The sequence below is a fragment of the Pauljensenia sp. 20925_1_27 genome (genome assembly GCF_041432835.1).
Taxonomy (GTDB): Bacteria; Actinomycetota; Actinomycetes; order Actinomycetales; family Actinomycetaceae; genus Pauljensenia.
Window position 1 is genome coordinate 1 of sequence record NZ_JAPWAH010000018.1, and the last position, 42,269, is coordinate 42,269.

Consider the following 42,269-nt stretch of genomic DNA (forward strand, 5'->3'; position numbering starts at 1 on the left):
AAGGCAGCGTTGCGAGAGTTGGCGGAGGGAAACTTCTAGGCCCGGCGCGCAGGCACGAGGCTGTGAACTACCTGGTTGGCCAGGGGTTTTCTCAGCGTCTTGCATGCCGCGTTGCCGGGCTGTCCCGGTCAGCGTATTGCCGGACCCGCGCGGCGGGCGGGGCGAAAACGCTGCGTGATCATGCGCCTGTGCGCCAGTGGATGAACGATTTTGCCGCCACGCATCGACGGTGGGGCTATAAACGCGCCTGGGCGCGGGCCAAGAGCGAGGGCATTGTCATAGGGCGTGATACGTTCCGGCGCTTGTGGCGCGCCGAAGGGCTACGCGTGCGCCCGCGCAAAGCCCCCAAGCCCCGCACCGCACCACGCATACAGCGCCTGGTCAAGGCTAGCGCCCCCGGGCAGGTATGGGCCATTGATTTCCAGTTCGACTCGGACTGGAAGGCACGTGTTCAAGGTCTGTAACCTCATCGATGAGTTCACGCGCCAGCACCTGGCTTTCCGCGTCGAGCGGCGCATGGGTGCCGTCGACGTGATCGAAATGCTTGACCTAGCTGCCCTGGCCCATGGGGCACCCCAGGTGCTGCGCGCCGATAACGGGCCCGAATTCATCGCCGCAGCCATGGGGCGCTGGGCCAGCGAGCATGACACGCTCCAAGCGTTCATCCCACCGGGCCAACCCTGGCATAACGGGTTCGTGGAGTCCTTACACAACCGCATGCGTGATGAACTCTTGGAAGACAACATGTTCGAAGACCTCAACCACGCGCGCACGCTGATCGGCGCCTGGTCCCACCGCTACAATGAAGAGCACCCCCACAGCGCGCTGGGCTGGCTCTCACCCAACCAATACGCGCACCAATGGGCACAACACCACCAATAACAACCAACAACCCTCAAAACACCCGGCCCACAAAACCAGACCAGACCATTAGCGCCTCAAAAACCGCAGAATTCCAACGTTCTGACTTCAAAAGTTGAAGCATGTACGAGGGAATTGCATGCGAAATTTGGGAGACACACCCAGCCCCCACGCGTATCGATACGAGTCACACAGAGATCCGCATCAGAAACGGTTCACCACGGCAAGGCGTTGCACTAGTTAGGGAGCATTACACCAGTTAGGGACCATTACACCACCTGGGAACTGGTGTAATACCCAGCTAAATGGTGTAACACCACTTAGGAACAAGCCCAACCGCGCGGCCAGCGTCCGACACCCGGAGGCATTGCACTACTTTCACCAGCGTTGCACTACTTAGCAGGGCATTGCACTAGCTACTATCCAGTGCAATGCTCCCCCATCTAGTGCATTGCCCCTTCAACTAGTGCAACGCTTCGGAGTCACAAGCCCCACCATGGTTCGCACAGCAACTCCCACACCGGGCATTACACCTCTTACGGGACGCTGCACCTCTTACGGGACGCTGCACCCGATCAGAACGGGTGCACTGCCTACGTATCGGGTGCAGCGCCCACACTCACAAGCCCAACCATGGAACAAAGCACCACGCGCACCAACTTCAACACAACGACAGTAGGCCCAACACAACGAAACGACCGCAGCACCAGCACGCGTGGCAGATAATAACCCATATCGCGCCACGTCTCCGACCTACCGGATAGAGGGCTCAACTCTTTTCGAATATTACCCCCATCGAACACAAGCACAGACTCGGAGGCGCACCACCTAATTCGGCTCTTCAGAGTTGGGTATGGATGGAGGGGTCTAGGCCTCCTGCGAAGAGCCACATAACCCTAAGAAGCCAATCATACTCCCAACACCATTCAATTATGCGAAACAGCACACGGGATTAAACCCATTCCAAGAACTTTGACAAAACATCACAATAAGCCACATTCTCTCAAAATCTTCATTTCCATTACGACTCGACGAACTTGTGAGAGACGGCCACTCAACTGCCCAATATAATGCGCAGAAATACCAATCTGCTCAAGTGCAGCAACTACTTGTGCAGCAGCGATCCCATACTCAGAATAGACAAAGCATATAACATCTCGACTCGCACCAAATCTACGTTCAGCCATTATTTGAACATACTTCGTCACCTCCGCTCCATAGTCATACCGAAACGAAAGTCGAAACTCACTTTCACACCGATCATCCCAGAGCCATTGTGGGATATACGATTGGAGTTTTAGGTCATCGCTTCCAAGGCCTACTTGAACCATACGAGATGCTTTGGATATTGTTGCATCAATGAAAGCGTACTCCACTTGCGGAGATACCGCCTCGCACAATCGATCTAAACTAACTTGAGAAAGCTTAAACCTATCTACCAGCTGCGCAGACCTAAACTCATATAATTGAAACTTAATACATTTAAACACTGCAATTAGAGCGACTAGCAACAAAGCGACAGAAGCACCGAGGAGCAGCAAAATATACATTTTGACCGCGATCGACAACTCCCCTCCCTCTCCTTCATAATTATCGACTAGATAGTCGACAATTTTTACCAAAGTCACGTAGAGAAGTGCACTTACTATAATTACACAGAACCAAGACGTGCTATCACTCATCTCACGCTTATGAGACTTTGTCAAATATTTGCGAATGGTCGCGACAACCAACTCCTTTGAGAAGTACTCTTTTGCTTTGACAACAGAATTTAACTCCACAACAATATTATCATCGTCGAGCAACCTAAGTATTTTTGAAGCGTTAGGGTTTCGGTTCAGAAAATTAATTGCATGCACACCATGCCTTGACTTTTTATTAAGCCAGCAATAATAGTTATTATACTAATAATCGGAATGACAATTTCCGCAAATCCACTAACACTTTTGATGGCGCTACCAAGAACCTGAGCCACCTCACCCAAGATAACCATCTCCAAAACAGTACTTCACAACAGTCACATTTCGTCTTTAGATCTTTTTGACGACACTAAGTCGGAGTTGATCAGAAAATTTCTCCTCTATTATTCCCTATTTGACAATATATGTAAACTTCCTGTTCTACCCTTCAATTGATGACTACCGATCGAGCTTAAGACTCTCTATTTTAATGAATCAGCCATTTTTTGACACACCCTTCGGATCGATAGCAGATTCACGATGGGAGTAGATCTATCATGTTTTACACAGGTAACGACGGTGCGACACGCCCATAGAGCACCTTCGACTAACGACCCGTAGGCAGCATTACACAGTACGCAAATCGCGCCCGCCTACTATGCTGCCAAGCTTTACAAACAACACAAGTTATGCTGCCAAGAGAGACGCAGGCAGGCACGTAGCCTCGGACGCTAGGTACCGTAGCTGGAGTTACAGTGCTGAAGCTGTAGATTGCCTTTCTCTCCAGAACCCACTACGGCCAATGCGCCGAATGCACACACCACACTGCCGACAAGCCTTGCAATCTGCACTACAGGCTACGTGTCATCCCACAGTGGCACGCTGCTACCACCGAAACTACGACACCGGCTCACGACGCACGCCGAAAACTTGCCGACACCAGCTAATACCACGCATCAGCAAACCGTAGGCCAACACGATAAAGCATCCCTGACACCAGCAGGCGCCGGGAGCTCGAAAGCTTAGACGCTCAACGGCCCTCGAGGTGGTTCTTCGCCGCGATCAGGACCTGCTCCCACATGCCGAGCTCATCGTCGTACGCCTGGCGGGCCTCAGCCTCGTCGTCGGAGACCGACGCCAGACCCGACTCCTCCACGTGGATGGCGACGCCGCCGCGCTCCTCGGACAGGGAAACCTCGACGCGGGTCGCGTACTCGTCCGGCAGCTCGTCGTCGGCCAGCGGATACCAGCGGAAGGCGACGACATCCATGGGGTCCTCGTCGGCCTTTTCGATCAGCCAGTCGCCGGCATCCGGGTCGCTCACGCGGTACAGGCCATCGTCCCCGAGCGTCACCTCGTGATCACCCAGCGGGCCGTCGTTCACCCACCAGCCCGGCTCCGACACGAGCGCCCACGCGGCCTCAACGTCGCAGTCGACGACCACGTCGGTCGCGACGCGATCCAGATCGTCCTCAACATCGTCGTCAGAAGTCATGCCAAAGAAGCTCATGCATTAACGGTACCGGCTCGGGCGCTCCCAGGCACGCGAATGGACACCCCAACGCGCGCCCGTTTGCGCACGTCGGCGGGCACCGGAACAGACAAGGGATCAGACCCCGCGCGAGCACGTCGGCGCGCACATGCACGAGGCATTGGAACGCCGCGTCTTCGCGCGCATACGACGAGGCCGTGGCCGCCCCGCGGGACAGCGGGAGTGGGCCACGGCCTCGTTGAAGGGAGGGCGATCAGCCGAGACGCGTGATGCGGTAGCGCCAATCCACGGGGCCGACCTCGAGGGTCTCCACGCGGTAGTGCTGCTCGGAATCCTGCAGGTGCGCGAACAGCGGCTCGGGCTGGTGAGGCGCGCAGATCTGGATGTTCTCGCCGACGGGCAGGTTATCGACCGCCGCGAAGAGGACCGCGTGGCGCACGACGCGGGGGATCGAGTGGATGACCAGCTCGTCCGCGCCCGGGCGGTGGATGAGGCCGGCGCCGCCAGCGTGCACGTTGCCCGCCGAGGGGGCGCCGTCACCGCAGCCGCAGCCGCCCGCCGTGGAGGCGATGGGCTCGGCGGCCATCTCGTGGGGGCGCTCGGCGGGGGCGTCGTGTCCGCCGCAACCGCAACCCGCGTGCTCGGCGGGAGCCTGCTCGGCGGGGGCCTCGGGAGCCTGCGCGCCGTGGCCGTGGCCGCCGCAGCCGCAACCGGCGTGCTCGGCGGGAGCGGCCTGCTCCGCGCGTTCCTTCTTACCTTCGCCACCGCAGCCGCACCCGCAGCCGCCATCCTCGGAAGGGACGGTGTTGGCGTCGACCAGCTTGAACATCTGACGGTCAGTCATGTCTTTTCCTTATCCTTCGGCCCGACGGGCCATTTCAGCGAACCTTACCCAGTGTAGGCATGCCTCAGCCGGCCGCGCGCGTTCACTTAATGAGGAACTCGGCCTCAACCTCGACGCTCACGTTGAGGGGCAGCGCGGCGACGCCGACGGCGCTGCGTGCGTGCTGGCTGCCGAAGATCTCGCCGAATAGCTCGGAAGCGCCGTTGATGACGCCGGCCTGGCCGTAGAAGTCGGGGCGCGAGGACACGAAGCCGACGACCTTCACGACGCCCGCGAGGTTGTCGATGCCGCCCGCGACGGAGGCCGCCGCGGCCAGAGCGTTGAGGGCGCACACGCGCGCCGCGTCCTTGGCGTCCTCGGGGTCCGCGCCGTCCTCGCCGACCGCGCCGATGCACACGGGCTCGCCGTTCACGACGGGGATCTGGCCGGAGGTGCGCACGACGCCACGGTCGATGACGGCGGGCACGTACGCGGCGACCGGCGTGGCGACGGCGGGCAGTTCGAGGCCGAGCTCGGCGAGCTTCTCGGAGGGGAGCATGAGGGGTCCTTTCGTTGTCATCGACGAGGCCGGGGCCTCGTCCTCTGGTTTCAGTCTAGTTGCGCTGATCCCGGAGGTGGCGAGTGACGGCGTGACCGTGAGATCCCGGCCGAGGCCTCGTCGATGAAGAGGCAGCGCAGGTATAAGCGTGCGCCCCGCGTGTCGACAATCACGCGGGGCGCACTAGTGGGGAGCCTCAGCCCTGGGGTGCGGCCGGGGGCTGACCGCCCTGACCCGGACCGCCCGCCGGGGGCTGGCCACCCTGTCCTGGACCTCCGGCCGGAGGCTCACCGCCGGCCGGGGGCTGTCCGCCCATCCCCATGCCGCCCTGGCCGGCGGTTGCTTCGGTTGCAGTGCCGTCGACGCTCACCGTGTAGGTGGAGCCGTTGGTCATGCCGGAGGTCGAGTAGATGACGTTACCGAAGGCCTTGAGCGAGGTGTAGGTGCCCAGAACCGAACCCGAGGCGTCGGTGATCGTCACCGTGGATCCGGCGGAGCCGGTCGCCGAGGCGGAGACCCAGCCCTGGCCGTCGGTCGTGGTCGGCGTCTCCACCATCTCGCTCGTCGCGAAGGCGATGACCGTGCCACCCGTGATGCTCATGGCGCCGTTGGAATCCAGGGAGCCGTTCGCGCCGGAGGCCGGGCCGTAGACGGTCGTCGTGCCTCCGCTGATGGTCAGCGAGCCGTTGGAGTCGAGGCCGTCGCCGTTCGCGTTGACGGTCAGGGTGCCGCCGGTGATGGTGAGCTGCTCGCCGGTGTCCTCCATCGAGCCGCCGCCGTCAGCCATGCCACCCGGGCCCATCTGCTGGGTGGTCGTGGTGGTGTCCGAGCTGGACTCAGCAACAGCCGCCAGGCCGGCCTCGACCGTGATCGAGCCTGAGGCGTTGATGCCGTCGTCACTCGAGGTCAGGTCGACGGTGCCGTCGGAGATCGTGATGAGGCCACCCTCGAGGGCCTCGTTCGACTGCGTGACGGTCACGGTTGCGCCGTCCAGGACGGCCGCGACCTCGGTGTGCACGCCATCGTCGCCGGAGGCTGCGGTGATCGTGCCGGAGCTCAAGCGCAGAGCGCCATTGGAGTGGATGGCGTCATCCCCGGCGTCGATGGTGGTCACTCCGCCGTCGACGATGATGTAGGTCTGAGCCTTGATGCCCTTGGCCGAGCCCGTGGAGGGCTTACCGGCCGAGGCGCCGCCGCCCGAGGTGATCGACAGGGTGCCGCCGGTGACGATCGCGTCGGTGTACGCGTCGATGCCGTCGCCGCCCGAGGTCAGGGTGACGGTGCCGTCCGCAATGTTGACGTAGCCCTTGGTGTCGTCGTTGTCCTGGTCGGACTTGAGGGCGTCGCCGCCGGAGTTCACGGTGACGGTGCCGCCCGCAACGGTCAGGGAGTCCTTGCCGCGCAGGCCGTCGTCCGAGGCGGTCGCGTTGATCGTGCCGCTCAGGACGTACAGGTCGTCCTTGGAGGTGATCGCGTCCGACGCACCGGAGGTCACGTTGAGCGTGCCCGAGCCGGTGATCGTCAGGTCCATGTCAGCGTAGATGGCCGCGTTCGCGTCCTCCGTGCCGGTGTAGGTGCCGTCGGTGATCGTCGAGGTGCCTTCGAGGGACAGGACGAGGTCGTCACCGCTGGTCGCCTCGATCGCGGCACCCGTCGAGGAGGTGATGGTGGCGTTGTCGAGGATCAGGACGACCCGGTCCTCGGATCCTGCGGCCACGACGACCTTGCCGGTGAAGGATCCACTGAGCTTGTAGACACCGGCCTTGGAGATGGTCAGCACGCCGTCGCTCACGCTCACGGCGTCGGACGAGGAAGTCGCGGTCGTACCGCTGAGCGTCACGTCGACGGCGTCCGAGGCATTCCAGTCGCTGTCCTTCACGTAGGAGGCCTTCGCGTTCGAGGCCAGGGCGTCGGCCGCGGTGGGCGGCGCAGTCGTGTCGCCGTTGGTTCCGGAGGACGCGACGGCAGCGGTCGCGCTCGTCGCGGTGGAGCCGGAGGAGGTGACGCCCGAGGCACCGCATGCGCCCAGCGCCAGCGTTCCAACGAGGGCGATCGCACCAATCGTCCGGGCGGGGGTCCAGATTTTCTGAAGGGCTTTCATGTGTCTGTCTCTTTCGTGCAGTTAAAGCTTGTGTTTCTTATGCTCAGCGCTTGCGTTTCGCGCGCGTTCGAAACCGTGAGGGCCGGTGTGGCAAAACCGGAGGGCCGGCGTGGCGTCGTCCGCGCGTGGTGGCCGCCTGCGCGTGGTGTCCGCCTGCTTGGCGGCCAGCAGCCCGGCGCCCGTCAGGCCGCCATCGCGAGAGGCGTGGAGTGCGCGATCTCGGGGACCTCCACATATTCGTGAAAGTAGCGGTCCAGCGTGCGATGCCACTTGTTCGCAGGCAGGTCGTGCATGGCGGCCATCGCGGTCCCGTACTTGGAGATCTTCACGGGTCGCACGCCACCCTCCCACAGGAGGTGGTCCACCACGGATGGGGTCGCACCCGACTTCGTTTCGATAATGACCAGGTCGGGGCGGGCAACCTCGGTGCCGTCCGTGCGCAGCGAGCGCCATGACAGGTTCGTGTCCACCGTCGCGCGTCCCACGCCACCGGGCAGGAGCAGGGTGTTGCGCTCGTAGGATCCAGCCAGGACCGGCTCGAGGGCTGGCACCAGGTGGCCGTAGCCCGTCTTCTCGACCTTGCCGGCCACCCACTGGCGGCGCTCACCCGCTAGAGGAGCCCCGGCCTCGTCCCAAGAGATCGGCATACGCTTCTTGACGGTCACGCCGCGCGGGCCGCGGGTCTTGACCTCCAGGAACGAGGCCTTGGACGAGAGGTAGGAGCGGGTGCGGACCTTGAAACGACGGCGGCGCTTGAGCGCGGTCAGGAGATACGAATCCATGTCGGGCGTGTCGTAGTAGGTGGAGGCGTAGCCCTGGGACACCTGGCCGTCGATGTTCAGGACCAACACGTCCTCAGGGAGGTGGCTCAGAATCGCCGAGGCCGTGGCGGCGTCCAGCGCGTACTTGCGGTCCACTCGGGTCAGCATCGCCGCACGCTTATTCAGTTCATCGAGGCCGATCGAGTCGAGGTCGGCGAGAATCGAGTTCAGGGTGGCGTTCATGAGTCGTGTCCTTGGTGGTGGTCTGTGGGGTATCTGCTTGCGGGGCGTCGGGCGTCGGGTCAGGCGACCTTCGAGCGAACGTCCACGAGAGTCAGGTCGTTCACGAGGTCGAGCTTGACGACGCTGACCGAGGCGACGGACGCGCCGAGGCGCTGCTCGAGGGCTGCCTTCAGCTCGGCGGGGTCGGCGATCGCGCGGTCCAGCTGGACGGTCTGCGAGGTGTAGCGGCCGAAGACCAGCTTCGAGTCACCGAAGGCCAGGGCCACGAGGATCAGCGCGATGAGGCCTCCCAGCAGCGGGGTCACCGCCGAGGACATGCCCGTCAGCAGGCCGAGAGCCAGCGACGCGAAGTAGTAGGCGATTTCCGTCTGCGAGATCTGATCCGAACGCAGTCGGATGATCGAGAGAACACCGAAGAGGCCGAGGCCGAGGCCCGCACTCACGGTCGAGTTCGCGAGGATGATCGTGACGGCGAGGACGCCGACATTCACTCCCAGGAACGCTGCGACGAGGTCAGCGCGGCGGTGCCGTGGGAAGTAGAGGCCGAACACGAGGGCGGCCATGGCAACCAGGTCAATGGCAATCAGGATCAGGGCGGTCATTGGTGTCTCCTTTTGTCGATGCACCTATTTCCCCACGCGACCCTATGAAGAACCTATGAAGCTCTCATATTTCTCATATGACTTTTGGGAGTGTTGCTGTAAAGCTGTGAAACCCGGTGTTTGTATAGGCCTGGCTGCTTTGTGTGCCCGTGGGCGGCGGCCCGCCCGCTCGCCGTCCGCGCCGCGAGCTTCGCTCGGCGCGTCGACTCGTTGTCCGGCCAGGCCCCGCCACCGCCCACGGGCACCGCAGCCTGGCCCTCCGGTCCCTCCGGCGCCCACCACACCAGTGACGCTTATTGTGCTCACGTGTTGTCCTGGCCCCTCCGCCGCCCACGGGCACCGCAGCCAGGCCCATTGGAGTCGCAGCCAAGCCACACCCCAACCCCACAAGCCTCACATCCAACCCTCCCAGCGCTCATCGCTGAGTCCACACCCAATTTCGCATGCAATTCCCTCGCAACTCTTTCAAACCTTGAATTCTGATCGTTGGAATTGCAACGTTTTCAGACTTTGTTGAAACTTCTCCCAATCGAATTGCATGCGAGTTTTCTGGTGACGAGCCCCGCGCCACCACCCACTGGCACCGCAGCCATGCCCACCACACCACAGCCAGGCCACTCAAGCGGGAAAAAATTCTCCCAGCACGCTCAAAACACCCCAAAATCAGCACTTTTTCGCCAGCAGGGCGAATTTTGTCACGGTCCGATCTATGAATCACCCCGCCGGACGCTACGCCCACAGCCCAAACCTTGCGCGGCGTGCACACACGCCACAACGCCGGTGGCACACTGGCCACATGACTGACACCCCCGCACCCCGCACTCGAACGAACGAGCCGGCCCAGGCCTCGTCCCTCCCATCCCTGGCGATCACCGGCGCGTCCGGGAACGTCGGTGGCGCCGCCGCCCGACTGCTCGCCGAGCGCGGCCTGCCCCTGCGCCTGCTCGCGAACACGCCGTCGCGCGCGCCCGAGCTGCCGGGAGCCGTCGCGGTGAAGTGCTCGTACGAGGACACGCTCACGACGCGCGTCGCACTGGAAGGCGTTGACATCCTCTTCATGGTGTCCGCGCCCGAGAGCGAGGACCGCCTAGACAAGCACATCGCCTTCGTCAACGCGGCCGCGGCCTCCGGGGTGCGCCACATCGTGTACCTCTCGTTTATGAACGCGGCGCCCGACGCGACGTTTACGCTGGCGCGCACGCACTTCCACACGGAGGAGCGCATCAAGGCGTCGGGCATGACGTACACGTTCTTGCGCGATAACTTCTACGCGGACTTTTTCGTGGAGTTGCCGGACGAGGAGGGTCGCATCCTCGGGCCTGCGGGCGATGGGCGCGTGGGCGCGGTCGCGCGCGAGGACGCGGGGCGCGTGGCCGCGGGGGTCCTGGCGGATCCGGCGCGTTACGAGAATCAGACCCTCGACGTGACGGGTCCCGAGGCCTTGACCCTCGACGAGATCGCCGCAATTCTCACCCGCGCGTGGGGTCGGCCCGTCACCTACGTGCGCGAAACCGTCGAGGAGGCGTACGAGTCACGCAAGAAGTGGCCTGCCGCCCAGTGGGAGTACGACTCGTGGGTGTCGACTTACACGTCGATCGCGCGCGGTGAGATGGACGTCGTCTCCACGACCGTGCGCGACGTGACGGGCCGCGACCCCCTCACCTTCGAGGAGGTCACCCGAGCGGCGCTCGCGTCGGGCCGCTGACTGTCGGGGTTGAGGCTTCGTGGGCCCCGTTTTCGTTTCTCTTCTCAGGGACGAGGCCGGGGTTGCTTCATGCGCTCATGCTTGCTGCCTCCGCGGTGGCCCTGATAGCGTCGGGGCATGAACAACGAGCCCTTCTGCACTCTTCGGAGGCAGCACATCCGCGCCCAGGCGTGGTGGTGACCATGGCTCGATCGCGACGTCGGGGGATCAGCGGATTCCTCTCCAGCATCTTTTCCAATCGCACCGAGTCGCTCGTGGGTGAAGACAGATGGCGGCGCAACGAGTGGAAACGTGCACTAGTTTCGATCGTCATCGTCGCTCTCGGGATAGCGATCGTTGAAGGAATCTATCGCCTGACACACTATGGCGATTTCCGTTTCGCTGTCTATCTGGCTTCAATTCCGGTAGTAGCTGGAGTGCCTCAGGTGACATGCGACTCGATAGTTCCCTATCTGCGTTCCCATGTTCGATTCGTCAACGGCCACGTTGTCATACAAGGTGAGCGTCTTACCAACATCGGATACCTCACTAGCTACGCGATCCTCTGCATGACCGTCGTAGGAGCACTCGTGCTCGGTTTCTTAACGCACGACTTCAAGACAACTATCGGTATTGCGGTGGTAGCAGCATTTTTTGCCTATCATCTCGTTTCTGAGAATCCAATGGAAGACCTGAAAAACACCATCAAGGATCGTTCAATGACGGTGTTATCCCCAGATAGCATCGACTTTCACGCTGCTCCTCATCTCTCGATCCATAAGCATCTGGAGTCCGCCTCTGACGGATGCGGCAGCGACTCCTCCGTCCGGTGGGACCAGAACGTCAAGATCTACGATCTCAGCACGACGAGCTACCACGTTACTCTCCTCGCTGACCCCGACGCGTATGACGGGCCATGGAGCGTGTGCTGCCGGACGATCGGCATCCCCTTCACCGGCCTCGACGCCCTCATGCGGCACTTCAACGAGCACCCCGAAGACCGTCCGCTCCTGGCCACGCCGCAGGGCGTCGACCTCGTCAATAACATCCTCACCGAGGCCCACATGGAACTCACAACCCCGCAAAGGAGGCGCTCATGAGCACCAAGAAGCGCATCCTCGTGACGCTAATCGTCGCGATCCTGGTCGGCATCGCAATCTTCCCGATGCTGCCCCTCGAATACCGCGACCGCATCATCGCGATCCTCACCCACCCGCTGTACTACCTGGGCTTGGGTAACTGGTAGGACGAGGCCTGGTCCAGATCCATAGGCATGGGGGGTGGGGTTCCCAACCGGGAACCCCACCCCCTTCACTCACAATGCAGCAGCCTCAGAGATTCTCGACAACCGCCGCGCGGGGACCGCGCTCGCCTGTGGATGCGTCACGCCAGGCCTCGAGAGCCCGCAGGAACGCGGTAGCACCGGGGTCCTGGAGACCGATCGACCGGTCCTGCGGCACAGATGCACGAAGCACGCCTCCAGCACCGCCGTCTTCCACCACCGCTATTCCCACGACCACTGCGACCTTGACAGAACCTCTCCCCCTCTCTATCCTTGGATGAAACGTTTCATCCTCATCGTGGAGGACCAATGACCACTTCATCTGAAGACCTCATCTCCCAACTCATCGAGTTGTCCAACCAGATCGGTTCGGACACGGAATACACGCGCTCAGGCGGTGGAAACTCCTCCGCGAAAACAGGCGACACGCTCCTTATCAAGCCCAGCGGCGTCCCGCTCGCAACCCTGCGCGAGGAAGACCTGGTCCCTCTCGACATTCCGACCCTTCTGCACGCCTTCGAGCATCCCGAAGAGCTCCCCACGGGCGAAGACCCCGTCCGTGCGGCGGCCCAGCTGGCGCAGCGTGGCGCGTTCGAGCGCCGTCCCAGCGTCGAGATCCTCTTCCACGCCCTCATTCCCGACCCGCTCGTCATTCACCTGCACCCGCTGACCGCCAACGCGATCACGTGCAACACGCGCGGTGAGGAGCTGTGCGAGCAGATCCTCGGCGACCAGGCCCTGTGGGTCGACTACACGGACCCGGGCATTCCGCTGGCACGCCTCATCGCCGACCGTCGCCGCGCGTTCACGGCCACGCACGGCACTCCCCCGCCAGCGATCACGCTCCTCGGCAACCACGGCATCATCGTCTCGGGCCCGACGAAGGACGCGATCCTCGAGCGCATCAACTTCCTGACGTCCTCAATCCGTGCGGCGATTGACGAGGCCGGGACCGCCTTCTCGGGTTCACCTTCCCGGGTGGCCGAGGCGTTCCGTCGCGCGGTGGATGCGCCGAGCGTCGCGTTGTCGACGGACGGCCTGTCGGCGCTCGCGTCGGCGCCCGGAGGGCCGCTGATCCCAGATCAGATCGTGTACGCGGGTTCCTTCCCCGTCATGCTGGAGGCGACCGACACGGAGGACATCGTGTCGGCGAAGGTGTCGTTGCACCGCGCGCAGCACGGCCGCTCCCCCATCGTCGCTGTCATTCCTGGACTCGCGGTAGCAGCGGTGGGACGCTCGAACGAGGCCTCGGACAACGCGTTGCACACCTTCCTGGACGCGTTGCGCGTGGCACGGGACGCGAACCTGCTCGGTCGCGTGCGCGTCATGGACGAGCGCGAGCGCGGCTTCATCGAGAACTGGGAGGCGGAGTCCTATCGCCAGAAGGTGGCTGCATCTCAAGGTTCCTGACCCATCGAGGGAAACCGGACGCACCGTTCGTTATCGAAGTGTTTGGGGCATGTTGTCATACAACATGCCCCAAACACTTATCATCATGTGCACGGCGCGATGACCACCCGCGTATCTCAGGAGTTGTGTGGGCCAGCAGACCATTCGGACCACAGGAGTTCGTCGCACGCGGATCATTCTTATATGCACGTGGGCCGCGGCTCGAACTAGTCGAGTCGCGGCCCACGTCAGCGCACGTCAGCTAAGACCGAGCATCGAGAAGCGCTTCCGCCTCATCCCAGAGGCGCGCATGAGAAGCGCGCGGCTCGTAGGTCACGAGCGCCGACGACGCCAGTGAAATGGCGCGGAGGTCCATCAGTGTCCCGCTGGCCGCGCCAATGGCTCGCAGAGACATGAGCATGTTTCCGAGGGCCGTGGCCTCGACGGGTCCCGCAATGACCGGGATGCCTGTCGCGTCGGCCGTCTCCTGGGCGAGTAGGCGATTCTTTGAGCCGCCCCCAACGAGGTGAATCGCTTCAGGGCGGGTACCGCTCAGCTCAATTGTCCGTCGGGTTGCCCGGCGGTATGCCAGCGCCAGCGAATCGGTGATCGCCCGCAGCACGGTTGCCCGCTCACGGGGATCGACGCCCGAGGTCTGCGGCTCGCCAACCCCCGCCTCGGCCTCTTCCGCCGCGGAAGCGCCCGGGCCCGGGATCCACAGCGAACGCACGCGCTCTACCATGCCGCCCGGAGCCATCAGCTCGGGCGAGGACATGTCGAGAAGGTAGCGCGCGGGCTGGGCGGCCTCGGTCTGCGTGTCGAGGAGCGGCCAGTCGACCCGGCCTGAAGCGCCCGACGCCTCATCCCCGAAGGATGCCCACTGACGCAGGCACTCCTGCTGCACCCACATGCCCATGATGTTGGCGAGGAAACGGACCGTGCCGTCCACGCCTAGCTCGTTCGTGAAATTGGCGGAGCGAGCCTCATCGGAGAGCACGGGGGCACTGAGCTCGGTACCGACGAGTGACCAGGTGCCGCTCGAGATGTACGCAAACGACCCGGCCTGGGCGGGCACACCCGCAACCGCCGACGCGGTGTCGTGCGACCCAACGGCGACAACCGGGGTGCGCTTCCCCGTCGAGGTGCGCAGATCGAGCCCCTCGACACGCGCTTCGCCGAGTATCTCCCCCGGTGAAATGATCGGCGGGAAGAGCTGCTCCACCCCGAAGTCGTCGCGCACCCGATTAAGGATCTCGGGATCCCAGTCGCGCCCCGCCGCATTGACGAGGCCTGTCGTCGACGCGTTCGTTAGCTCGCTTCGGGCCTGACCCGTCAGCCAGTACGCCAGCAGGTCGGGGATCAGGAGCGCCGTGCGGGCACAGTCCGCGCGCCGCTCCGCCCGGTCGGCCACGCGCTGGAACAGCGTGTTGAAAGGCTGGAATTGCAGCCCATTGCGCGTATACAGCCAGGAGGAATCCCATCGGTCGAGCACCTCGGATGCGCCGCGGCCGCAGCGCGCCGAGCGGTAGGACGCCGGGTTGCCGATCAGTCGGCCGTCCTCGTCCAGCAGCCCGTAGTCGACGGCCCACGTGTCAATTCCGATGGCGTCCACGGGGCCGCGCAGGCTGGCCTCGCGCAGGCCATCCAGGATTCCGCGCCACAGCGCGAGGATGTCCCACTCGTAGGCCACGCCGGCCTCGTTCCCCGATTGAGAACCGTCGGAACGACGAGGCCCGGGAACGGCGACCGGCCCGTTCGGGAAGCGGGAGCACTCCTCGATGGCGAGACGCTCACCGTCGAACACGCCCCGCAGAACGCGCCCCGAGGAGGCCCCCAGGTCGATAGCGACGACGGTCGTCATCATGCGCCCCAGGAGGCCTGCTGACCGCCCACTCGATCCGCACTAATGCGCTCGAAGTAGCCCGAGGCCGCGTAGGCCGCGAGCGGGTTGGGGTCGAGACCCTGCTCTTCGCGCAGCTCACCCAGGAGCGGGCGCAAGTCGGAGGAGAAGGCGTCCATGAGCACCTGGTTGGCGGTCAGCACGTCGTGCTCGGCCTGTGCCTTCGCCAGCGCGGCACGGTCGACGAGGAGCGCCTTTGCGGTCGCCTCCTGAACGTTCATCGCGGACAGGATTTCTCCCGGGATCTTCTCTTCGAGGTTGTGGCACTGATCGAGCATGAAGTTCACGCCGGAGGTGGGCGCGAGGGCGCCGAAGGAGACGATCTCGTGCATGATGCGGAAGAGCTGGAAGGGGTCGGCAGCCCCCACGATCAGGTCGTCGTCGGCGTAGAAGCGCGAGTTGAAGTCGAAGGCTCCGAGGCGGCCGGCGCGCAGCAGCTGGACGACGATGAATTCGATGTTGGTGCCGGGCGCGTGGTGGCCGGTGTCGAGGCAGACGACGGCCCGCTCACCCAGCGCGGTCACATGCGCGAGAGCCGTGCCCCAGTCCGGGACATCGGTGTGGTAGAAGGCGGGCTCGAAGAACTTGTACTCCAGAAGCAAGCGCTGATGTGGAGCCAGATTCTCGTAGATAACGGACAGTGAGTCAGCGAGGCGCTCCTGGCGCGCAGCGATGGAGTCCTGGCCCGGGTAGTTCGTTCCGTCGCCCAGCCAGATCTTGAGCGTGTCGGAGCCGGTCGCGTTCATGACGTCGATGCAGCGCAGGTGCGCGTCGATGGCCTTGCGGCGCACGGCCTCGTCGGAGTTCGTCAGGGAGCCGAACTTGTAGTCGTCATCCTGGAAGACGTTCGAGTTGATGGTGCCCAGCGTGATGCCCTGGGAGCGCGCGTGCTCCGCGAGGTCGGAGAAGTCATCGACCACGTCCCACGGAATGTGCAGCGACACCCGCGGGGTGATGCCCGTGAACCGATGGACCTGTGCCGCGTCGTCAATCTTTTCGTATGCGTTGCGCGGGGTGCCGGGGCTCGGGAACACCTTGAAGCGGGTGCCGGAGTTACCGAAGGCCCAGCTCGGCAGCTCGATGGTCTGCTCGCGCAGCAGGGTGCGGGCGCTTTCGGACAGGTCGGACAGGTGGATGGTCATGGCGTCTCCTTCGACGTGTGGGGGTGGATTGACGAGGCCGGGGTGCCCTCTCGGGGCCGTAAGGCCTCTCGAAGGCCGGCCTCGGTAGGCGATTAGGCGAGGTAGAAGTATTGGCTGAGGAAGTGGGCGTTTCCGCCCCCGTCCGGTTGGAAGTACTGGGCCATTTCGGCTTGCCAGCGCGTATTGACCTCGCTGTCTTCCATGGCTGTGGCCGCCGCGCGAGCATCGTCCGCCTCGTAGTAACCGACGACGAGGCCGGTGTCCGGATCGAGGAAGAGCGAGTAGTGTTGCCACCCGGCGTCGCGCAGGGCCTGGCGCATCTCGTCCCAGACACGCTGGTGCACGTCGGCGTATTCAGCGAGTTTCTCGGGTCGCACGCGTAGGAGGAAGCAGGCTCGGTGGGGGCTGGCCTGGCTCGTCGTGGCGAGCGTGTGGGCCAGTGATGGGGTATCGCTCATGTGAAATCCCTTCATCGTTGAACGGGAATTGGTTGTGTCTATTTTAACGTGAATCGTTTCATTTAGCAAACAGGGCGCTGCACATGACAGGCGATTCACGGCATGAAGGCGGGGTTGGTGGGCACAACGAGCGCACCCACCAACCCCGTCAGAGACGACGTCAGAAGTCGTACTTGTCGATGTTGTCCGCGTTGAAGCGCACAGGGTCACCGACGACGACGGTCTTGTTCTCGCCGATCGTGCGCTCACCGAGGGTTCCGGCCGTGAACTTCTCCCCGACCTCGCCCTTGATCGCGCCGCTATCGAGCGCCGCACCCGCGTACGCGGCCACGTATCCAAGCTGCGCAGGATCCCACAGGGCAAACTCCTTGACGGTCCCATCCTTCACGAAGGAACGCATTTCGTTCGGCAGACCCAGGCCGGTCAGGACAACCTTGCCCTTGTAGTCAGAGGTCGATAGGTAGCGCGCAGTGGCGGCGATACCGACGGTGGTCGGCGAGACAATTGCGTTGAGGTCGGGGTGAGCCTGGAGCAGGCCCTGCGCCTCCTGGAACGACTTCGTGTCATCGTCGTCGCCATAGACCTTTGCGACGATCTCAATGCCCTTGTACTTGTCGTTCGAGGCGATCTCATCCTCCATGAACTTGATCCACGCGTTCTGGTTGGCGGCGTTCGCCGTCGCAGAGAGGATGGCGACCTTACCGGAACCGCCGATCTGCTCGGAGACCATGTCGAGCATGGTGATCGCAACCTGCTTGGATTCAACCTGGTTGATGAACAGGTCTCGGCAATCGGCCGCGCTGTCGGAGTCGAAGGTGACGACCTTTGTCCCGGCCTTGCGCGCATCCTGAAGCGCGGGGCATACGGCATCGGGGTCGTTCGCGGCGATCACGAGGACGTTGGTGCCCGCCTGCACCTCGGAGTTAATGAAGGAGACCTGCGAGGAGGAGGACGCCTCGAGCGGGCCGACGACGTTGACCTCGGCGAAGCCGATCTCGCCCGCAGCGTTCTTACCGCCGCCGAGCATGACGTCGGAGAACGGGTTGTTCAGCTGCTTGGGGATGAACGTGATCGACTGGGAGGACACGTCGTAGGAGCTGGAGGTATCGCTGCTGGAGCTGGACTCGCTGCCCTGCGTCGAGGACCCGCCGCCGCAGGCGGACATCAGGAGGGCCGAGGCCAGCGAGAGTGCGCCGAGTGCGGCCACACCTTTCTTCATGTGAGACATCGTTGTCTTTTCCTTTCGGGCGCACGCGCCCTGTTGCGGGGGCGTGGTGCCCCTCGTTGTGGGATTGTTAGGCGCTCGCCGCGCCCGGTGCGACGCTGACGCGAGGGGTACGCACATCAGCTCGATGAGCCAGACGTTGGCGGACGGCATCCACCAGCGATGGCGCGACGACGGAACCGATCAGGAGTAGGCCCGTGACCAGAACCAAGATGACTTCGGGAATTCGGTTGAGGCGCAGCGCGTAGTTGAGGACGCCGATCGTGAGGACGCCGCATACGCTGCCCCAGATCGAGCCTCGGCCACCGAAGACGCTGACCCCGCCGAAGACGACGGCCGCGATGACGACCAGCTCAAGGCCTTCGACGTTGTCGGCCTTCGCCGCGGAGTAGCGCAGCGTCCAGTAGATGCCGGCCAGCGCCGCCATGAGCCCCGACAGCGTCAGGGCAATGACCCGAGAACGCTTCGTGTCAATGCCGACGAACTCGGCGGCCTGCTTGGAGTACCCCAGCGCGAAGAGGCCTCGACCGTACGGGGTCTTGTGCAGCAGGAGCCAGAAGAGAATGACGAACGCAATGACGGGGATCGCCATGTAGGGAATGCCCGTGGAACCGAAGGATCCGGTGACGGCGGAGGTTGCCCACTGTGGGAAGTCGGAGATCGACTGGTCGCCGATGACGACGAGGGCGAGGCCTCGATACAGCGCGAGCGTACCGATCGTGACCGCGAGCGCCGGCAGTCCCACGTAGGCGGTCATGAATGCATTGACGAGGCCGCACGCCAGTCCGATGAGGAGGCAGATCGCGATGCTCACCCAGAATCCGACGCCCGACTGGACGAGAACTCCGAAGGATGCGCTGACGAGGCCGGCGGTGGAGGCGACGGACAGGTCGATGTCGGCATTGATCATGACGAGGGTCATGGGCAGGGCCATGAGGAGCGTCGCCGTCACGTCCAGGGTGAGGAACGTGAGCGTGCGTGGCTGGCTGAACCTCGGGATGAGGATGGTCGCGACCACGATGGCGAGGATCAGGATGAGGGTCATGTGAGAGTCTCGCGAGGAGAACACGTGTCGAATCGAGGCCATGAGGTCACGTGACGAGGTCTGAGTGGGGGTGCTCATCAGCGATCCGCTCCCTTCTTGCGCAGCGCCTCGTGGCGGCGCATTGAGCTGACTCGGTCGACGACGATCGCGATGAGGATGAGCGCACCAACGACGGCCTTTTGCCAGAATTTGTCGACGCCGACGGCTGTAAGCGCGGACGTCATGGTGGTCAGGAGGAGCGCGCCGATGGCGGCTCCGTAGGCGGTTCCAACGCCGCCAGTCATTGCAACGCCACCGACGACGCACGCGGCGACGATGTCGAGTTCCATGCCTGCGCCTGTCGTTGCGCCGACGGAGTTGAAGCGGGAGGCGTAGAGGACGCCGCCGAGTCCAACGAGCGCTCCATTGGCGACGAAAGCCGCAAAGACGCGCTTGGCGACGGGGATACCGTAGACGGCTGCGGCTGTACGGTCGGAGCCGATGGCGTAGAGGTCACGTCCGGATCGAGCGTAGCGCTGGTAGAGCGAGACGATCACGATAACGATGACCGCCAGGAGGGTGAGCAGCGGGAAGCCACCGATCGTCGCGACACCCAGGTCACCGAAGGCTTGGGGGCGGTCACCGGCGAAGTACTGGGTGGATCCTGCCCACCAGTTCAGTCCTCCTCGGAAGACGTAAAGAGTGCCCAGGGTAATGACCATTGCGGGGACTTTCGCCTGCGTGACGAGCAGTCCATTGAGTGCTCCGAGCAGCGCCCCCAGAACGATGCCCGCGATGAAGACGACGACGATGGGCAGTCCGGGGTTAGCCGCGAACAGGAAGCCCGTCGCGAAGGCCGTGCACCCGAGGATGGAACCGACGGAGAGGTCGACGCCTTCGGATTGGATGATGAGGGACTGTCCGGCGGCCATCAGCATGGCGATCGTCGCATTGAGGAAGAGGTCGCGCACTCCCTGGGCGGAGAGGAAGCGCGGGTTCATCACCCACGTCAACAGGACCAGGGCAATGAGGGCCGCGATCACCGGGAGCTCGCGCATGGACAGGAGAGAGCGCAGCTTCGATGCCGGGTGTGCCTTGGTCACTGACGAGGAGCTGGCCGGCTCCCGGCTCACCGGCGCGGAGCCGTGGATGCTGGAGGGAGGTGTCAGTGTCGTTGTCATGATGCGGCCTTTTCGTGGTCGGTTGCCGCCGTCATAATGGCGTCAGCGGTGGCTTCTTCTCTGGTGAATTCGCCGGTGATGCGGCCTTCGCACATGACGAGGACGCGGTCTGCCATGCCGAGCACCTCGGGCAGTTCTGAGGAGATCATGATGACGGCGACTCCCCTGGTGGCGAGGGTGGAGATCAGTCGGTGCACCTCAGACTTGGTTCCCACATCGATGCCGCGGGTCGGCTCATCGACAATAAGGATCTTGGGATCGGTGGCGAGCCATTTCGCCAGGACGACCTTCTGCTGGTTGCCACCCGACAGCGCGGATACGGGGGTGTCCTGGCTGGCCGTCTTCACTTCGAGGTTGGTGGACCATTCCTGCGCGACCGCTCGCTCTGTGCGGGAGTTGATGAGTCCGCAGCGAGCGAGTTTGCTGCGCAGCGTGAGGGCCGTGTTGCGGGCGACGGACAGGTCCATAACGAGGCCTTGCTTGCGCCTGTCTTCGGGGACGAAGGCGAGGCCGGCTCGGATCGCGCCCACCGTGTCGCCGAGCTTCAAGGGCTTGCCGAAGGCGGTCACTGTGCCGCCGTCCGCTTTGTCGATGCCCATGATCGTGCGCACGACCTCGGAGCGGCCAGCGCCGACGAGGCCCGCAAGCCCGAGGATTTCGCCGCTGCGGACCTCGAAGCTCACATCTTCGAAGGCGCCGTAGCGGGTGAGTCCTTCGACTCTCAGGACCGGATCGCCGATCTGCGCATCCAGCTTGGGGAAGAGCTGATCAACGTCGCGGCCGACCATGTCTCGCACGAGCTGGGCCTTCGTGGTCCCCTCCAGGTCGCGCGTCGACACGTAGGCGCCGTCGCGCATGATCGTCACGTCGTCGCACAGATCAAAGATTTCCTCCATCCTGTGCGAGATGAACATGAGGGAAGCACCCTTGTCGCGCAGCGAACGCGCGACGGAGAAGAGACGGTCGACCTCGTGCCCCGACAGAGCGGCCGTCGGCTCATCCATGATGAGGATCTTCGCGTCCAGCGAGATCGCCTTCGCGATTTCGATGATCTGCTGGTCCGCAATCGATAGGCCGTCGGCCAGCTGGGAGGGGTCGATCGGCACTTCGAGGCGGTCAAAGAGCTCCTGCGCGTCGCGCTTCATGGCCGCGTGATCGATGAGGCCGAGGCGTCCCCTGGGCTGTCGGCCCACGTAGATGTTCTCGGCGACCGTCAGGTCGGGGAACAGCGTGGGCTCCTGGTAGATCACCGAAATTCCGGCGGCCTTGGATTCCGCGGGGGTCTTGAAGCGCACCGGTTGGCCGTCGACCAGGAACTCTCCGGAGTTTGGCTGGTGGATGCCGGCGAGAACCTTGACGAGCGTCGACTTGCCGGCGCCGTTTTCACCGGCCAGGGCGTGAATGCGGTGCGGATACAGCTCGATGCACCCATCAGACATCGCGGTGAAGGAGCCGAACTTCTTCACGGCATGCTGGAGTGAGACAACTGGCCTTTCAGCTTCTCGTGTCATGTGGTCACCTCTTCGTCGAGGAATGAAACGATTCAGATAGATAGAAAGTGTGCCACACGACAATATGCATGTCAACTCTATAGGGAAGCCTTGAACTTGCCAGGAAAATTGAAGCGGAAACCTACTCGGAGATGCCACAATATGAACGTTTCATCAGTCAAGTCTCCGAAAGAGCTAGCATGACGCCGCCCCGCCGCACCCCAGAGGGCACGAGTCCACAGGACGCAACCCCTGCCTCGTCCCCCTCAACGCCCCGCAAAGCCCCCGGCGTCAAAGACGTTGCCGCTCTTGCGGGCGTGAGCGTCGGCTCCGTGTCTAACGTCATTAACCGGCGTGAGCGCGTGCGCCCCGACGTGCGTGAGCGCGTCGAGGCAGCGATCGCGCAGCTTGGGTACAAGCCCAACCCGACCGCGCAGGCCCTGCGACGGGGGACCTCGCCGCTCGTGGGCGTGGCGGTCTTCGACCTCACGAACCCGTTCTTCATGGAGGCTGCCGCTGCCATGGAGCGCGTGCTATCGCGCGAGGGTTACATCATGACGCTGTCTTCCACGCACGCCTCCGTGCGGGAGGAGCGCGACCTGCTTGAGGCGCTGGGACGCCAGGCGGTGCGCGGCGTCCTGCTCACGCCGGCTGATTCCTCGCACGAGGCCGCCACGCGCCTGGTCGAGGAGGGCACGCCGGTCGTCCTCTTCGACGCTGCTGAGGCGCCCGAGGGCCTGCCGTCCGTATCCATCGACGACCGCGCGGGGGCCGCGCTAGCGATCGAACACCTTCTGGCACTCGGACATGAGCGCATCTGTTTCCTCAATGGCCCGGCCGACATGCGCCAATCCGTACAGCGCCTCGCGGGCGTGCGGGACGCGGTCGAGCACTGGCAGCGCCTAACGGGATCGGACAGCATCCAGTTGACCGTGTACAACGCGCAGGCGTACACCGCCCAGGCAGGGTATGCGGCCACCGAAGAGGCCATTGCCAAGGCCCGGGCCGCCTCCGACGGGTCGGATCCGACCGCGGTCTTCTGCGCGAACGACCTGCTGGCCGTGGGCGTCATGTCGGCGCTGCGCGTCGCGGGAATCTCCATCCCCGGCGACGTGTCCGTCATCGGTTTCGACGACATTCCCCTGGCCGCGCAGATGCCCGTGCCGCTCACGACGATCCGCCAGCCCATGGACGAACTCGGCGAGGCGGCAGCCGAACTGCTGCTATCCGGCTCCGACGCCCCCACCCAGCACCAGACCTTCAGCCCGGTCCTCACCATCCGCGAATCGACGGCGAGGCCGCGGGAGTAGAGGGACGACACCGAGCAACACGCGTTCGCATAGTTCCCCACAAATGTCGCACGTAATTCCCCTCCCCATTATTCAAACTTTGAAATCTTACCGTTGCAATTCCAACGTTTTTGAGGCGCATACAAAACTGGTCCACGGGAATTGCATGCAAATTTTCGGGAAGAACCGGTTTCTCCCAATCGACGAGGCCGGGGTTTCGTTTTGTGGGCATACTTGCCACGCTGGGGCCTTCATCGACCCCAACACAGCAGACCAGCCTGTCAAGGCGCTAACGTATCCAGCACCGTGTAGAGTGCAATATTGTCAAGCTACAAAGGGGTGACAGACACAGCAGGATAGTCATCATCATGGGTCTCGTTCCCCACCCGCCACGAGAGAGTCCTCAACATATGGAAGCGACACCACATCAAGAGTTCAGCGCGCTCTACACATCGGAGCCCCAACTCACGCGAGCGTTGGCAGCAGAATTCCGCCACGATCCGCAAGCGACTGAACGCTACTTCTCGTCTCTGTTGGGCGTGGAGCTTGGCGAACTGACCAATGTAGGGTGCGAAAAAGATCAGCGCGTAGACATTCTTCTGGAGTTCGAGCACAAAACCATTGCCATCGAAGCCAAGATTGACCACGAGATCAGTGAGGATCAACTAGAGCGGGAGTCGGAGGTTGCCGATTACCTGATGCTGCTTCTCCTTGACGCCGATGATGCGGTGGAATACCTAGATCAGGTCGCTCACGTTCTAACCTGGAAAGAAGTACTCTCCAAGTTCCCCGACGCTCGCGTTCTACTGTCTGATGTCAAGTCCCTCCCCGCATCGAAAGTCCAGGTGGAGCGGGTGCTGCGCAAGACGCTGAAGAAGATGACGATCCCAGACGGGTGGAACCTCTATGTCAAGTGCGGCGCTAGAGGGATGCCGAGCATCACTATCGAATCCCCAGAGCTTCCTAACGGCGATTGGCTCTGCGGACAGATTCAAGTGATTGGCCAGAAGATGCCATCGTCCTTCAACGATGTCTGCCTCGAGTACCACGCTGGAACCCACGTTGAGGAAACTGACGAGTGCTATCCATCATTGGATTCGAACGTCCCGCCATCGTGGGTAACGAACGCCCAGGTTCTCTATGAGACGGTGTTGGAGGGGGATCCCAGCACGTTCGATCTCAAAACCAATAAGCCTGGCACCTCACGACGACCGCTCGGTCCGCTCCGTAAAGATCTCACGATGGAGCATCTGACAGATGCTCCTTGGCTTGCTCAGGGATACATCAACTGGGCTCTCGGCGTGCGAGCATACCCAAAACCAATCTCTGAGATCGACGACCTTGCAGATGCTGCTATGCGTCTGTTCACCGCCTGGTTCGGTGCTCTCGAAAAACGATCACGCCCGTAACGATGTGGCCGCGCCGCCGGCCTCGGCATTGCCTGAGTTCTCACCCAGGTCACGAGTGACAGCCCATTCACACGGGTGGGGGGCTCCCAAACGGGAGCCCCCACCTCTGTCACGGCGTCACAACCTCAGTACGCCAACCCCTTCGGCTGCTCCGCAAGGACAGCAAACCCCGGGTTGACGACCTCGAAGCCGTTGGCCTTGTAGGCCTCGTAGTCGAAGTTTTCGCATTCGTCGTACCCGATGCGGTGGTACTCGTAGAAGCCGTCCCAGTCCTCGTATCCGGACCCGAGCGACGATTCGAGGAAGGCATCGGCCATGGCCATCCCGGTGCGCGGGGCGACGTAGAAGGCACCCATGGCGAGCAGGTTTGCGTTGTTGGCGGCGGCGCAGCGGCGCGCGGCGGGCACGGATTCGCACACGGCGGCGTGGACGTGGGGGCACTTGGAGGCGGCGATGTGGATGCCCATGCCGGTGCCGCAGAACGCGAGGGCGCGTTCGAACTTGCCTTCGGCGATCTGCGCGCCGAGCATGAAGCCGACGCGGTGGTACATGGGCGCGGTGTCGGCGTCGGGCGTCAGGTCGGTGACGGTCCAGCCGCGCTCCTCAAGGTGGGCCTTGACGGCTTCCTTGAGGGGGTACCCGGCGAAGTCGGCGCCGACGACGACGTGCTTGTCTTTAGCTGTCAGCATGCGCGTGTCCTTTCCTGAGTCTGCGCAGTTTGGTAAAGGAGAAGAGGCCCTCGTTCATGCAGATGACGAGCAGCAGGACGCCACCCCAGATGAGGGGCCTGTAGAAGTTGGAGATGTCGGGGAACATATTCAGGCCGGAGGAGAGGACCTGGAGCATGAGGATGGACAGGAGCACGCCGCTCAGGCGCCCGGATCCGCCGTTGGGGTTGACGCCGCCGAGGACGACGATGAGGACGGTGAGCAGCGTGTAGGAGGCGCCGTAGTCGGCTTTCGCGGAGTTGTAGTTCGCGAGCATGACGATGCCGGCCATGGCGGCCATGACGCCGGAGAGCACGTAGGTGCGGATCAGCAGGCTCTTAACTTTCAGGCCTGAGAAGCGCGCCGCGGTGTCGTTCGTGCCGAGCATGAGGATCGTGGTCCCAAAGCCCGTGAAGGCGACGATGGCACCGGCGACGGCCGCACACACGAGGAACACGACGAGGGGGATGGGGACGAGGCCGGCCACCTTCCCCGTGAACACGGCTCCGAACGCTGCGGGGACGCCGGAGACGGGTTTGCCTTGGGTGAGGATGAGGGCGACGCCGCCGAAGAGCTCGAGGGTGCCCAGGGTGGCGAGGATGGGTGGGATCTTCAAGACAGCGACGAGCGTGCCGTTAATGAGTCCGCACACGACCCCGACCACCAGGGCGACGCCCAGGGCGATGAGGGTGGCCATGGCCATCGCCGAGGGGGTGACGGCCGGGCCGAGCATGGAGCGCAGCGTGAGGGCCGCGCAGATCGAGGTGACGTTAGCGATGGCGACGACGGACAGGTCGATGCCGGCGGTGAACATGGTGAACATGACGCCCAGGCTCATGAGGCCGAATTCGGGGAATTGGACGGCCATCGACTGCCAGGTGCGCACGGCGAAGAAGGGGCCAGGGCGCACGGCGGCGAAGAAGATGAGCAGCAGGAGGAAGACGATGATCAGTCGCGTCATGTAGCTGTCCTTTTTGAGGAAAGCGAGGCGCGGGGAGGCGAGAAGCGTTGACATGTGGTCCTCCTAGTGTGCGTTGCGGCGTGCGCGCATGACCTGAAGCGCGGAGACGCCGGTTCCCACGATGATGAGCAGGCCCAGGGCGAAGCCCTGCCAGAACGTCGGGATTCCCATGAGGATCATGGAGTTTTGGACGATGACGATGAGCAGCGTGCCGAGCATGACGCCCGTCAGCGAGCCCTTGCCGCCGGTGATGGCGGTGCCGCCCAGGACGACGGCCGCGATGACCATCATTTCCATGCCGAGCAGGTTGGTGGGGTGCATCTGTCCCATGGAGCAGGTGCGGACCATGCCGGCCAGGGCGGCGATGACGCCGACGAGGACGTAGAGCCAGAACTTGGTGGCGCGCACCTTGAAGCCGACGCGGGCGGCCGCGGACTCGTCGCCGCCGAGGGCGAAGAGGGAGCGTCCGAACATCGTGTAGCGGGTGACGAAGAAGGCCACCGCGACGACCGCGACGAGGATCAGGAAGGACACGGGCATGGAGGACTGCAGGCCGGAGCTTTCGTTGCGGGCGACGAAGAGGGACGCGGATCCGAAGGAGCGCATGGACTCGGGGATCGTGTTGATCTGCACGGATTTGAGTGCGCCCTGCATGACGCCGCTGAAGACGTTGGCGGTGCCCAGGGTGATGATCAGCGTGGGCACGGTCAGCCTCGAGGTGAAGATGCCGTTGAATGCGCCGAGGACCGCGCCGAGGGCGGCGGCGATCAGGAAGGGCACGATGACGGGCCCGTTCCACCCGTTGTCGACGAGGACTTTCGTGGTCACGTAGACCGCGAGGGAGGCCAGCGCGGGGAAGGACACGTCGATGCCGCCGGAGACGAGGACGAGGTGCGCGGCGACGGCGAAGAGGCCGGGGACCACCATCGCGCCGGCCAGGTCGACGAGGTTGTTCGCCGTGTAGAACTGTCCGGAGCGCGCCTGGATGACGAGGGTGAGCGCCGCGATGACCAGGAAGACCCAGAATTCGTTGGCGCGCAAGACTTTTGTGATGAGTCGGGGCATTAGTTCTCTCCCCCTTCGGTCGACGAGGCCGGGGCCTGGTCTTCGGACAGGAGCCGGGTCAGTTCGGCCTCGGTGAGGGTGTCGGGGTTGATCGGGTCGCTCAGGTGCCCGGCTCGCATGATGGCGATGGTCGAGCAGTTGGTGAGCACTTCGGCGATGTCGTCGGAGATGATGATGACGGCCATGCCTTGTGCGGCGAGTTCGCGCAGGATCGAGTGGATCGTGAATTTGGAGCCGATGTCGACGCCGACGGTGGGTCCGTTGAGGATGAGGACGGAGGGCTTGGTGGCGAGCCACTTGGCCAGGACGACCTTTTGCTGGTTGCCGCCCGACAGGGTGTTGACGGCGTTGGCCGGGTCGGGGGTGACGACGTCGAGGCGCTTCACCCACTTCTTCTCTTCGTCGCGGATGGCTTTCTTGTCGATGAATCCGAGGGCCTTGGTGAAGGATTCCATTTCGGAGATCGTGATGTTTTCGCCGATCGAGCGCGAGAGGAAGAGGCCTTCGGTGAGTCGGTCTTCGGGGACGTAGGCGATGCCGGCGGCGATCGCGTCGCGCACGCCGCGCAGGGTGACATCCTGACCTTTGACGCGGATGCGCCCGGAGTCGAGGGGGAGCATTCCGAACAGGGACATGGCGAGTTCGGTGCGTCCGGAGCCCAGCAGGCCGGTGATGCCGAGGATTTCGCCGGGTCGCACGCTCAGGGAGGCGTCGGCGAAAGCGCCGCTCACGGTTGCGCCCTCGACCTCGAGGATCGGGGACTCGGTGATGTCGCCGGGCTGATAGCGCTCCTCGTCGAAGTCGCGCCCGGTCATGTGGCGGGCGAAGCTGGCGCGGTCGAGCTCTTCCTTCGGGCAGGTGATGACCTTGTGTCCGCTTCTCAGAATGGTGAAGCGTTGCGCGATTTCGAAGACTTCTTCGAGCTTGTGGGACACGAAGAGGATCGCGATGCCGCGCGATTGGAGGTCGGCGACGATGTCGAAGAGGGCGCGCACTTCCTTCTTGGTGAGGGCGGTCGTGGGCTCGTCCATGATGATGAGTTTCGCGTCGCCCATGAGTGCGCGGCTGATGGCGACGAGCTGTTTGTCGGCGACGGAGAGGTTGCCGACGAGTTCGTCGAGGTCGACTTGGAAGCCGATTTTGGCGACGGCTTTGCGGGCGACTTCGCGCATGCGCGAGCGGTTGACGAGGCGGCGTCCGGCGGCGACTTCGCTGCCGAGCGCGATGTTCTCCATGACGGAGAGGTTGGGGAAGATGGAGAAGTCCTGGTAGATGACGCGTACGCCCGCGTCGATGGCGTCGGCGGGTGTCAGTCGCGTGAAGTCGCGGCCCCCGATGGAGACCGTGCCCTGTTCGGGGGTGTGGACTCCGGAGATGACTTTGATGAGGGTGGATTTGCCCGACCCGTTTTCTCCGGCGAGGCAGTGGATTTCTCCGGGCGCGATGTCAAGGTCGATGTCGACCAGGGCTCGCACGCCTGCGAAGGATTTGCTGACGTGTCGTACCGCCAGCACTGGGGTGTCCATGTGGTGTCCTTTCCGACGCGTGGTGCCGACCCGGGGCCGCCCCTGTCCCCCGCGGGTGTGGTACCCGCGGGGGCGTGGGGGTGCGCGAGCGTCAGTGCGCGCGCTGGGGTGGCCCGGCCACGGCCTCGTTCATTGGGACGAGGCCGTGGCACCCGGGCGGTCGTGTGCGGTGAAGCGGTTAGAAGCCGAGGGAGTCGACGTTGTCCTTGGTGATCTGGATCCAGCCGTTTCCTTCGAGGACCTTGGTGGAGCCTTCGGAGAAGTGCATGGATTCGTAGCCCTTGACGCCGAGGTTGACGCCGTCTTCGATCTTTTCACCGTTGAGGATCTTGGTGGCCAGGGATGCCATGGCGTAGCCGGCGTCCGCGGGGTCCCAGAGGGTCAGGGTCGACACGGAGCCGTCCTTGAGGATCTGGGCGTTGGCGGCGGGCATGCCCGTGCCTGCGGTGAAGACTTTGCCCTTGAGGCCGAGTTCTTCGATGGCGCGGGCGGTGCCGGGTGCGTCGAAGGAGGAGGTGCCGAGGATGCCCTTGACTTCGGGGTACTTCTTGAGGACTTCCTTGGCGGTCTGGTAGGCGGTTTCACCGTTGTCCTGGGATTCGACGCGGGGCTCGGCTTCGAGCAGCGTCATCTTGGGGTACTTCTCCTTCTGGTGGGCGACGGCGCCGTCTGCCCATTCGTTGTGGGAGGCGTTGGTGACGTGGCCGACCATGGTGGTGTAGACGCCTTCTTCACCCATGGCCTCGGCGAGGTTGTCCATGATGAACGCGCCGTATTCCGTGTTGTTGAAGGCCTCGATGTCGTACATCGTGTTCTGCTGGGAGGCGCCTTCGTGAGTGACGACGACGATGCCGGCGTCCATGGCCTGCTTGAGGACGGGTTCGATGGCGCCGGGGTCGACGGGGACGACGCAGATGGCGTCGACGCCTTGGGCGATGAGGTCTTGGATGACCTGGGCCTGCATGGTGGCGTCGGTTTCAGCGGGGCCCTTCTGGAAGGCGTTCATGCCGGTGTCTTCGGCGTACTTCTTGACGCCGGTTTCCATGCGGACGAACCAGGGGTTGGTGGCGTCCTTGGGGACGACGGCGATCGTGTAGTTGCCGTCTCCGCCACCCTTCGCGGCGGGGCTGGACGAGGATTGAGCGGTGTCGCCGGGTGTGCAGGCGCCGAGGGCGAGGGCGCATGCGGATGCGGCGACGAGGGCTGTAGCTGCGAGGCGGGGCTTCATAGGAGTCTCCTCTGTGTGGATCAACGTCGGTGTTGAGGTTGTGGTTGTGCGGCGGCTCTGCGGGGGTGCGGTGGTGCTTGGCGTGTCCGTCTTCGTTGCTGGACCTGCCCTGCGGTGCCGCGTGCGCGGTGCTGCTGCGTGCCGGGTGCTCCCGTCCTTGGGGGCGCGTCGGCGTGTCCCCAATCCTAGGCCACGCGGGTGGTGGCGTTCACTTTCCGGGTCCGTGTGGGACGAGGCCGGGGCGGGTTTTTGGGGTGTGTGTGGGCTGGTTGTGGGCTGATTTGTCAGACGTATGGGTGGGGATGTTAGTCCAGACAAATATAGTCCGATAGCGACTACGATGAACCGCTCTATTGTTTGCCGGAGCAGCGCACACTCGTGCGGTGATGCGCATCATAACTGCACATTTGTGCGATTGTGTGCGCAGGCGCGGGAGGATGTGCAGGTGCGGGCGACCGGGAACATCAGAACACGCACACATAGCACTTAGCCACAAAGTGACACACAAAGGTATAGTCACCTACATGAGCGATATCGACGTCGACCAAGAGCTGAAATAAACAAACCTGACTGTCCCCAGAACTAGGACAGACGCAAAATGATAGCTCTACACACTCAACGAGGAGGATTCGCTGGGCATGACAGGCGCTAAACAAAATCATGAGCACTACACAATAACTCGAAGACTGTTCAATGACGAAACCTTCAAAGATGTAGCAACAATTGACGAAAAGCTGACAAACTGGCCCGTCGTATACATCCTAACTTCTTCAACCGAGGTGTATGTCGGCGAGACACTTAACTACTGCAAAAGAATGAAGCAGCACCTGAAAAACGATCATAAGAGCAGCCTGCAGCTAACACATCTTATCCTGCATGATGAATTCAATAAATCGGTCTGCTTAGATCTCGAGTCAACCCTGATCGACCTATTCGTAGGAGACGGAAGACTAAGGGTACTTAACGCAAATCGAGGCATTGTTGACGCAAATTACCACCAGCGCGCATACTACCGCCAAATCTTCAACGATATATTTGACATACTTCGAAAAGAAAATAATATATTCAGCAAATCACGTTTCGACATCGAAAATTCAGACCTCTACAAGTACTCACCATTCAAAAAACTTAATCAGGAGCAAGAAGCGGTTGCTAATTCAATCTGGGACCAACTTATTGAAAGATTCGAGCGAAGAGACGAGGACTTCCAAGAAATAATCATCGAGGCACTACCAGGCACAGGAAAGACTATCCTCGCAACTTACCTAACAAAACTCTTCGCGGACTACTCTAGAGGATACACATCAGACGACGAATACATATCTTTCTCCAACGGAAATGCGGATACTGAAACACGTGCATCACAACACCGATTGAAGATCGGCCTCGTCATTCCGCCGGCACCACTGAGGTTCACAGTCAAACAAGTATTCAAGATGATTGACGGACTTGATGAGACAATGGTTCTCTCCCCATTTGATATTCCAAAGTCACTCATTGAAAATGACGAAAAATACGATCTCCTAATTGTGGATGAATCACATCTTCTTAACAAATTTGGATTCCAGGCAAACAGAAAGATGCTCAACGACTTTCGCAGATACAACAATAATCTATTTCCAGAAGAGGATCCGCACGGAGATAAACATACTCAACTCGATTGGATGCGACACTGTTCTAACAATGTCATATTCATGGTCGACATGGAACAATCAACTCAACCAGCTCACATAGATTCCTCTAACTGGGAAATGGCCATATCGAACGCAAAGCGGAGTAATCACTACTTTCATTTGACGTGTCAAATGCGCATGCAGATATCGGAAGCCGATAGATACATGTCTCTCATTAGAGCAATATTCGATGACAAGCCACTAAGCGACAATGACGTGCCCCACTTTGGCGACTATGACTTTAGAATTTTCACCAACCTAAAGGAAATGCAAGCTGCTCTATCCAGGCGGGAGAAGGAATATGGGCTTTGTCGCATGCTTGCCGGCTTTGATTGGCCATGGGTAAGCAAGAGTAATTACGGCGATGATGCACCCTACGACATTGAGCTTGATGAGATGCGATTTAGGTGGCAACGGGACCCCACATCTTGGATGCACTCTGCCGTCACTTCTGACGAAGTTGGGATGATTCACTCAGTTCAAGGCTATGACCTGAACTATGCCGGTGTCATCATTGGTCCCAATGTTGGACTAGATTCTTCTGGAAAGTACTGCGTTAATCGCCAACAGTACTGCGACGGTCGCGGGAAAGCGAACATGAATCTTTTTGGTAAGACAATGACAGATGAGCAGCTTCGCAGACATTTGGCAAATGTCTACAGAGTGCTTTTGACTCGCGGAATTCGCGGCACGTATGTTTACGCCGAAGCTTCCGGTTTATCCGAACGTTTTCATCAAATTCAGGCGATTCTCGACGCGAGGCGCAGGTAAGCATGTAAGTATCAAGGCAACACTAAGCATCATTTCTAAGTATTAACTCCATATTCTTCATGCTTCTGGCACGGTTTCAAGACCGCACCTTATCTGATGCGACCGGAATCGAGTATCATCATAAACGCTTCCACAATCCTCAACCGATAAAGCGTTTCTTTTTGTGGATACTTTCCCATCACCGCCCCACAATCCCCTTGTACCCCCACCCGCCACGCCAACTAGCTTGTGTGTCGTAGATTACCCGCTATTCTTGGTCGCATGACTGCTGCGCGCGACGACGACTTCATGGCTCTACCCGGCATGGAAGCGGATTCCACCGACACCCACCACGCTCGGGAACGTTTGTCAGATGACGCCACCCCAGGCTCGGCAAACACCTCACCAAACGCCTCCTCCAAGTCCGCGCTGGATGCCCTGCTGGATGAGTACCGTGCGCGCGCGAAGAGCGAGCGCGAGAAGGGCACGTTGTTCGAGGAGCTGACGCGCCAGTTCCTGCTCCATGACGCGCGTTTCGCGCACCAGTTCAAGGAAATCTACTTGTGGAGCGAGTGGCCGGAGCGCCGCACGGGCGACACCGGCATTGACCTGGTGGCGATCCCGGTTGACCCAAGCGCAGGCCCGGTGGCCATTCAGTGCAAGTTCTACGCATTGGGTCACCGCATTCAGAAGGCGGACATCGATTCGTTCCTATCGGCATCAGGCAAGGAGCCTTTCGGCCGCCGCATCGTCGTGGACACGTCAGGAGCGCCGTGGGGCAAGAACGCGCAGGATGCGATCGAGGGCCAGCAGATCCCGGTTTCTCGCATCACGTTGGCGGATCTGCGCGATTCGGACATTGATTGGCGTACGTATTCGCTGGGGTCGACGCAGGCGCCGAAGACCCGCGAGCGCAAGGTTCCGCAAGACCATCAGGTGCGTGCGCGCAGCGCGGTGATGGCGGGCTTCGAGGAGCACGACCGCGGCACGATGGTCATGGCGTGCGGCACGGGTAAGACGTTCACGGCCCTGACGATCGCGCGCGAGTTCGTGGAGAAGGAGGGCGGCACCGCCCGGATCCTGTTCGCGGTTCCCTCGCTCGCGCTTCTCAAGCAGACGCTGGATGATTGGGCGGCCGAGGCCGACGGCGCGTTCACGGCGTGGGCGGTGTGTTCGGATACGAAGGTGTCCTCGTCGGCGCGTAACGACACCGCCGAGGAGTCGGCGGTGGACCTGCCGATCCCGGCGACGACGGACGGCCAGCGCCTCGCCGACTCCCTAAACACGAATAACGCGACGGAGGGCCTGCAGGTCGTCTTCGCGACGTATCAGTCGATCGAGGTCATCCACCGCGCGCAGGAGATCGCGGGCGATGAGTGGCGCGATTTCGACCTGATCATCTGCGACGAGGCCCACCGCACGACGGGCGCGACGCTGACGGGCGAGGACGAGAGCGCGTTCACGAAGATCCACAGCAACGAGTTCATTCGCCGTGCGAAGACCCTGTACATGACGGCGACGCCGCGTATTTTCGCGGAGAACGCGAAGAATAGGGCGTCGGAGAAGGACGCGATCCTGACCTCGATGGACGATCAGGAGACCTACGGTCCGGTGTTCTTCCGCCTGGGCTTCGGCCAGGCGGTGAAGGAGAACCTGCTGACGGACTATAAGGTCATCATCCTGACGGTCAGCGAGGAGGAGGTGTCGCAGCACTATCAGGCGATCGCCGAGATGGGCGGCGAGCTGAACCTCGACACGGCCGCGAAGCTGACGGGCTGCTGGAACGCGCTGGCCAAGCGCAAGAATCGTGGCTCGGACGTGGACTACGGCGAGGATCGCGCGCCGATGCGCCGCGCGGTGGCCTTCTGCAAGGACATCAAGGCCTCGAAGGCGGTCGCGACGCAGTTCCCGGACCTGGTGAACGGTCCCTTCGGCCTCAGCGACCTGAGCAACGACGATGCATCGGATAACCTGCAGGTCGAGTGCCGCCACGTGGACGGCACGATGAACGCGGCGGTGCGTGCGCGCGAGATGGACTGGCTGACCGAGGGCGCGGGCACGGACGAGGTCCCAGTGTGCCGCATCCTGACGAACGCGCGCTGCCTGAGCGAGGGCGTGGACGTGCCCACGCTGGACGCGGTGCTCTTCCTATCGCCGCGCAAGTCGCAGGTGGATGTCATCCAGGCGGTGGGCCGCGTGATGCGCCGCGCGGAGGGCAAGGATTTCGGCTACATCATCCTGCCCGTGGCCGTGCCGGCGGGCATGGCGCCGGAGCGCGCGCTGGACGACAACAAGCGCTTCCAGGTCGTGTGGCAGGTCCTCAAGGCCCTGCGTGCCCACGACGAGCGCCTGGACGCGGCGATCAACTCGATGGAGCTCAACGGCCAGGGGCCGGAGAACATCATCGTCGAGCAGGTCTCCCTCGAGAAGGCGAAGAAGCAGGACGATCCGCTGGGTGGCAGTGCGCCCGATGGGGACGAGGCCGGGGCCGGGTCTTCGGGGTCCGGCGCGGACGGGGTGGCCCAGGGTATCCAGGGTCAGCTGACGCTGCTGCCATCGGATTGGAAGGAGTCGGTGTTCGGCCGGATCGTGAAGAAGGTGGGCTCGTCCCTGTACTGGGAGGACTGGTCCAAGGACATCGCGACGGTCGCGGACCGCTACATTCACCTTATTGATCGGCTGCTGGAGGAACCGGAGCGCCAGGACGCGTTCCAGGAGTTCGTGAACGCGCTGCGCGCGACGCTGAACCCGGCCGTGGACAACGAGTCCGCGGTGGAGATGCTGGCCCAGCACATCCTGACGGCCCCGCTGTTCGACGCGATGTTCCCGGATCATTCGTTCTCGAAGCAGAACCCGGTGAGCCGCGCGATGAACACGATCGTAGAGATGCTGGCGTCACACTCGATGTTCGAAAACGAGCGCCGCGAGCTGGATTCCTTCTATCGGGCGATGGTCGAGCGCATTGAGGCCGTGCACACCCTGGCGGGTAAGCAGGAGATCATGCGCACGCTCTATGATCGCTTCTTCTCCCAAGCCTTCCCGCGCATGAGTGAGCGCCTGGGCATCGTCTTCACGCCCGTCGAGGTCGTCGACTTCATCATTCGCAGCGCGGATGACGCGATGCGCACAGCATTCGGCCAGAGCCTGGGGGATCCGGGCGTGGCCATCATCGAACCTTTCGCGGGCACGGGTACGTTCGTGGCGCGCCTGCTGCAGCTGGGTGTCATCCCGCCCGAGTCTCTGGAACACAAGTACAAGAACGAGATCTTCGCGAACGAGTTCGTGCTGCTCTCCTACTACATCGCATCGATCAACATCGAGCAGGTCTACCACCAGGTACGCGCCGAACAGGGCGTGGACGAGGGCTACGTCGAGTTCCCGGGCATGACGCTGACGGACACCTTCCAGCTGCACGAGGGCGACGGCACGATCACCGAGGACTTCGAGGGCCTGGCGGCCAACAACGAGCGCGCGAAGGCGGAGAAGGACTCGGCAATCACGGTCATCGTGATGAATCCGCCGTACTCAGCAGGCCAGAACAGCGCGAACGACAACAACCAGAACCTGGCGTACCCGCGCCTGGACGAGCGTATTGCGGATACTTACGCAGCTCAGTCAACCGGAGCAAACAAGAACAGCCTGTACGACTCCTACTTCCGTGCCCTGCGCTGGGCATCGGACCGCATCGGGGAGCGAGGAGTCATCGCTTTCATCTCCAACAGCTCTTTCGTAGATGGCAATTCTGCTGACGGCGTTCGCCTGTCGCTGCAGGAAGAGTTCTCGCAGATCTTCATCTATAACCTGCGTGGCGGTATCCGAGGAAAAATGGGAGATGCCGCAAAACGTGAAGGTGGAAACATCTTCCCCATCATGACGGGTGTCGCAATTAGTGTGCTCATCAAAGACCCAGCACACACAGGTATCGCGGAAATCTTCTACGCGGAGGCGGAGGACTACGCGACACGACAGGAGAAGCTCGACCAGATCGGTGCCTACGGATCGATCGAGGGGATCAGTGGGGTGGATGCGTTCCGACCGGTCACGCCCAACCAGCACGGCGACTGGATCAGCTCTCGCGACGAGCGCTTCGCAACCTTCCAGGAGATTGGAAACAAGACGCTGAAAGGCAAAGAATCAACGCCCGCCGTATTCCGACAGTATTCTGCTGGGCTCCAAACTAATCGAGATGCATGGTGCTGCGGTTTTTCCGCAGACAACATCATCACCAACATATGCAAGTTAATTACAAATTATAACGAAGGAATCAAAAAGAATGAACCTGATTTTGATGCCACCAAGATCTCATGGACACGCTCCCTAAGAAGACGTTACGAACAGAATAAGCAACTCAAACAAGATAATGGATCTATCCGGCAATGCGCATATCGACCATACATCCGACAATATCTTTATTGGTCTTCAGATCTAATTGAATACACGAACCAGGTTCCCCAATTTTTCCCAACAGAAGCACACCAGAACATCACTCTTGTTTTACCTGCAGGACCATCAGCAGCACAATTTTCGCCAATTGTTTACACGCTAATACCTGCCGTAACCCCTAACGGCGGAAACCAAATGTTCGCTCTCTACACCTGGGAGCCCCTCTCCCCCACCTCCGGGAGCGAACCCGACCTGTTCGCCGACCTGGCGACCTCCTCGGAGAGCAGCTCGGATGGGGCGGCCACGGCCTCGTCCCTGGATTTCTCGCGGCCTGTCGGCGACCAGATTCCGGTGATCCTGGACGGGTATCGCCGCGTCGATAACGTGACGGACGCGACGCTGGCCTCGTACCGGGAGCACTACGGGGATGCGGGGATCACAAAGGAGGACATTTTCTTCTACGTGTATGCGCTGCTGCATCACCCGGAGTATCGGGAGCGCTACGAGGATGATTTGAAGAAGATGCTGCCGCATATTCCTCGTGCGGCGGGTTTCCACACGTATGCGAGCGTGGGCCGTGAGCTGGCGGACCTGCACGTGAACTACGAGCGGGTGGAGCCATATCCGTCGGTGCAGGAGGAGGCGGGCCTGCACGCGCCTGCGGACCCGTGGGAGCGCTACCGGATCGGCGAGCGCAAGATGCGTTTCCCGAAGCTGGGGCGCCGCGATAAGGACTTCACGCGCTTGGAGTACAACGACTACGTGACGCTGACGGGCATTCCGGCCGAGGCGCAGGGCTATTCGATTTCGGGCCGGAGCCCACTCGAGTGGATCATCGACCGCTACCACGTGAAGACGGACAAGGCGTCGGGCATCGTCAACGACCCGAACGATTTCCTGCGCGAGCAGGGCCGCCCCGACGCGGTCGTGGACCTGATCAAGCGCCTGGTCACCGTCTCGATGCGCACCCAGGAGCTCCTGGCGACGCTGCCACCCCTTGAGATTCCGGAGGCGCAGAACTGAGTTCCGCGCGGACGTACGGGCTCGTTCCGTGGGCGTACTGCCTCCGAGCCTGAGAGGCCAGCGGTCCGCGGTTCCAAAGGGCGCACGTCAGTGAACGACAAGTGGCGGTGAGGTTCTTAGGGCCTCACCGCCACTGTCACGTATCGGGTTTGTTGCGCCTACGTGCGGTGGTCATGCTGCACCACCCAATCCGCAGCCGGAGAAACGGATACTCTCCACTGACCACCCCGCCATGCCGCAAGCAGCTAAAGTCGTCGCCCTGCCAGCGTCAACATTCTGTCTTGATCCGGGCGGTCGCCCGTCGATCCGTTTTCATTCAGCACGCCACCGAAGCCCGGAGCGACTCAGATAAGTCCACTCTCACGGAGCATACGAATCTCTCTGATAGTCTCCCTAACCTCAGACTGACAGCCATTGGTTTGGCCAATGTAGAACGCTCGTAACCCCTTACTTTGCAACAGCTGCGTGACGAGAACTGCGGAGATACCTGCCTGCGAGAAGACGAAACAGACGAGCTCACTGTCGCGTATCGAAGCCTTTGAGAGGAAGGAATCGACGAGCTGACCGGCAACTTCATCGTAGTCATCAGCCTTGATTTGTTTGGCTTCAGACTTCTGCAGAGTCGCAACCTCATCGGTCATAGCACCATGATCAAGAAGCATCTGCACACGATCTGTCGTACCCATGAAGGGGACTTGATGGCGCTTTCGGATGGTCGCATCAAGGAAGATATAGTCTTTACCTTGCTCAACGCAGTATGGAATCGCAGCAAGCGGAACACGTTCCACATTGTATCGGAGAGCCGCAGCCGCACTTCGAATGTCACATCCAAGGCGCCAGTATAAGAGCACCATCACCATTAGCAACATTCCCAAAAAAGCATAAGCAGAACACCAAAGCAAATAAATTGCAGCATCAATAAACTGCTGCTTCTCAGGCACAGGTGTTACAATTTTCTGCAATGCTGTGATCGACGTAAGAATAACAAATACTAGAAATGCAATAATCAGCGCCACAAGTTGATCCCGAGTATTCCTACTAAATCGACTTGCACGCTTATCAAGAATATATGAATGAATGAGATCTTTTGCAATTTCAAATGTTAAGTTCTTCTTCACAGAATTTAGTGTTTCATTTTTGGAACTGAGAGCACCACGCTTTTGAAATACGCTCGCATACCTCAACCCCTTCATCTTACGGCGACGACCAAACCATAATCCAAATTCGGAACCGTTCCTCAATTTTGCATACAATTCAGCCCCTACCTTGAGGAACGTTCCAAGCGCCACAAGGGCACCAAAGCACTTTGCAAAAAAATCAACCCATTCCATGACTACTCCTTCGTTAGTCGGATCATGTCCGCATCGACAGTCTCATAGACACTTTATCACCGGTGATTACACCACCCACACAAGTGTCAAACCATGAACAGCCCACGGCAAGCTATGAGTTAGTCAAGCGTTAAACAATTTAATCGATCAACTTATCGCCACTAACACGCCCGATGCGCATTGACTCTGATGAGATGTACGTCAGCGCCTTTTAGACACCCAAGCTCGCCTCAAACCCAACCTGCCAAAACCCCATGTCGAGCAGCTTCATCTGCGGATAGATGAGGTCATCAGTCCGCATTCCGCGCCGCGCTTCCTCGAGGCGGTCGTTGTGCTCCTCGTAAAAATCCACAAGTTTACGGATCGACCCCGGGCTGTATTCCTGAGTCGTCACCTTGTATGTCGCAACGCCATCCTGAAAGAACCTGTCATACGCGGGCACGCACCCGAGCGTTCCCATGAGTATTTTCGTGATGAGGACCGGCGACACAGAAGACACAACCTTACGCCCGGCGACCTCATCGCGTATCGGCCCGAAATGGGCGGCGATGAATATGTTCAGCTCCTCGAGCCTGTCCTGAACCTCGTCCTCCCGCAGATCCCCACACGCGACCCCAAACAGGCAGTCATATTCGGACTTCAGGATCTCCTCTACGACGGGCACAAGCACCTTGTAGTCCTTCTGAAGCAGGAAGGACGAACCCCGATACATCCCCCAGCTCGCCAGGTAGAAAGCGAGGTGCAGGCTCAAATAGTCGAAGTCCGGGGACGAGTCGGTCCGCGCATCTCGAAACACGCGATAGCAATGCTCCCACGAGCGGGAGCGCCCATTCTCATTCGCGCGCGCATCGTCGTAGAAGGTCTGCGCAGCACTAATCAACTCATCGATGGCTTCCATACTTTTCTCCTTGTGTCTCCACGGAAGGCCTCTCTTCCTCGAGAGCCGCATTTGTTTGAGCGGTGCCCCTCTGGGCGTAAATTCCGATGCGGCAGATCGACCACCACATCGAGCAACCACGCGACCCGTCTTTCCAAGCCTCGTTAAGCGACACCGCTTCATTTTTCGATAACCATATCGCACGGAGCGGGCACAACGCAGCCATTTGGGAGACTGCAACTCAACATCATCGCTCCCTGACAAACCGGGAGAGCTCCCGTACCCACATCTCACGACGAGGCCGGGGCCAGGCATGCACATCCGTGCGGTTTCGGGAATGCGGATGGGAGGATGTGCGTGATGGTTGCGCAGCATTCTTAGTGTTTCGTGCTGGTTCTGCGCGTACCCTGAAACAGTAGGGCGCGCTCCCAACGACGGGGGTACGCCGCAGGGCACCTCACCGTGGAGGAGTACAACGCCATGACGGTTCCACCATTATTCGACCACCTCGACACCGAGGATGAGGATCAGCTGCGGCGCGACGCCGCGCGACAGGACGCGGGCTTCGGGGCCACAGCCGGGCCGGGGGTTGGTGACGACAACCCGCCCGCGGGGGCTCATCCCCGGCTTTGGGCGTGGCTGCACGTCGAGCCGTTCTATTGGACGATGCGCGTGGTCTACGTGTGCCTCGCCGCCGGAGCCATCTTCGCCGTCTACATCAACGGCGTCGCCGAAGGCTGGTGGCACGCCTGGGGCGAAAAACCCAGCGTCGCGGCCACAACCCCCGCCACGCAGCCCACACCCGCACCATCAGTGTCGAGCGAGGCGGCCATGTCTGGCGGCTACCAGATCGGCCCCGACGGCGTCCTCGTACGCCCCACCCAATACGCCGCAGACACCTACACCAAGCCTGAGTTACCCGACGAAGCCAAGGAAAACACCGAACGAGGTGCAGAACTCGCAGCCGAGTACGTCGTTGAGACACTCACATACGCGTGGAACACCGGTGATACTCAGCCCTTTGCAGATATAACTGAGGCCGGAGTTAAGTTCCATGATTCAACTATCGATAGCGTCAATACGGCTTATAGAAATGGTTGGGTCTATGGTAATACGTCATCCATTACAGGCATCCTATCTGTTGAACCAATTACAGATTCAAAATGGGATGCGCAACCCGATAGCATTGGCGTCATCTTCAAGGTTGCAACTACCAACGGAACAGCATGCATGGGACAACGAATTATTGTCAGTGACTCCCCGTTTGATGTGCGAGTAGTTCTATTTATGACATGGAAAGAAGGACGCTGGATTGCTACCGAGGGGAGCATCTCGGACTATGAAGAAAAATAGAGTGCCGAGTATTGGCATAACGATTCTCACAGCAACAAGCCTATATGCTGTTGTTCCTGCCACATTGGCCAACGATACGTCGTACCCAACTCCGAGTTCGTGTTCCGGTAGTGAAAGTTCGCAATTTGGAATGTGCAGTACAGGACAGCAAGACGCTGCAGAAGCATACGCAAACGATCATCAGCCAGCACAAACTCCTGGACATCAGCAGTCATCCAATAGCCCATCAGCCGTCAGTGATCAACGGGCGCTGTATACCGCCGAATTATCGATTCCTGATGAGGCTAAGCGTTACTGGGATTGGGCAAAGTGTGCCTCAGTTTCAATCGGAACCGCACCCAACGACGCACGAGTATCTGACGAAGACTGCACTCTCCCACCCGAACTTGCCATGGCAGGGTTTACCCGTGACTCCGAGGCTGTGCCCACGACTCGCGAGATTCTGTTGGCCGCATCCACACTCATCCACGCTGACGGTGCTGGCTTGCGCAAGCGTCCCAATGGCGTCTCGTACACGAACAAGTACATCCCCACCCTCGTCTCAGCCACCAACCCGACCCAGACTCACGTCATCAACCTGCTCGGACACGACATCACCATCACCCTAAAAGCCACCAACTACGAATGGGACTGGGGAGACGACACCCCACACACCATCACCGCCTACCAAGGAATGGCCTTCGAAAAGGGCATGGACCCCAACAAGGACCCCAGGCTCATCCGCCACTACTACACCCCGCCCAACGGGTGGCGCTCACGCTTCGACGGCCCCTACCCCAACGCCACACGCACCATCAC

At 61.5% G+C, this 42,269-nt stretch carries 34 protein-coding genes; 12 read left to right on the forward strand and 22 right to left on the reverse strand.

What is annotated here, in order from left to right:
- Together O3684_RS08560 and O3684_RS08565 are read left to right on the forward strand one after the other, a co-directional pair.
- A partial coding sequence (locus O3684_RS08560; protein WP_500066329.1) for an IS3 family transposase occupies positions 1 to 464 on the forward strand: 464 nt, incomplete at its 5' end.
- A complete protein-coding gene (locus O3684_RS08565) occupies positions 448 to 882 on the forward strand; it encodes an integrase core domain-containing protein (protein WP_500066330.1) in 435 nt (144 codons plus the stop codon). The genes O3684_RS08560 and O3684_RS08565, both read left to right, overlap by 17 nt.
- 962 nt (positions 883 to 1,844) lie before the next feature.
- On the opposite strand, the gene O3684_RS08570 is transcribed toward O3684_RS08565, so the two are convergent.
- The 7 genes from O3684_RS08570 to O3684_RS08600 form a co-directional block, all read right to left on the reverse strand.
- A complete protein-coding gene (locus O3684_RS08570; protein WP_500066332.1) occupies positions 1,845 to 2,720 on the reverse strand; it encodes a hypothetical protein in 876 nt (291 codons plus the stop codon).
- 850 nt (positions 2,721 to 3,570) lie between these two features.
- Entirely contained in the window at positions 3,571 to 4,050 is a 480-nt protein-coding gene (locus tag O3684_RS08575) for an SRPBCC family protein (protein WP_500066333.1), read from the reverse strand.
- Between the two features lie 235 nt (positions 4,051 to 4,285).
- Positions 4,286 to 4,876: a DUF2249 domain-containing protein gene (locus O3684_RS08580; RefSeq protein ID WP_500066334.1), complete on the reverse strand. Its 591-nt coding sequence runs from the start codon at positions 4,874 to 4,876 to the stop codon at positions 4,286 to 4,288.
- A gap of 82 nt (positions 4,877 to 4,958) precedes the next feature.
- The gene (locus O3684_RS08585) at positions 4,959 to 5,414 is read right to left on the reverse strand and encodes a RidA family protein (RefSeq protein WP_003791248.1); all 456 of its coding nucleotides are present in this window, start codon (positions 5,412 to 5,414) and stop codon (positions 4,959 to 4,961) included.
- 196 nt (positions 5,415 to 5,610) lie between these two features.
- Positions 5,611 to 7,515 (reverse strand): carbohydrate-binding domain-containing protein, encoded by a 1,905-nt coding sequence (locus tag O3684_RS08590; protein WP_500066335.1) that lies wholly within the window; start codon positions 7,513 to 7,515, stop codon positions 5,611 to 5,613.
- Positions 7,516 to 7,697: 182 nt separating this feature from the next.
- On the reverse strand, positions 7,698 to 8,519 hold the full coding sequence (locus O3684_RS08595) for a polyphosphate polymerase domain-containing protein (RefSeq protein WP_500066336.1): 822 nt from the start codon (positions 8,517 to 8,519) through the stop codon (positions 7,698 to 7,700).
- A 59-nt stretch (positions 8,520 to 8,578) separates the two neighbouring features.
- Positions 8,579 to 9,121 carry a DUF4956 domain-containing protein gene (locus tag O3684_RS08600; protein WP_048775245.1) on the reverse strand — a complete coding sequence of 181 codons (543 nt, stop codon included), beginning with the start codon at positions 9,119 to 9,121 and terminating at the stop codon, positions 8,579 to 8,581.
- A gap of 796 nt (positions 9,122 to 9,917) precedes the next feature.
- Here O3684_RS08600 and O3684_RS08605 point away from each other — a divergent pair.
- From O3684_RS08605 to O3684_RS08615, 3 genes are all read left to right on the forward strand, one after another.
- Positions 9,918 to 10,826 carry an SDR family oxidoreductase gene (locus O3684_RS08605; protein WP_500066337.1) on the forward strand — a complete coding sequence of 303 codons (909 nt, stop codon included), beginning with the start codon at positions 9,918 to 9,920 and terminating at the stop codon, positions 10,824 to 10,826.
- Between the two features lie 182 nt (positions 10,827 to 11,008).
- Entirely contained in the window at positions 11,009 to 11,905 is an 897-nt protein-coding gene (locus O3684_RS08610; protein ID WP_500066338.1) for a hypothetical protein, read from the forward strand.
- Positions 11,902 to 12,051, forward strand: coding sequence for a hypothetical protein (locus tag O3684_RS08615; protein ID WP_500066339.1), 150 nt, complete (start codon positions 11,902 to 11,904; stop codon positions 12,049 to 12,051). Before O3684_RS08610 ends, O3684_RS08615 begins: the two co-directional genes overlap by 4 nt.
- An 85-nt stretch (positions 12,052 to 12,136) precedes the next feature.
- On the opposite strand, the gene O3684_RS08620 is transcribed toward O3684_RS08615, so the two are convergent.
- A complete protein-coding gene (locus O3684_RS08620) occupies positions 12,137 to 12,280 on the reverse strand; it encodes a hypothetical protein (RefSeq protein WP_285098907.1) in 144 nt (47 codons plus the stop codon).
- Between the two features lie 116 nt (positions 12,281 to 12,396).
- Between O3684_RS08620 and O3684_RS08625 the strand changes: the two genes are divergently transcribed.
- Positions 12,397 to 13,497, forward strand: coding sequence for a class II aldolase/adducin family protein (locus O3684_RS08625; RefSeq protein ID WP_500066340.1), 1,101 nt, complete (start codon positions 12,397 to 12,399; stop codon positions 13,495 to 13,497).
- Between the two features lie 241 nt (positions 13,498 to 13,738).
- On the opposite strand, the gene O3684_RS08630 is transcribed toward O3684_RS08625, so the two are convergent.
- The 7 genes from O3684_RS08630 to O3684_RS08660 all read right to left on the reverse strand — a co-directional run bounded on the left by O3684_RS08630 (position 13,739) and on the right by O3684_RS08660 (position 21,917).
- Complete coding sequence (locus tag O3684_RS08630) at positions 13,739 to 15,340, reverse strand: rhamnulokinase (protein ID WP_500066341.1); 1,602 nt, start codon at positions 15,338 to 15,340, stop codon at positions 13,739 to 13,741.
- Positions 15,337 to 16,518, reverse strand: a complete 1,182-nt coding sequence (rhaI, locus tag O3684_RS08635; RefSeq protein ID WP_500066343.1) for an L-rhamnose isomerase — start codon at positions 16,516 to 16,518, stop codon at positions 15,337 to 15,339. The genes O3684_RS08630 and rhaI overlap by 4 nt, the downstream gene beginning before the upstream one ends.
- A 92-nt stretch (positions 16,519 to 16,610) precedes the next feature.
- Positions 16,611 to 16,976: an L-rhamnose mutarotase gene (locus tag O3684_RS08640; protein WP_500066345.1), complete on the reverse strand. Its 366-nt coding sequence runs from the start codon at positions 16,974 to 16,976 to the stop codon at positions 16,611 to 16,613.
- 160 nt (positions 16,977 to 17,136) lie between these two features.
- Positions 17,137 to 18,195: a rhamnose ABC transporter substrate-binding protein gene (rhaS, locus tag O3684_RS08645; RefSeq protein WP_500066346.1), complete on the reverse strand. Its 1,059-nt coding sequence runs from the start codon at positions 18,193 to 18,195 to the stop codon at positions 17,137 to 17,139.
- A 76-nt stretch (positions 18,196 to 18,271) separates the two neighbouring features.
- On the reverse strand, positions 18,272 to 19,324 hold the full coding sequence (locus O3684_RS08650; protein WP_500066347.1) for an ABC transporter permease: 1,053 nt from the start codon (positions 19,322 to 19,324) through the stop codon (positions 18,272 to 18,274).
- Positions 19,324 to 20,406: an ABC transporter permease gene (locus O3684_RS08655; protein WP_500066348.1), complete on the reverse strand. Its 1,083-nt coding sequence runs from the start codon at positions 20,404 to 20,406 to the stop codon at positions 19,324 to 19,326. The genes O3684_RS08650 and O3684_RS08655 overlap by 1 nt, the downstream gene beginning before the upstream one ends.
- Positions 20,403 to 21,917: a sugar ABC transporter ATP-binding protein gene (locus O3684_RS08660; RefSeq protein ID WP_500066349.1), complete on the reverse strand. Its 1,515-nt coding sequence runs from the start codon at positions 21,915 to 21,917 to the stop codon at positions 20,403 to 20,405. Before O3684_RS08660 ends, O3684_RS08655 begins: the two co-directional genes overlap by 4 nt.
- A gap of 179 nt (positions 21,918 to 22,096) precedes the next feature.
- Here O3684_RS08660 and O3684_RS08665 point away from each other — a divergent pair, with 179 nt between their 5' ends.
- Positions 22,097 to 23,206: a LacI family DNA-binding transcriptional regulator gene (locus tag O3684_RS08665; protein ID WP_500066351.1), complete on the forward strand. Its 1,110-nt coding sequence runs from the start codon at positions 22,097 to 22,099 to the stop codon at positions 23,204 to 23,206.
- Between the two features lie 389 nt (positions 23,207 to 23,595).
- The gene (locus O3684_RS08670; protein WP_500066352.1) at positions 23,596 to 24,594 is read left to right on the forward strand and encodes a hypothetical protein; all 999 of its coding nucleotides are present in this window, start codon (positions 23,596 to 23,598) and stop codon (positions 24,592 to 24,594) included.
- A 125-nt stretch (positions 24,595 to 24,719) separates the two neighbouring features.
- Here the strand turns inward: O3684_RS08670 and O3684_RS08675 are convergent, their stop codons facing one another.
- From O3684_RS08675 to O3684_RS08695, 5 genes are all read right to left on the reverse strand, one after another.
- A complete protein-coding gene (locus O3684_RS08675; protein WP_500066354.1) occupies positions 24,720 to 25,283 on the reverse strand; it encodes an RpiB/LacA/LacB family sugar-phosphate isomerase in 564 nt (187 codons plus the stop codon).
- Positions 25,270 to 26,316: an ABC transporter permease gene (locus O3684_RS08680; RefSeq protein WP_500066356.1), complete on the reverse strand. Its 1,047-nt coding sequence runs from the start codon at positions 26,314 to 26,316 to the stop codon at positions 25,270 to 25,272. Before O3684_RS08680 ends, O3684_RS08675 begins: the two co-directional genes overlap by 14 nt.
- A 9-nt stretch (positions 26,317 to 26,325) precedes the next feature.
- Positions 26,326 to 27,327: an ABC transporter permease gene (locus O3684_RS08685; protein WP_500066358.1), complete on the reverse strand. Its 1,002-nt coding sequence runs from the start codon at positions 27,325 to 27,327 to the stop codon at positions 26,326 to 26,328.
- Positions 27,327 to 28,853, reverse strand: a complete 1,527-nt coding sequence (locus O3684_RS08690; protein WP_500066360.1) for a sugar ABC transporter ATP-binding protein — start codon at positions 28,851 to 28,853, stop codon at positions 27,327 to 27,329. Before O3684_RS08690 ends, O3684_RS08685 begins: the two co-directional genes overlap by 1 nt.
- A 178-nt stretch (positions 28,854 to 29,031) precedes the next feature.
- Positions 29,032 to 30,081 (reverse strand): autoinducer 2 ABC transporter substrate-binding protein, encoded by a 1,050-nt coding sequence (locus O3684_RS08695; RefSeq protein WP_500066362.1) that lies wholly within the window; start codon positions 30,079 to 30,081, stop codon positions 29,032 to 29,034.
- A 638-nt stretch (positions 30,082 to 30,719) separates the two neighbouring features.
- Between O3684_RS08695 and O3684_RS08700 the strand changes: the two genes are divergently transcribed.
- The gene (locus O3684_RS08700; RefSeq protein WP_500066363.1) at positions 30,720 to 32,525 is read left to right on the forward strand and encodes a DNA/RNA helicase domain-containing protein; all 1,806 of its coding nucleotides are present in this window, start codon (positions 30,720 to 30,722) and stop codon (positions 32,523 to 32,525) included.
- Positions 32,526 to 32,786: 261 nt separating this feature from the next.
- Positions 32,787 to 37,910, forward strand: a complete 5,124-nt coding sequence (locus tag O3684_RS08705; RefSeq protein ID WP_500066365.1) for a type ISP restriction/modification enzyme — start codon at positions 32,787 to 32,789, stop codon at positions 37,908 to 37,910.
- A 344-nt stretch (positions 37,911 to 38,254) separates the two neighbouring features.
- Here the strand turns inward: O3684_RS08705 and O3684_RS08710 are convergent, their stop codons facing one another.
- Positions 38,255 to 39,241 carry a hypothetical protein gene (locus tag O3684_RS08710; protein ID WP_500066367.1) on the reverse strand — a complete coding sequence of 329 codons (987 nt, stop codon included), beginning with the start codon at positions 39,239 to 39,241 and terminating at the stop codon, positions 38,255 to 38,257.
- Positions 39,242 to 39,452: 211 nt separating this feature from the next.
- Positions 39,453 to 40,139 carry a hypothetical protein gene (locus tag O3684_RS08715; protein ID WP_500066369.1) on the reverse strand — a complete coding sequence of 229 codons (687 nt, stop codon included), beginning with the start codon at positions 40,137 to 40,139 and terminating at the stop codon, positions 39,453 to 39,455.
- A 459-nt stretch (positions 40,140 to 40,598) separates the two neighbouring features.
- Between O3684_RS08715 and O3684_RS08720 the strand changes: the two genes are divergently transcribed.
- Positions 40,599 to 41,471 carry a DUF6318 family protein gene (locus O3684_RS08720; RefSeq protein WP_500066371.1) on the forward strand — a complete coding sequence of 291 codons (873 nt, stop codon included), beginning with the start codon at positions 40,599 to 40,601 and terminating at the stop codon, positions 41,469 to 41,471.
- A 391-nt stretch (positions 41,472 to 41,862) separates the two neighbouring features.
- Positions 41,863 to 42,269: hypothetical protein (locus O3684_RS08725; RefSeq protein WP_500066373.1), on the forward strand; the 407-nt coding region annotated here is incomplete at its 3' end.

Coding starts and splice junctions, on each gene's coding strand:
- O3684_RS08575 (WP_500066333.1), bottom strand. CDS start 4,050: ATGAGCTTCTTTGGCATGACTTCTGACGACGATGTTGAGGACGATCTG.
- O3684_RS08580 (WP_500066334.1), bottom strand. CDS start 4,876: ATGACTGACCGTCAGATGTTCAAGCTGGTCGACGCCAACACCGTCCCT.
- O3684_RS08585 (WP_003791248.1), bottom strand. CDS start 5,414: ATGCTCCCCTCCGAGAAGCTCGCCGAGCTCGGCCTCGAACTGCCCGCC.
- O3684_RS08590 (WP_500066335.1), bottom strand. CDS start 7,515: ATGAAAGCCCTTCAGAAAATCTGGACCCCCGCCCGGACGATTGGTGCG.
- O3684_RS08595 (WP_500066336.1), bottom strand. CDS start 8,519: ATGAACGCCACCCTGAACTCGATTCTCGCCGACCTCGACTCGATCGGC.
- O3684_RS08600 (WP_048775245.1), bottom strand. CDS start 9,121: ATGACCGCCCTGATCCTGATTGCCATTGACCTGGTTGCCATGGCCGCC.
- O3684_RS08605 (WP_500066337.1), top strand. CDS start 9,918: ATGACTGACACCCCCGCACCCCGCACTCGAACGAACGAGCCGGCCCAG.
- O3684_RS08610 (WP_500066338.1), top strand. CDS start 11,009: ATGGCTCGATCGCGACGTCGGGGGATCAGCGGATTCCTCTCCAGCATC.
- O3684_RS08615 (WP_500066339.1), top strand. CDS start 11,902: ATGAGCACCAAGAAGCGCATCCTCGTGACGCTAATCGTCGCGATCCTG.
- O3684_RS08625 (WP_500066340.1), top strand. CDS start 12,397: ATGACCACTTCATCTGAAGACCTCATCTCCCAACTCATCGAGTTGTCC.
- O3684_RS08630 (WP_500066341.1), bottom strand. CDS start 15,340: ATGATGACGACCGTCGTCGCTATCGACCTGGGGGCCTCCTCGGGGCGC.
- rhaI (WP_500066343.1), bottom strand. CDS start 16,518: ATGACCATCCACCTGTCCGACCTGTCCGAAAGCGCCCGCACCCTGCTG.
- O3684_RS08640 (WP_500066345.1), bottom strand. CDS start 16,976: ATGAGCGATACCCCATCACTGGCCCACACGCTCGCCACGACGAGCCAG.
- rhaS (WP_500066346.1), bottom strand. CDS start 18,195: ATGAAGAAAGGTGTGGCCGCACTCGGCGCACTCTCGCTGGCCTCGGCC.
- O3684_RS08650 (WP_500066347.1), bottom strand. CDS start 19,324: ATGAGCACCCCCACTCAGACCTCGTCACGTGACCTCATGGCCTCGATT.
- O3684_RS08655 (WP_500066348.1), bottom strand. CDS start 20,406: ATGACAACGACACTGACACCTCCCTCCAGCATCCACGGCTCCGCGCCG.
- O3684_RS08660 (WP_500066349.1), bottom strand. CDS start 21,917: ATGACACGAGAAGCTGAAAGGCCAGTTGTCTCACTCCAGCATGCCGTG.
- O3684_RS08665 (WP_500066351.1), top strand. CDS start 22,097: ATGACGCCGCCCCGCCGCACCCCAGAGGGCACGAGTCCACAGGACGCA.
- O3684_RS08670 (WP_500066352.1), top strand. CDS start 23,596: ATGGAAGCGACACCACATCAAGAGTTCAGCGCGCTCTACACATCGGAG.
- O3684_RS08675 (WP_500066354.1), bottom strand. CDS start 25,283: ATGCTGACAGCTAAAGACAAGCACGTCGTCGTCGGCGCCGACTTCGCC.
- O3684_RS08680 (WP_500066356.1), bottom strand. CDS start 26,316: ATGTCAACGCTTCTCGCCTCCCCGCGCCTCGCTTTCCTCAAAAAGGAC.
- O3684_RS08685 (WP_500066358.1), bottom strand. CDS start 27,327: ATGCCCCGACTCATCACAAAAGTCTTGCGCGCCAACGAATTCTGGGTC.
- O3684_RS08690 (WP_500066360.1), bottom strand. CDS start 28,853: ATGGACACCCCAGTGCTGGCGGTACGACACGTCAGCAAATCCTTCGCA.
- O3684_RS08695 (WP_500066362.1), bottom strand. CDS start 30,081: ATGAAGCCCCGCCTCGCAGCTACAGCCCTCGTCGCCGCATCCGCATGC.
- O3684_RS08700 (WP_500066363.1), top strand. CDS start 30,720: ATGACAGGCGCTAAACAAAATCATGAGCACTACACAATAACTCGAAGA.
- O3684_RS08705 (WP_500066365.1), top strand. CDS start 32,787: ATGACTGCTGCGCGCGACGACGACTTCATGGCTCTACCCGGCATGGAA.
- O3684_RS08710 (WP_500066367.1), bottom strand. CDS start 39,241: ATGGAATGGGTTGATTTTTTTGCAAAGTGCTTTGGTGCCCTTGTGGCG.
- O3684_RS08715 (WP_500066369.1), bottom strand. CDS start 40,139: ATGGAAGCCATCGATGAGTTGATTAGTGCTGCGCAGACCTTCTACGAC.
- O3684_RS08720 (WP_500066371.1), top strand. CDS start 40,599: ATGACGGTTCCACCATTATTCGACCACCTCGACACCGAGGATGAGGAT.